The sequence below is a fragment of the Lachnoclostridium sp. genome, from assembly GCF_031997925.1.
GTDB lineage: Bacteria > Bacillota > Clostridia > Lachnospirales > Lachnospiraceae > Lachnoclostridium.
This window is the reverse complement of the sequence record NZ_DAMADT010000017.1, coordinates 24,703-82,373: the sequence shown is the minus strand read 5'-3', so window position 1 is coordinate 82,373 and position 57,671 is coordinate 24,703. Positions and strand designations below refer to the sequence as shown.

Annotated in this window: 48 protein-coding genes, 1 pseudogene and 1 riboswitch (1 of these 50 running past the window's edge); of the genes and pseudogenes, 44 read left to right on the top strand and 5 right to left on the bottom strand. The window is 36.9% G+C overall.

What is annotated here, in order from left to right; translation table 11 throughout:
- From gnpA to mgtE, 20 genes and pseudogenes are all read left to right on the top strand, one after another.
- A protein-coding gene (gene gnpA / locus RTP52_RS12145; protein ID WP_312371617.1) for a 1,3-beta-galactosyl-N-acetylhexosamine phosphorylase crosses the window boundary here: on the top strand, positions 1 to 1,204 show its 3' portion. The gene continues 971 nt to the left of window position 1, outside the view; 1,204 of the gene's 2,175 nt are visible here — the last part of the coding sequence; the start codon falls outside the window, past its left edge; it ends in the stop codon at positions 1,202 to 1,204.
- 129 nt (positions 1,205 to 1,333) lie between these two features.
- Positions 1,334 to 2,509 carry a glycoside hydrolase family 88 protein gene (locus tag RTP52_RS12140; RefSeq protein ID WP_312371615.1) on the top strand — a complete coding sequence of 392 codons (1,176 nt, stop codon included), beginning with the start codon at positions 1,334 to 1,336 and terminating at the stop codon, positions 2,507 to 2,509.
- 16 nt (positions 2,510 to 2,525) lie between these two features.
- Positions 2,526 to 3,938: an alpha-L-fucosidase gene (locus tag RTP52_RS12135; protein ID WP_312371613.1), complete on the top strand. Its 1,413-nt coding sequence runs from the start codon at positions 2,526 to 2,528 to the stop codon at positions 3,936 to 3,938.
- A gap of 130 nt (positions 3,939 to 4,068) precedes the next feature.
- Complete coding sequence (locus RTP52_RS12130; RefSeq protein WP_312105799.1) at positions 4,069 to 5,475, top strand: ABC transporter substrate-binding protein; 1,407 nt, start codon at positions 4,069 to 4,071, stop codon at positions 5,473 to 5,475.
- Between the two features lie 176 nt (positions 5,476 to 5,651).
- Entirely contained in the window at positions 5,652 to 6,641 is a 990-nt protein-coding gene (locus RTP52_RS12125) for a PHP domain-containing protein (protein WP_312371611.1), read from the top strand.
- A 12-nt stretch (positions 6,642 to 6,653) separates the two neighbouring features.
- Positions 6,654 to 7,916 (top strand): MFS transporter, encoded by a 1,263-nt coding sequence (locus RTP52_RS12120; protein WP_312371609.1) that lies wholly within the window; start codon positions 6,654 to 6,656, stop codon positions 7,914 to 7,916.
- A gap of 148 nt (positions 7,917 to 8,064) precedes the next feature.
- A complete protein-coding gene (locus RTP52_RS12115; RefSeq protein ID WP_312371607.1) occupies positions 8,065 to 9,063 on the top strand; it encodes a PHP domain-containing protein in 999 nt (332 codons plus the stop codon).
- Between the two features lie 67 nt (positions 9,064 to 9,130).
- Entirely contained in the window at positions 9,131 to 10,429 is a 1,299-nt protein-coding gene (locus RTP52_RS12110) for an alpha-L-fucosidase (protein ID WP_312371604.1), read from the top strand.
- Positions 10,430 to 10,464: 35 nt separating this feature from the next.
- Entirely contained in the window at positions 10,465 to 12,438 is a 1,974-nt protein-coding gene (locus RTP52_RS12105; RefSeq protein WP_312371603.1) for an alginate lyase family protein, read from the top strand.
- A gap of 193 nt (positions 12,439 to 12,631) precedes the next feature.
- Complete coding sequence (locus tag RTP52_RS12100; RefSeq protein WP_312371601.1) at positions 12,632 to 12,760, top strand: hypothetical protein; 129 nt, start codon at positions 12,632 to 12,634, stop codon at positions 12,758 to 12,760.
- Between the two features lie 74 nt (positions 12,761 to 12,834).
- Entirely contained in the window at positions 12,835 to 13,152 is a 318-nt protein-coding gene (locus RTP52_RS12095; RefSeq protein ID WP_312371599.1) for a DUF6442 family protein, read from the top strand.
- Between the two features lie 5 nt (positions 13,153 to 13,157).
- Complete coding sequence (locus RTP52_RS12090) at positions 13,158 to 13,367, top strand: helix-turn-helix transcriptional regulator (RefSeq protein ID WP_312102083.1); 210 nt, start codon at positions 13,158 to 13,160, stop codon at positions 13,365 to 13,367.
- A gap of 251 nt (positions 13,368 to 13,618) precedes the next feature.
- Entirely contained in the window at positions 13,619 to 14,119 is a 501-nt protein-coding gene (gene ilvN, locus RTP52_RS12085) for an acetolactate synthase small subunit (RefSeq protein ID WP_012201029.1), read from the top strand.
- A gap of 79 nt (positions 14,120 to 14,198) precedes the next feature.
- Positions 14,199 to 15,209 (top strand): ketol-acid reductoisomerase, encoded by a 1,011-nt coding sequence (ilvC, locus tag RTP52_RS12080; protein WP_312102075.1) that lies wholly within the window; start codon positions 14,199 to 14,201, stop codon positions 15,207 to 15,209.
- Between the two features lie 370 nt (positions 15,210 to 15,579).
- Entirely contained in the window at positions 15,580 to 16,380 is an 801-nt protein-coding gene (locus tag RTP52_RS12075; RefSeq protein ID WP_331661436.1) for an MATE family efflux transporter, read from the top strand.
- On the top strand, positions 16,364 to 16,549 hold the full coding sequence (locus RTP52_RS20275) for a hypothetical protein (protein WP_312102069.1): 186 nt from the start codon (positions 16,364 to 16,366) through the stop codon (positions 16,547 to 16,549). Before RTP52_RS12075 ends, RTP52_RS20275 begins: the two co-directional genes overlap by 17 nt.
- Positions 16,550 to 16,674: 125 nt before the next feature.
- Complete coding sequence (locus RTP52_RS12070) at positions 16,675 to 17,073, top strand: DUF134 domain-containing protein (protein ID WP_312102066.1); 399 nt, start codon at positions 16,675 to 16,677, stop codon at positions 17,071 to 17,073.
- Positions 17,070 to 17,918 (top strand): annotated as a pseudogene (locus RTP52_RS20415) (P-loop NTPase); the annotation flags it as partial. The gene RTP52_RS12070 and the pseudogene RTP52_RS20415, both read left to right, overlap by 4 nt.
- Before the next feature lie 6 nt (positions 17,919 to 17,924).
- Positions 17,925 to 18,389 carry a NifB/NifX family molybdenum-iron cluster-binding protein gene (locus tag RTP52_RS20410; protein ID WP_334308330.1) on the top strand — a complete coding sequence of 155 codons (465 nt, stop codon included), beginning with the start codon at positions 17,925 to 17,927 and terminating at the stop codon, positions 18,387 to 18,389.
- 77 nt (positions 18,390 to 18,466) lie between these two features.
- Positions 18,467 to 18,641, top strand: a riboswitch (M-box (ykoK) riboswitch).
- Positions 18,642 to 19,024: 383 nt separating this feature from the next.
- Positions 19,025 to 20,356 (top strand): magnesium transporter, encoded by a 1,332-nt coding sequence (mgtE, locus tag RTP52_RS12060; protein ID WP_312102060.1) that lies wholly within the window; start codon positions 19,025 to 19,027, stop codon positions 20,354 to 20,356.
- A gap of 192 nt (positions 20,357 to 20,548) precedes the next feature.
- Here the strand turns inward: mgtE and RTP52_RS12055 are convergent, their stop codons facing one another.
- Entirely contained in the window at positions 20,549 to 21,838 is a 1,290-nt protein-coding gene (locus RTP52_RS12055; protein ID WP_312102057.1) for an HlyC/CorC family transporter, read from the bottom strand.
- 487 nt (positions 21,839 to 22,325) lie between these two features.
- On the opposite strand from RTP52_RS12055, the gene RTP52_RS12050 reads away from it, so the two are divergent.
- Genes RTP52_RS12050 through RTP52_RS12040 form a run of 3 tightly spaced genes read left to right on the top strand, consistent with a single transcriptional unit; the run spans position 22,326 to position 24,796 of the window.
- Positions 22,326 to 23,159, top strand: coding sequence for an alpha/beta hydrolase (locus RTP52_RS12050; protein WP_312371591.1), 834 nt, complete (start codon positions 22,326 to 22,328; stop codon positions 23,157 to 23,159).
- Positions 23,153 to 23,875 carry an ABC transporter ATP-binding protein gene (locus RTP52_RS12045; protein WP_312371588.1) on the top strand — a complete coding sequence of 241 codons (723 nt, stop codon included), beginning with the start codon at positions 23,153 to 23,155 and terminating at the stop codon, positions 23,873 to 23,875. Before RTP52_RS12050 ends, RTP52_RS12045 begins: the two co-directional genes overlap by 7 nt.
- 3 nt (positions 23,876 to 23,878) lie before the next feature.
- Positions 23,879 to 24,796, top strand: coding sequence for a SufB/SufD family protein (locus tag RTP52_RS12040; protein ID WP_312371585.1), 918 nt, complete (start codon positions 23,879 to 23,881; stop codon positions 24,794 to 24,796).
- 172 nt (positions 24,797 to 24,968) lie between these two features.
- On the opposite strand, the gene RTP52_RS12035 is transcribed toward RTP52_RS12040, so the two are convergent.
- Positions 24,969 to 26,600, bottom strand: coding sequence for a glycoside hydrolase family 43 protein (locus tag RTP52_RS12035; protein ID WP_312371584.1), 1,632 nt, complete (start codon positions 26,598 to 26,600; stop codon positions 24,969 to 24,971).
- 353 nt (positions 26,601 to 26,953) lie between these two features.
- On the opposite strand from RTP52_RS12035, the gene RTP52_RS12030 reads away from it, so the two are divergent.
- The 14 genes from RTP52_RS12030 to RTP52_RS11965 all read left to right on the top strand — a co-directional run bounded on the left by RTP52_RS12030 (position 26,954) and on the right by RTP52_RS11965 (position 47,938).
- Positions 26,954 to 29,860, top strand: coding sequence for an extracellular solute-binding protein (locus tag RTP52_RS12030; RefSeq protein WP_312371582.1), 2,907 nt, complete (start codon positions 26,954 to 26,956; stop codon positions 29,858 to 29,860).
- A gap of 15 nt (positions 29,861 to 29,875) precedes the next feature.
- Positions 29,876 to 30,808: a carbohydrate ABC transporter permease gene (locus RTP52_RS12025; protein WP_312102042.1), complete on the top strand. Its 933-nt coding sequence runs from the start codon at positions 29,876 to 29,878 to the stop codon at positions 30,806 to 30,808.
- A 17-nt stretch (positions 30,809 to 30,825) separates the two neighbouring features.
- A complete protein-coding gene (locus RTP52_RS12020; RefSeq protein WP_312102039.1) occupies positions 30,826 to 31,683 on the top strand; it encodes a carbohydrate ABC transporter permease in 858 nt (285 codons plus the stop codon).
- A 14-nt stretch (positions 31,684 to 31,697) separates the two neighbouring features.
- Complete coding sequence (locus tag RTP52_RS12015) at positions 31,698 to 33,167, top strand: hypothetical protein (protein ID WP_312371579.1); 1,470 nt, start codon at positions 31,698 to 31,700, stop codon at positions 33,165 to 33,167.
- Positions 33,164 to 33,826, top strand: coding sequence for a YIP1 family protein (locus RTP52_RS12010; RefSeq protein ID WP_312371577.1), 663 nt, complete (start codon positions 33,164 to 33,166; stop codon positions 33,824 to 33,826). The genes RTP52_RS12015 and RTP52_RS12010 overlap by 4 nt, the downstream gene beginning before the upstream one ends.
- A gap of 29 nt (positions 33,827 to 33,855) precedes the next feature.
- A complete protein-coding gene (locus RTP52_RS12005; protein WP_312371574.1) occupies positions 33,856 to 36,468 on the top strand; it encodes a DUF5696 domain-containing protein in 2,613 nt (870 codons plus the stop codon).
- On the top strand, positions 36,469 to 37,389 hold the full coding sequence (locus tag RTP52_RS12000) for a carbohydrate ABC transporter permease (RefSeq protein ID WP_312371571.1): 921 nt from the start codon (positions 36,469 to 36,471) through the stop codon (positions 37,387 to 37,389).
- Positions 37,382 to 38,395 (top strand): carbohydrate ABC transporter permease, encoded by a 1,014-nt coding sequence (locus RTP52_RS11995; RefSeq protein ID WP_312102029.1) that lies wholly within the window; start codon positions 37,382 to 37,384, stop codon positions 38,393 to 38,395. The genes RTP52_RS12000 and RTP52_RS11995 overlap by 8 nt, the downstream gene beginning before the upstream one ends.
- Positions 38,396 to 38,461: 66 nt before the next feature.
- Positions 38,462 to 39,880 (top strand): ABC transporter substrate-binding protein, encoded by a 1,419-nt coding sequence (locus tag RTP52_RS11990; RefSeq protein WP_312371567.1) that lies wholly within the window; start codon positions 38,462 to 38,464, stop codon positions 39,878 to 39,880.
- Between the two features lie 338 nt (positions 39,881 to 40,218).
- On the top strand, positions 40,219 to 42,111 hold the full coding sequence (locus RTP52_RS11985) for an endo-1,4-beta-xylanase (RefSeq protein WP_312371565.1): 1,893 nt from the start codon (positions 40,219 to 40,221) through the stop codon (positions 42,109 to 42,111).
- Positions 42,112 to 42,276: 165 nt separating this feature from the next.
- Entirely contained in the window at positions 42,277 to 43,242 is a 966-nt protein-coding gene (locus RTP52_RS11980) for an endo-1,4-beta-xylanase (RefSeq protein WP_312371562.1), read from the top strand.
- Between the two features lie 12 nt (positions 43,243 to 43,254).
- Entirely contained in the window at positions 43,255 to 45,408 is a 2,154-nt protein-coding gene (locus RTP52_RS11975; protein ID WP_312371560.1) for a glycoside hydrolase family 3 C-terminal domain-containing protein, read from the top strand.
- 205 nt (positions 45,409 to 45,613) lie between these two features.
- A complete protein-coding gene (locus tag RTP52_RS11970) occupies positions 45,614 to 46,324 on the top strand; it encodes an ABC transporter ATP-binding protein (protein WP_312105505.1) in 711 nt (236 codons plus the stop codon).
- A gap of 27 nt (positions 46,325 to 46,351) precedes the next feature.
- Complete coding sequence (locus tag RTP52_RS11965; RefSeq protein ID WP_312371557.1) at positions 46,352 to 47,938, top strand: putative ABC transporter permease subunit; 1,587 nt, start codon at positions 46,352 to 46,354, stop codon at positions 47,936 to 47,938.
- Between the two features lie 67 nt (positions 47,939 to 48,005).
- Here RTP52_RS11965 and argH read toward each other — a convergent pair whose 3' ends face one another.
- Positions 48,006 to 49,394, bottom strand: coding sequence for an argininosuccinate lyase (gene argH / locus RTP52_RS11960; RefSeq protein WP_312371555.1), 1,389 nt, complete (start codon positions 49,392 to 49,394; stop codon positions 48,006 to 48,008).
- Positions 49,395 to 49,563: 169 nt separating this feature from the next.
- Between argH and RTP52_RS11955 the strand changes: the two genes are divergently transcribed.
- The 5 genes from RTP52_RS11955 to eno all read left to right on the top strand — a co-directional run bounded on the left by RTP52_RS11955 (position 49,564) and on the right by eno (position 55,775).
- On the top strand, positions 49,564 to 50,196 hold the full coding sequence (locus RTP52_RS11955; protein WP_312105499.1) for a CBS domain-containing protein: 633 nt from the start codon (positions 49,564 to 49,566) through the stop codon (positions 50,194 to 50,196).
- Positions 50,197 to 50,471: 275 nt separating this feature from the next.
- Complete coding sequence (locus tag RTP52_RS11950; protein WP_312371551.1) at positions 50,472 to 51,383, top strand: DUF2156 domain-containing protein; 912 nt, start codon at positions 50,472 to 50,474, stop codon at positions 51,381 to 51,383.
- 45 nt (positions 51,384 to 51,428) lie between these two features.
- Entirely contained in the window at positions 51,429 to 52,328 is a 900-nt protein-coding gene (locus RTP52_RS11945; RefSeq protein ID WP_312105493.1) for a GNAT family N-acetyltransferase, read from the top strand.
- Between the two features lie 194 nt (positions 52,329 to 52,522).
- On the top strand, positions 52,523 to 54,022 hold the full coding sequence (locus RTP52_RS11940; RefSeq protein WP_312371548.1) for a cell wall hydrolase: 1,500 nt from the start codon (positions 52,523 to 52,525) through the stop codon (positions 54,020 to 54,022).
- Between the two features lie 439 nt (positions 54,023 to 54,461).
- Positions 54,462 to 55,775, top strand: a complete 1,314-nt coding sequence (gene eno / locus RTP52_RS11935; protein ID WP_312371546.1) for a phosphopyruvate hydratase — start codon at positions 54,462 to 54,464, stop codon at positions 55,773 to 55,775.
- Between the two features lie 22 nt (positions 55,776 to 55,797).
- On the opposite strand, the gene RTP52_RS11930 is transcribed toward eno, so the two are convergent.
- A complete protein-coding gene (locus RTP52_RS11930; RefSeq protein ID WP_312371544.1) occupies positions 55,798 to 56,001 on the bottom strand; it encodes a hypothetical protein in 204 nt (67 codons plus the stop codon).
- 223 nt (positions 56,002 to 56,224) lie between these two features.
- Between RTP52_RS11930 and RTP52_RS11925 the strand changes: the two genes are divergently transcribed.
- Together RTP52_RS11925 and RTP52_RS11920 are read left to right on the top strand one after the other, a co-directional pair.
- On the top strand, positions 56,225 to 56,776 hold the full coding sequence (locus tag RTP52_RS11925) for a TIGR01440 family protein (RefSeq protein WP_312371542.1): 552 nt from the start codon (positions 56,225 to 56,227) through the stop codon (positions 56,774 to 56,776).
- A 44-nt stretch (positions 56,777 to 56,820) separates the two neighbouring features.
- The gene (locus RTP52_RS11920) at positions 56,821 to 57,261 is read left to right on the top strand and encodes an acyl-CoA thioesterase (RefSeq protein ID WP_312371540.1); all 441 of its coding nucleotides are present in this window, start codon (positions 56,821 to 56,823) and stop codon (positions 57,259 to 57,261) included.
- A 94-nt stretch (positions 57,262 to 57,355) separates the two neighbouring features.
- Here the strand turns inward: RTP52_RS11920 and RTP52_RS11915 are convergent.
- Positions 57,356 to 57,671, bottom strand: a 316-nt coding sequence (locus RTP52_RS11915) for a cation-translocating P-type ATPase C-terminal domain-containing protein (RefSeq protein ID WP_312371538.1), incomplete at its 5' end; no start/stop codon positions are given.

The window sequence follows — 57,671 nt, the reverse complement described above, 5'->3', positions numbered from 1 at the left end:
CGGCGAATATTTTAAACATGTGGGACTCGATGCAGTAGTAGGAAGTGTAGGAAACGGAACAACACTTCGCTTAATTTCTGATATTCCTGGAGTAAAATATACAGAAGGACGTTTTCTTCCTTACTTCTTCCCAGATGTATTCCATGAAGGTGGCGATCCTATTAAAGAGGCAAAGGTAAATTGGGTAACTGCAAGACGTGCTATCTTAAGAAAACCAGTGGATCGAATAGGATACGGCGGTTATTTAAAGATTGCATTGGATTTCCCTGATTTTATCCAATATATTGAAGAAGTGTGTGATGAATTCCGTCTTCTTTATGATAATATGGGAGGACAAAGTCCATACAGCCATTTTAAAGTAGGAGTTTTAAATTCCTGGGGCAAGGTACGTTCTTGGGGAACTCATATGGTGGCTCACGCGATTGATTATAAGCAGACTTACTCCTATGCCGGTGTGCTTGAAGCTTTAAGTGGTATGCCTTTTGACGTGGAATTTATAAGTTTTGAAGATGTGATTAAGAATCCGGATATCTTAAAAGAATGCAAGGTAGTAATTAACGTAGGTGATGCTTATACCGCACCTAGCGGCGGTGCTTATTGGACAAATGAGAAGGTTAGCAGCGCAGTAAAGGCTTTCGTAGCTGAGGGTGGCGGATTTATTGGAGTTGGTGAACCATCTGCATGTGAACATCAGGGTAGATATTTTACCTTGGCAAATGTACTGGGTGTAAATAAAGAAATTGGATTCTCCATGTCAACAGATAAATACAATTGGGAGGAGCACAGCCACTTTATTACTGAGGAATTGAGCGAGAATATTAATTTCGGTGAAGGCATGAAGAATATCTATGCTCTTAATGGAGCAGAAATATTACGCAAGAATGGACAAGATGTTCAGATGGCTATAAACCAATTTGGTGATGGAAGAAGTGTTTATATAAGTGGAATTCCTTATTCCTTTGAAAACTCCAGAATGCTTTACCGTGCTATATTCTGGGCTGCAGGTATGGAGCAGGAGATGAAGAAATGGTATAGCAGTAACTATAATGTAGAAGTAAATTATTATCCTGCAACTAAGAAATATTGTATTGTCAATAATACTTATGAACCTCAGGAAACCTTGATATATGATGGAATGGGCAGAGAATACAGTATGAAATTAAAGGCAAATGACATTCTGTGGTTTACTTTTTCAGAAGAATAGGATACCTTACTAAAGGTGTAAGTGTGAAAAGAAGTTCTAAGGCATGAAAATACCGTGCATAATAACTTCTAAATCTCACACTGCATCTACAAGGATTTTGGGACGTAAGGAAAGGAGCCCCTTATCATTATGCAGACAATGGAAACACTTAAAAACTATGAGGTAATCACAATAGAGGAAGCGCGTGACGCGCTAGATCATGCGATTGCTCAGGTTAAACTTAATATTCCAGAATTTTACGATAGTTTTCCTGCGGCGAACAGCACCAATCAGATCTATCCTGCTACAGAAAATGATGACTGGACCAATGGATTTTGGACCGGTCAGCTGTGGCTAGCATATGAACAGACAAAGGAGGGGGCTTTTAAGGAAGCTGCCCTTCACCAGGTGCCAAGCTTTCAGGAACGCTTAATAAAAAGAATTGTAGTAGATCATCACGATATGGGATTTTTGTATACCCCTTCCTGTGTTGCGGCCTATAAACTAACAGGGGATAAGCTAGCAAGAGAAACTGCTCTAATGGCAGCAGATAATTTGATGGGACGGTTTCAGGAAAAGGGAGAATTCTTTCAGGCGTGGGGGAAATTAGGTGAACCTAAGGAATATAGGTTAATTATTGATTGTCTTTTAAATATGCCATTGTTATTTTGGGCGTCAGAGGAAACAAAGGATTCAAAATACCGCGAAACTGCACTTCGCCATATTAAAACTAGCATGAACTATGTAGTCCGTGAAGATTCCTCTACATACCATACCTATTATTTTGACCCAGAAACAGGGGCTCCGGTACGTGGAGTTACAGCACAGGGATATAGAGATGGTTCTATATGGGCAAGAGGTCAGTCATGGGGAATCTATGGTTCAGCAATTGCTTATAAATATTGTCCGGATCCAATGTATATTGAAAGTTTTCGAAAGATTACAGCATGTTTTGTAGAGCATTTACCTAATGATTTGGTACCTTACTGGGATTTTGATTTTACAGATGGCAGTACGGAGTCAAGAGATTCTTCTTCTGCGGCTATAGCTGCTTGTGGAATGCTTGAAATGGCAAAATATCTAGAACCAGAGGAAGCAAAGAGTTATACTAAGCTGGCAAAACGTTTATTAAAGGCGGTGACAAAGTACTGTTTATATCGCTCCAGTGAAGATACGAACGGAATATTACTTCATTCCACTTATGCAAAAAGTTCTCCTTATAACTCAGTAAAGGATAGCGGTGTTGATGAGTGTACATTGTGGGGAGATTACTTTTACATGGAAGCACTTGTACGCCTGACTACACAGTGGGAAGTTTATTGGTAGAAAAGGGGCTAGCAAAATGAAACAATTAGATGAAAGACTTATAAAAATTGTTCCGTCTAACAGGCAGATTAGGATGCAAAAGACAGAATTCTATGCATTCTTTCATTTTACGGTAAATACCTTTACCGGGGAAGAATGGGGACACGGAACAGAATCACCGGAAATATTTAATCCCACTCTAATGGATGCCAATCAATGGGTACAAGCGATAAAGGCTGCGGGGATGAAAGGAGCAATCCTTACCTGTAAGCACCATGACGGGTTTTGTCTATGGCCTAGTAAATATACAAAACATTCTGTCAAATATAGCCCTTACCAGAACGGAGAAGCAGATATTGTAAAAGAAGTAGCAGATGCTTGTAGGGAAGCTGGTCTGAAATTTGGTATCTACCTCTCACCTTGGGACCGTAATCAGGAAACCTATGGACAAGGAAAAGCATATGATGACTATTTTATAGCACAGCTTACTGAGCTTCTTACCGGATATGGAGATATTTTTAGCGTGTGGTTTGACGGAGCCTGCGGAGAAGGCCCAAATGGTAAAAAACAAGCTTATGATTGGCAGCGCTATTATGATACCATAAGAAAATATATGCCAGAGGCTTGTATTACCATAAGCGGTCCTGATGTTCGCTGGTGTGGCAATGAGGCTGGTGATACGCGTGACAGTGAATGGAGTGTTGTACCAGCAGACTTATCTGTAGCAGAACGTGTGGCAGCCTTAAGTCAGCATGCGGATGATCCTTCTTTTCGGCAGAGAGTAATAAGCAGTATGGAGCAGGATTTAGGAAGTAGAGAGCGTTTAGCACAGGAACAGAACTTGATTTGGTATCCGGCAGAGGTGGATGTGTCCATAAGACCGGGCTGGTTTTATCATCCTGAAGAGGATGATAAGGTTCGTTCTCTTGAAAATCTTCTAAGTATCTACGAAAAATCTGTAGGTGGTAATACAACACTGCTTTTAAATATTCCACCTACACCAAATGGGCTGATCCATGAGACTGACGTATCAAGGCTACAGGAGCTTGGTGAGGAAATAGAAAAAAGATATGGTAAAAACCTGACAGAAAAAGCTGCAATTCTGGTAATAGAAGAAAATGAATGGAATGCAGTAGATTGTGTACAAAAGGATGACTATGAAACTTACTATCAAGGAATAGGTCCACAGGCTGAGTTTAAGATTTCTTTTCCTGTTCCACAAAAGATTTCAGCAGTTATTTTAAAAGAGAACATATTAAAGAGTCAGAGAATTGAAGTCTTTGAGATTTTGACTATGATAAATGGGAATCTTATCAACATATATAAGGGAACTACTGTTGGTTATAAGAAAATTGCCCGTTTTCCTCAGATAGAATCGGATGTACTGATTATACGAATTTTAGATTCCAGGATCGAACCTACTCTTTCTTTTATTGGTATATATGAATAAAAAAAGATGGTTTTTCTTTTAAAATATCGACAGAATGATAAGAATAACACATAAATTCAAAATACAACCTATATAAACTAGATAAAAGGTTAGCTATAATAGGGTTATAAACAAAAGGAGGGTAACAAACATGAGATTAAAAACAGCATTAAAACGTGGCTTTGCGTTAAGCTTGGCTACAGTAATGGTTTTAAGTACTGCCGGATGCGGAAAATCCGATAATACAAAAGGCAACTCAAATGGTAATACACCAACAGGTACTGAAGGTACCGAATCTTCCCAAAAGCCAAACAGTGATAAACCATTTGATGGTGTGACTGTAAAGTGGGCGTTAACAGATAACGCTGCAACTGGTTCTGAAACAAAAGAGATGGTTGAATTAATCAAAGAAAAAACCGGTATAAACGTAGAATTTTATATCACTCCTACATCAAAAGCAGGAGAAATGGACAAGGTTCTTGTAAGCTTAATGGCTGGAGAAGCTATCGATATCATCGGTAGAACTCCACTTCAGTTAGAAGAGTTCTACAAAGCTGCTGTATTAGAGTCAATTGATGATCTTGCAAAAGCAGATAACTACGATATGTCAGCTATCTATGGTGACAAAATTGTAAAATTTGATGATAATAAATCTTACGCAATGCCTGCAGAAAAGGATATTTGGTTAACTTATTATAATAAGAAAATCTTTGATGATGCTAATATTCCATATCCAACAGCAGAAGGTTGGACTTGGGAAAAATATGTTGAGACAGCAAAAAAACTTAACAATCCTGAGAAAAATATCTGGGGTTCCTTTATGAGTGATGACGTTGCATGTAACTATATGCTAGCTACACAAAAGGGTGTTTCTGCATATAAAGCAGATGGTACAGCTAATTTTGATGATCCTGCATACGCTGATGCTGCAAAATGGTTCTTTGGTTTAGGAAATGATCTTAAGATTCAACCAAGCTGCATCGATTTAGCTTCCGGAACATATCCATATAACTCCTTCATGGTAAATGGAAATATCGGTATGTATGTATATGGTGGATGGGTAGCAAGTGCATTATCCGATAAAACAAAATACCCAAGAGATTGGGAATTAGGAATCCTTCCAATGCCTTATCCAGAAGGTTCTGATGCTTCTTCTTTAACAATTACAAGTTGTTATGCTATTCCAAAGACATCTAAGAATAAAGAAGCTGCATTTGAAGCGATTAAAACAATTTGTGAATATAAATATACTTTAGGTTATGGACGTGTTCCAGCTAAGATTCTTACAGAAGATGAGGCAAAAACATATATTGAGTCCAGCTTACTTCCAAGATTTAAAGATGACAATTTAACAGTAGATGATTTTATGAAGGGTTGGTTTGATAACAGCAGATTATACCTAAGTGAAAAGATTATGGGTACTGCGGATACAACAATCGGTCAGATTTACACTGAAGAAGGCCAATTATATGGACAGGGACAAAAGTCACTGGAAGATACCATGAAATCTATTCAGGACAGAGCAAATGAAGCGATTAAAGAGGCAAGTGAGAAATAATAAGGTATTTCTCATCACTATGAAAAGTGAAATTTAATCTAGACTGAGATAAGAAAGCGCTGCCAGAGCATTTGGCAGCGCTTTCTTTAGGATACTGACATAGTATATAATTAGGAAGTAGCGAGGCGGATTCCGAGTATCCGCTTTGACTTATAAGAAAAGCAGGTGAAGAAAAAATGAAGGAACGAATTTATTTACTTCCCAAAGAAGGGAATTTTTATAAAGCAAATATGCATTGCCATACAACAATTTCAGACGGAAAGCTGACACCGGAGCAGGTAAAAGAAGAATATCAAAAGAATGGATACCAGATTGTGGCATTTACAGATCACAAAAAATATTGTCCTCATCCTGAATTAAATTCACAGGATTTTCTTTCACTAGCTGGTGTAGAAACAGATATTAATGAAATACGTCCAGGCAAGGAAAGAATTAGAACCAGAATGTTTCATATTAATTTCTACGATACCAATCCTGATGAAATGCCAGAGGAGAAAGCAAAATATTGTGCAGCAGATTATTGGAATTATGATTTTTCTTATGTGAATGCATATATAAAGAAAATGAAAAAACTTGGATTCTTAGCAAGTTATAATCATCCTTATTGGTCTATGCAAAATTATGATGAATATGCGAAACTTGATGGACTTTTTGCTATGGAGATCTATAATCATGGTTGTGAACTTGATGGGTTGTATGGCTACAATCCACAAGCCTACGATGAAATGTTAAGAAGCGGGAAGAAAATCTTTTGTCTAGCCACTGATGACAATCATAATGAATATCCTATTGGTCATCCGTTGTGCGATTCCTTTGGAGGATTTACCATGATTAAGGCCAAGGAGCTTACTTATCCAGCCGTAATGAATGCGCTGGAAAAAGGAGATTTCTACAGTTCCATGGGTCCTGTAATAAATTCACTGTATATAGAAGGCAATGAATTGGTAGTAGAGACAAGTCCGGTTCAAAAGATTTATGTAAAGATGGAAGGAAAGAATTGTTATATGAAGGTAGCTCCTCCGGGAGAAAGAATAAAAGCGGCAAGATTTACACTGACCGGAAGGGAAGGCTTTATACGTGTAGCTTGCCGCACTGAAAAAGGAAATTTTGCTAATTCGAATGCATACTTCTTAGAAGATCTACCGGTAGAATTTACAACAGAGTAGGAGAACTTTAACTTGGATAATATTATACAGAAAAAAAAGATTCAATCAAAAAAAATGCAATCCATGTTATTCTGGTTATGCTGGATCGTTTATTTTTCCACTTATCTAGGGAGACTTAATTATTCAGCCAGTTTAACAGAGATCATTAGAGCAGAAGGATTTGATAAAGGGGCAGCGGGATTAATAGGAACTGCATTCTTTTTTTCCTATGGATTTGGACAGCTGATCAGTGGAATCCTGGGAGATAATCTAAAGCCTCATAAGATGATTTTAGTAGGGGTATTAGGATCCGGAATCTGTAATGTGGCAATGGGACTATCCACTAGCATCTGGCAGATGGTAGCAGCATGGTGTATGAATGGTTTGCTTCAATCCTTGATTTGGTCTCCGATTATTAAAATATTTTCTGACTGGATTCCAAAAAACCGTCAAAAAACATTCTGTATTAACATTAACAGTAGTGTTCCTATCGGTACTTTTGCAACATATGGGATAACTGCATTTGTAGTGTGGAAATTCCACTGGAGAACGATGTTTTTCTTCTCTTCTCTGTGTCTGGCAGCCATTGGGGCAATTTGGTTTATTGGAAGCCGTAAAATAGAAAAAGATATAGAAAAGAATGGCGTATTAGAGGATGTCGTATCTGTTTCAAACAATATAAAACAACAAAATTCCTCTATGGGAAAATTGATTTTAGCTTCCGGTATGGTATTTCTATGTTTTGGACTGATGTTTCAAGGAATTTTAAAGGATGGAGTAACCACCTGGATTCCTACTTATATTCGGGAAGAGTTCCATATGGAATCCGTAGTTTCCATTATAAGTACAACAATTATACCAATTTTTAATTTAAGCGGTGTGTATCTAGCATCCTTTGTAAATAAGAAAATTTTTAGAAATGAAATTACTACTTCCGCTTCCTTTTTTGCAATATGTGCAGTAATGCTTTTCATACTTAGACTTTATTCTGGCGGATCAGTTATCATTGTATTGATTTTATTTGGTGTGGCAACAACTGCAATGATGGCAGTGAATACGATGTTAGTCAGTATGGTACCTATATATTTTGCACCATATGGAAAATCTTCTACTGCTTCTGGAATTCTAAACTCCTCAGCTTATGTAGGTGGAGCAGTATCTACATACGGAATTGGAGTTCTGTCTGAATTAATTGGATGGGATAAAACGATTTTTGTTTGGGCTATCATAGCTGTTGCAGGAATGTTGGTGTGCATGGTTGGAAAAACATACTGGAGAAAATTCACACAAAATTGAAATTAAGCAAACAGTTGTAAATTGACAATGAAATGCCACGTAGTGGCAATGAGGTTATGAGCAAGTAGCGTAAGCGGAAAAGCTTGCCTGTAGACAAGTGCGAATATCCGCTTTGACGAGGCGCTAAAGCGCTAGAATCGAGGATAATATGAATATTAGAGTTTATTTATTGCCTGAGACAGGAAATTTTTATAAGGCTAACCTTCACAGCCATACAGTTGTATCAGATGGAAAATTAAAGCCAAAAGAGTCCAAGGAGATATACAAAAAACATGGGTATCAGGTTATGGCATTTACCGATCATAGAATATACAAAAACCATGAAGAATTAAATGATGAAGAATTCCTAGCTCTTGCAGCGCTAGAAGTAGATATGAATGAAGTAAGTTCAGAGAGACTGAGTCCGAAAGATAAGACCTATCATATTAACTTATATGATACAAAACCTGAGTATGAAAGAGAAAGAAAAGAAAAGGGGATTTGCCCGGAACGACGCTATAGAGATTTTGATTATATTAATCAGTATCTGGAAGAGATGAAAGAATTAGGATTTATAGCATGTTACAACCACCCTTACTGGTCATTACAAAATTATGATGATTATAAAGGACTAAAAGGGCTATTTGCTATGGAAATCTACAATCATGGTTGTGAGCATGATGGATTATACGGTTATAACCCACAGTCCTATGATGAGATGCTTCGCTTAGGTAACAGATTATGGTGTTTGGCAACAGATGACAATCATAACGGATATCCTTTTGATAACCCACTATGTGATTCCTTTGGTGGATTTACTATGATAAAAGCAGAAGAACTTACTTATTCCGCCATAGTTGATTCCATGATGAAAGGTCATTTCTACAGTTCCATGGGACCGGAGATAAAAGAACTTTATATTGAAGGAAATGAACTGGTAGTGAAAACCGGGCCTGTTCAAAAGATCTATGTAATGATGGATGCTACCAGATGTTATCGTAAAGTTGCCATGCCGGGAGAAACTCTTACAGAAGCAAGATTTACTCTAGATGGGAACGAAAATTATATCCGCGTAGAATGTAAAGATGAGAATGGGCTCTATGCCAATAGCAATGCATACTTTCTTTCTGATATTGGATTTGAAGAACCTGAAACAGCAGAAAACTAAAGTTCATCATATTTAGACAAGATAACGTAATTATGCGAAAATGAATAGATCAAAGGAGATTATACGAATGAATAGAGAAAAAACAGATTGGTTTTGTGACGCTCGATTTGGTATGTTTATTCATTGGGGGCTTTATGCAATTCCCGGTCAGGGAGAATGGTATAGGAGCTTCGATAGAGTAAATTCGAAAGATTACGAAAAATATTTCAATGAGTTTGATCCTCAGGAATTCAATCCAAGGCAATGGGCACAACTTGCCAAAGAAGCAGGTATGAAATATATTGTTCTAACAGCAAAACATCATGATGGTTTTTGCTTGTTTGACAGTCAGTATACAGATTATAAATCTACCAATACAAAAGCAGGAAAAGACTTGATCAAAGAATATGTAGAAGCGGTTCGTGAAGCAGGATTAAAAGTAGGAATTTATTATTCTCTTGTAGACTGGCATCACCCAGATTATCCAAAATATAATGATATGTTCCATCCGATGCGTGAGAATGATAGTTATAAAGAAGATAAGTATGACTGGGATAATTACTTAAATTACATGCACGGACAGATCGAGGAGCTTTGCAGTAATTATGGAAAGCTGGATTTGTTATGGTTTGATTTCTCTTATGGGGAAATGAAGGGTGAAAAATGGAAAGCAACCGAACTTATGGAGATGGTAAGAAGATTACAGCCAGAGGTATTAGTGAATGACCGATTAGAAGGCGGTGGTAGTAGTCATGGTTCTATTATGGAAGGGAAACCAAGTGCTATCTCTGGAGATTTTGCAAGTCCGGAACAATGTATGCCAACGAGTGAGCTTCATAATAAAATCGGTGAGCGTGTTGTATGGGAATTATGTACTACCATAAACGATTCATGGGGCTATGTATCAAGTGATAAAAATTATAAATCAGCAGTATTTTTAATTCATAAATTGGTGGAATGCGTATCAAAAAGTGGTAATCTGATTCTAAATGTGGGACCGGATGCACATGGAAGAATTCCAAAAGAACAGGCAGAGGTCTTAAAACAGATCGGTGAATGGATGAAAATGAATGGAGAAAGCATCTATGGCTGTGAAGGATCGAAGTTGCCGAGACCAGAATGGGGACGTTATACGCAGAAAGAAAATATTTTATATGCACATATTATGGAAGCACCAATTGGACCAATCCCAATTACAGGAGTTGCAAAAGAGCAGATTGAGAGTATAAGGGTTTTATGGGACGGAAGTGTTGCAAAGGATGCATCTACGGCACTTGGACCAAGAAAGAATCCGGATACCCAATTCATTACTTTGGGTGTTAATGGGAATTTTACATATCCACTTCCCGTTGAAGCAGATACCGTATTAAAGGTTGTATTAAAATAAAGTACACAATGGTAAGGGGATATGAAGGAGCCAATATGAAAAGAGAGAAATTACAAAGATTCTGGTGTGGTAAAGATATAGAAAAAGCCGCAGAATTATTTAAAGAGAACTTTAAGTTAGGTGAGAAAGAGCTAAGGGAACAGGCTGATTTAGTATGTGAGAATACCTTTGTATTTAGAGAACACTGGGAAATGGAGAGAACAAACGAACCAGTTACTTTTAACAGCAATGTGGAATGGGACTTCATTCCTTTTGGTGATCCGGAATGGACGTTTGCTTTAAACCGTCATACTTGTTTTGTAAATCTAGCAAAGGCATGGAACTGTACGAAAAATGATAAATATGCCGAGAAATTCATGGAGTTGGCAAGAGACTGGATGGAACGGGTACCACTTACTGAGGGAAGTAAGCAAAATACCTGGAGAAGTATTGAAGCAGGAATACGGTGTGAAAATTGGCTAAAGAGTATGATGCTTTTTGCAGATTGCAGTAAGATACCGGAAAGCTTCTGGGATGAATTTGAAAAAGTACTTTTCTTACATGGAGAATATCTTATGTCTGTAAACGGAGTCTTCCACAGGTTAAGTAACTGGGGAATTCTACAAAATCATGGACTTTTGCTTGTAGGTATATATTTTGAAAAGAATGATTGGGTAAAAGAAGCGGTACAAAGATTAGAAGAGGAACTGAATTTACAGATCTTTGAAGACGGTACACAGTGGGAACAAAGCCCAATGTACCATGGAGAAGTATTACATTGCAGTATAGACAGTATAGAACATATGAAACGCTTTGGAATTCAGATACCAGAGCAAATGAGTAAAAAAGTAGAGAAAATGTTATATGCACTAGCCATGTGGTGTAAGCCAAACGGGAACATTCCTTGCCAGTCTGACAGTGATGATATCGATGCCGGAGATTTATTGGCACATGGAGCATGTTTTTATAATGACGGTAGATTAAAGTTTTTATCAGACTCTAGATTTAGGGAAGAAAATATATGGAATCTTGGGATAGAGGACTATTTGTTCTATGAGAAGTTAGAAGCCTTAACACCAAAAGAAACCTCCTATGCCTTAGCGGATAGTGGAAATTATATGTTAAGAAGCGGATATGACAAGAATGCAGATTATCTAAGATTCCATTGTGGATGTATGGGAAGTGGACATGGGCATGGAGACTTATTGCATATTGATTTATTTTCCCATGGGGAAGATATATTAATTGATACAGGTCGTTATACTTATGTAGATTCAAAAATAAGAAGAGATTTTAAGAGTCCTTCTGCCCACAATACCATTTGTGTTGATGAAGAAGAATTTTCTATCTGTGCGAACAGTTGGGGCTATGAAAAGATGGCTCTACCGATAAAGGGAGAATACCGTTTTACTGAAACTGCAGATTTTGTATCCGGTGCACATTTAGGTTATATAGAGAAAGGAATCTTTATATCCAGAAAAGTAGTTTATATTAAGCCAGGCATCTATGTAATAATGGATGAATGCTATGGTAAGGGTACACATAGATATGCTCAGAATTGGCATTTCTCTGGTGATGGAAAGATGATTCCTGAAGAGAATAAAGTAACCTTTGAGGGAGAAAAGGTTAATGCAAAATGCTTTTTCCTTCATGGACAAACCACACTGTCTAAAAAAGAATGGTCAGCAGAATATAACAGCTTAAAACCTTGTAATCATGTTTTAGTTTCTATGGAGGAAACAGGAAGTACCTCAATGATTACAGTGATTTCTACTCAGGAGAAGGGCAATAATCAAGATGTTTTAGTAGAGCAAATTCCTGTTTCACTAGAAAAGAGCGGGAAAACCTTAACTGACGAGATGGCAGAAGCGGTTAGAATCAAAATAAATGAAGAAGAATATGTTGTTATATTCTGTCATGAGGAAATTATTAGCGAAGTGGATTTAATATCCGCAGGTGGTTATAGTTCTTATGGAAAAGTGTTGTTATTCTCTGATATAAATCCTAAAGGTATTTGCCTACAGTATTAAATATGTGAAATCGAGTGTACAAGCACTTAAAGTACTAGCTTAAAAAACTCCTTTAAGGAGTTTTTTTTGTTTTGTAAAATTATATATTTTTCAGTATATATCCCACATAATTATTATATTAACTATATTATCCTGCCAACTATCAATATTTAGTTGGTAGTTTTTTTGCTGAAAATAGAACGGAGGTAAGAGCATGTTAGAGAAAATTATAAAGGGATTAAAAGAAACAGGCTACAAAGTGGATTATTACGGATTGTATGAGGGGGAAACGGTAGTCACACTGGATGATGCAGTAAATTTAGCTCACATCATTGACAAGTAAACTTGGTAGTGATATATTGATTTTAACAAGTAAACTTGTCAAAACAACATCAATACATTGAAAGGAATTTAGTTATGAAAAAAGAAGACATTTTAGAAAAAAGCAGACAGTCTCATAAAGACGAGGGATTGGAGTTTGCCGAAAATCAGGGGCGCAAAATTGGGTTTTTGGCATTCGTGCTCTTATTTGTGTTTCTTGCGATATTCAACTTGTTTTTTGGTGAAACCGGTACATACCATGCGATATCTTCACTGTTTTGGGTATTCATGGCCGCTGAAGCATATGGAAAGTACCGTTTTGTAAGGAGTAAAGCGTATCTTGTCACAGCGATTGCCGGAAGCATTGCATCAATTCTCTCCGTAGTCAACTATATATTGACCACATTGAGGTAGTGGCTATGGAAGAAAAACTTATACTAAAAAACAGATTAAAAGTAGCTCGAGCAGAAAAAAGTTTGTCTCAAAGTGACTTAGCGGGAATGGTTGGTGTATCACGTAATACAATAAGTTCTATTGAGATTGGCCAATTTAATCCAACTGCTAAACTTGCGCTAATCCTTTGTATTGCACTGGATAAAAAATTTGAAGAACTTTTCTATTTTGAATAAGATTATGTAAAAATTAGCTACCATCACGGTAAGATTACCGTAATGGTACAAGAAAGCTAACCAATGAGCACTGTGTAAATCTATTATTCGAACTGGGTACTAAGATATAACTAAATGTTATAATATGACTGAAAAATATACTAAAACTATAGTACTTTAGCTTGACAAAGCGATTTACTGTTGCTACAATAATTAGTAAATTTAAAATTTGGAAAGCGGGTAAGACTGCGAATCCGGAAGTGGAGTATCTTATGAGAAAGATGGTTTTATCTATTTTGGTAGAAAACACTGCAGGTGTACTTAGCCGTGTGTCTGGGCTCTTTAGTAGAAGAGGGTATAATATTGATAGTCTAACCGTTGGTGAAACTGAGAATCCTGCATTTTCTAGGATGACAGTCGTTGTAAACGGGGAAGAACAAATCTTAGAGCAGATTAGAAATCAACTTCAAAAGCTTGAGGATATTGTAGAGATAAAAGAACTACATAGTGAAGAGTCCGTTTGCCGTGAACTCATTTTAGTAAAAGTTCAAGCAGGAGAATCAGAACGCAAAGATGTTATTGCGGTAGCAGATATTTTCCGAGCTAAGATTGTTGATGTAGCCAAAGAATCTCTAATGATTGAATTAACGGGAAATCAGGCAAAGATTGATGCATTTATTAATCTATTAGATGGATTTAAGATTTTAGAAATCGTAAGAACAGGAATTACAGGATTGCCTAGAGGTTCCGGTGATATCGCTGATTACGTATAATTAAGTATGCTACTTGTTTAGTTAGAGTACTTTACAGGTTGAACATAGAAAAAAGTAATTTTATTAGGAGGATAAAAGAATGGCAAAGATTTATTACCAACAGGATTGTAACCTTTCTCTACTTGAGGGAAAAACAGTAGCTGTCATTGGTTACGGCAGCCAAGGACATGCGCATGCACTTAACATGAAGGAATCTGGTGTTCATGTAGTGATTGGCTTATATGAAGGAAGTAAGTCATGGGCTAAAGCGGAAGCAGCAGGCTTTGAAGTATATACAGCAGCAGAGGCAGCAAAGAAGGCTGATGTAATTATGATTCTTATCAATGATGAGAAGCAAGCTAAGATGTATAAAGAGTCTATTGAGCCAAACTTAGAAGCAGGAAATGCACTTATGTTTGCTCATGGTTTTGCAATTCATTTTGGTCAAATCATTCCTCCTAAAGATGTCGATGTTTTAATGATTGCACCAAAGGGTCCTGGTCATACCGTAAGAAGTCAGTATCAGGAAGGTCAGGGTGTACCTTGCTTAATCGCTGTTCATCAGGATGCAACAGGTAAGGCACATGATTTAGGTCTTGCATATGCACTTGCAATCGGTGGAGCTAGAGCAGGTGTTCTTGAGACAACATTCCGTGAAGAAACTGAAACAGACCTTTTTGGTGAGCAGGCAGTTCTTTGTGGTGGTGTTACAGCATTAATGAAGTGTGGATTTGAAGTACTTGTTGAAGCTGGATATGAGCCAGAGAGTGCTTATTTTGAATGTATCCATGAGATGAAGTTAATTGTTGACTTAATCAATGAGAGTGGATTTGCAGGGATGAGATATTCGATCTCTAATACTGCGGAGTACGGTGATTACATAACCGGACCAAAGATTATCACAGAGGATACAAAGAATGCAATGCGTCAGGTTCTAAAAGATATTCAGGAAGGTGTATTTGCACGTAACTGGCTACTTGAGAACCAAGTTGGTTGTCCAAACTTCAATGCAAAGAGAAGAATGGAATCGGAACATCAGCTTGAGAAAGTTGGTGCTGAGTTAAGAAGCTTAATGAGCTGGACTCAGAAGAAAAAGTTAATTGATAACTAATTTAAATGTTTGATTATCTCAAATAAACCCAAATATAATTTAGCCACATCAGGGAAGTCCTCCGTTTTATTGAACGGGGGACTTCCTTGTTTTAAATACCACGTTTAGGCAAGACAATGAGGTAGAGCTGGTAGTGTAAGCGGAATTTCCTATTCTAGGTAGAGGATATTTTATCGTATTGAATAAAGCAGTATTTTCTGAGGGAAAACACATTGCGAGTTCAGGAATATCGTGGTATTCTATGTTAGCGGTATAGGTTTTATGGAAATCTAGATTCAGTGAACATATATGTCAAGAAATAGGAAAGTAATTTATTATGTAAGCATAACTTACTTATAGCAAACGCAAAAGCGTAAGAATTGAGGAAAACATGGCTAGATCAAACGCAAAAGATATGACGCAGGGAAGTCCAACCAAATTAATATTTTTCTTCTCAATCCCTTTACTGATTGGAAATGTAGTCCAACAGCTTTATAGTATGACAGATACAATTATTGTTGGACAGTGTCTTGGCTCGAATGCTTTGGCAGCGGTAGGAACAACCGGAGCGCTTAGCTTTTTAATTTTAGGTTTTGTGATTGGAATTACAGGTGGAATCGCGGTGATAGCTGCTCAACGTTTTGGTGCAAAAGATGAGGATGGATTGAGGCGCTCCGTAGCTACTTCAATTATGCTTGGAATCCTTATTACAATCGTTATAACAGCGCTAGCAGTATTACTTGCAAAACCATTATTACTGCTTATAAATACACCAGATTCAATTATACAAGAGGCATATGATTACATTGTAGTTATATTTCTTGGTGTGTTTGCATGTATGCTCTATAATTTGATAGCGTGCTTGCTTCGCGCAATTGGAGATAGTAGGACTCCACTTTATTTTTTAGCAGTCTCTTCTATATTAAATATAGGGTTAGACTTTTTATTTATTCTTAACTTTCATATGGGGGTTGCAGGGGCGGCTTGGGCAACTGTATTATCTCAGTTTTTATCCGGTCTTTCCTGTGTAATTTATGCTTTTATGAAGTATCCGATGCTTCGTCTATCAAAAAAAGATTTTCGCTTTGATGTAAGATTTGCATGGAAACATTTGCAGATTGGATTACCTATGGCATTTCAGTTTTCCATCACAGCAAAGAAGTTTTATGCCTTTAATGGCTGGTGTTTTTGAATTAGTAGCCCGTTCTGCGGCAGCATTTATACTGCCTGGACTTATGGGATATGCCGGTATTTGCTTGGCAGGACCAGCAGCTTGGGTAGCAGCTTCTGTATTACTTTTTGTATCTTATCATATTATAATCAAGCAAGTTGAAAAACAATATGCGGGGAAAACACGTTAGCTATTGACAAACTTTCTCATTAGGCTATAATTGATAGTGTGCATATGCACAATAACAACGCAAACTCGCCAAGAAAAAGTGAGTGCGCATTACCGCTAGTTGTAAATGTTTTAATAGGAGTGAATATGCCTAGAAATGGAGTATGCAGGCGGGTGTGTGCAGATTTTCAGAATAAAGTATTTACACCTGCGAGCGGAAAAAAAGAGTATGTGAAACTGAATGTAGAAGAATTAGAGGCACTTAGGCTTTGCGACCTTGAAGGGTTAGAGCAAGAAGATGCAGCAGGAAGAATGCAGGTATCAAGAGGTACATTTCAACGTATTCTATACTCAGCAAGAAAAAAGAGTGCAGAAGCATTATGTGAAGCGAAAGGCGTTTTAGTTGAGGGTGGTAACTATACCATAGCAACTGCGCAATGCGACTGTGCAAAGCGATGTAAAGTCTGTAAGATGAAGAAAGAAAAAGCACTAAATCAGAAAGATGATACACCGCACAATCTAGAACATAAAGGAGATAACACATGAGCGAACAAGTATATCAACAACAAAGCAGCTGTTCTAGCAATTGTAGTAGTTGTAGCTCCAATTGTAGTTCAAGAAAACCATCGAAAGAAGACCTTTTAGCACCAATGAATCAATATAGTCGTGTGAAGAAAGTGATTGGTATTGTAAGTGGAAAGGGTGGTGTAGGAAAATCTACCATAACATCTTATCTTACAGTTCTTATGAATCGTATGGGTTATAAGACTGCAGTTTTAGATGCAGATATTACAGGCCCTTCCATTCCAAAAGCATTTGGTATTCATAAGAAAGCTGAAGCCAATGAACTTGGTATTTTACCTGCAATCACAAAAAATGGAATTGAAGTTATGTCAGTTAACTTATTATTAGAGGATGAAGAGACTCCAGTTGTTTGGAGAGGACCTGTGATAGCACAAACAGTGAAACAGTTTTGGTCTGATGTAGTATGGGGTGATGTTGATTTCCTCTTTGTAGACATGCCACCAGGAACCGGCGACGTTCCTCTAACAGTATTCCAATCACTACCTTTAGATGGTATTATTATCGTTACAAGTCCTCAGGAATTAGTATCTATGATCGTATCCAAAGCGGTGAATATGGCGAATGCCATGGATATTAAGACCTTAGGTTTTATAGAAAATTATTCTTATTTAGAGTGTCATAACTGTAAAGAGAAGATTAGTGTATTTGGTGAAAGCCATATTGACGAAATCTCTGCGAAATTTGGCGTACCTGTATTTGCTAAAATGCCTATCAATCCAGCGATTGCAAAGACAATTGATGCTGGTAAGGCAGAAGAGTTGCAAGGTGATTGGTTGGATGAGGCAGCTAAGGCACTTGCTAAATTACTTCCAGTGGAGTCAAAAGCAACAAAAAATAAGAAGAAGATTGCTGTAACAACAGATGAGAATCATAATGTATTTCAGCATTTTGGTCATTGTGAAACCTTTACTATTTTTGAATTGGAAGGAAATTCTCTAATCAGCAAAGCTACCCTCAAGAATACAGGCAGCGGCCATGTTGCTACAGTAGATTTATTAAAAGAAATGGGTGTTGATGTTGTAATTTGTGGTGGAATAGGCAGTGCTGCTATGGGACTATTAATGGATGAAGATATCCTTGTAATTCCTGGAATGCAAGGAGACATTGAGGTTGCTGTGGCTTCTTTCTTAGATGGGGCATCAAAACCATCTACAGAGGCAAATTGTGATCACCACGATCATCATGACCATCATGATCACCACAATCACCATGATCACCACGATCATAAAGACGGAGAGCACAATTGTGGCGGTTGTTCTTGCGGAAGCTGTCATTAAGTGATTGATAAGGGTTGGCAGAAAATATGCCATTGTTTGTTGACATATGTAATTATACGTAGTATAGTATGTAAAGAATTAAACTTCGGTAGGTGAGGCTACCGCAGGGATATGGATTGCTACCGCGAAATAATGGAGACACTATTAGTTGGTTAGCAGGTTGTGTCGAATCAAGGCATAACCTAATGCAATTTCAAGGCGTCAATGTATGCCATGCCCTGCGATGCTAAAGCTTGAACGGTTAATTGCTGCGAGTATTTATAGATTCGTAAGCCTTGTTCTTTTGCCGAAGATTTTGGTAAGAGATCAGGGCTTTTTTTGTTTTAGTGGATATAATGATATGAGGATATCTGAAACAAAAGAAAAGTTTATGTTTGTATAAGTAGAAAGAGAGGTGAGGAGAATGGACGATGGCAGTTGCAGTAGTAGCGGCATAAAACCAAAGCGGCGTAACGTCAAGGGGAAGTGGTATTGCAAATTAAATTCACTTAAACTTCCAAGTATACAAAATGTATGCGCAGGATTTGAAGTTGAATTGCTGACGTCTATTCTCCTTGGCGTGTAATAAAGGGTGGTTATTCGGGGTGCCCATGGTTTTATGCCAACTTGAATGAAAATGATAGGAGGGCATAAGCATGCAAGAAAAAGTATTAGAGTTATTAGAAAATAAACGTTTTAACGATTTAAAGCATATTTTAGAAACTATGAATAGTGCCGATATCGCACAGATATTAAGCGAAGTTAAGAATGAAGATATGATTCTACTATATAGGTTCTTAACAAAAGATACTGCAGTAGAGACATTTTCCTACATGGAAACTGAGCTTCAAGAACGTCTGATTCATGCAATGACAGACAAAGAGTTACATGATGTAACAAATGAACTCTTTCTTGATGATACCGTAGACTTAATTGAGGAGATGCCCGCGAATATTGTAAAAAGAATATTACAGCAAACGCATCCAGATCAAAGAAAATTAATTAATGAGTTTTTAAAGTATCCTTCCCGTAGCGCTGGAAGTGTGATGACAATTGAGTTTATTGATCTAAAGGCAACGATGACAGTTGATGAAGCATTTACTAAGATAAGAAAAATTGGGCTTGATAAAGAAACAATCTATACCTGTTATGTTCTTGATGATAGCAGGAGGTTACAAGGTATTGTTACAGTAAAAGATTTGCTTCTTGCAAAGAATGATACTATTCTTTCTTATATCATGGAAACAAATTTGATAACGGTTAATACACACGATGATAAAGAGGAAGTAGCAAGAAAATTTGATAAATATGACTTTCTTGCATTACCAGTTGTAGACCAGGAATTTCGGTTAGTAGGTATTATCACGATTGATGATGCAATCGATGTAATGCAAGAAGAGAATACTGAAGACTTTGAACGTATGGCTGCACTAGCACCATCAGAGGATACGTATTTTAGAACTTCAGTATTTCAGCATGCAAAGAACCGTATTGTATGGTTATTAGCGTTAATGCTATCTGCTACAGTTACTGGTGTGCTGATAACAAAATATGAGGATGCATTTAAAGCGATTCCTTTATTAGTTGCATTTATTCCAATGTTAATGGATACCGGAGGAAATTGTGGTTCCCAAACTTCTACTCTAGTGATTCGTGGTATGGCGCTAGATGAAATACGTTCCAAAGATATTTTCCGTGTTTTTTATAAGGAAATTCGTGTTGCTCTCTTAGTAGGTGTGGCACTTGGTTTTGTAAATGGATTACGTATTTTCATTCAATATAATGATTTGGCATTAGCATTTGTGGTAGGTCTTACATTAATTGCTACAGTATGTCTATCAAAAGCTCTTGGTTGTTTGCTTCCGATGGTAGCAAAGTTCTTTAAATTGGATCCAGCATTAATGGCAGCTCCATTAATTACTACTATCGTAGATACCTGTTCTATTATGATTTACTTTACTATTGCTTTAAAAATCATGAATTTATAGTTTTTTAAGGTGGATACAAAGAAATCTAAGGTATTAATAATCATGAATTATAGTTTTTATAGAGAATGTAAAGAAATTTACTACATTAAGAATCCAATGATAGCTTCAAAGGTAATAGCAAAGAAATTTTCTATAGATTAAAAAAAGAGAGAATTCTGTACTGAAAATAGGCAGAATCCTCTCTTAAAACTATTAGTTAGTTTCATTATCCTGTGAATTTGATTTGTAAAACTCAAGTTCTATCTTAATATGCACCTTATCGATACGATTTTTCTCAACCTTTGTTACGGTATAGGTGATATTATTTTCTGTAATTTGTTCGTCTTGCTCTGGTAAATGGTCTAATAGGTGAATGATATGACCGGCTATGGAATCATAATCCTCAGAATCTAAGGATAATCCGATAAACTCATTAATTTCATCTAATTTTGCAGAACCATCGGCAAGGTATTCGTTTTCACCAAGTTGGGTGATTACATCTTCTTCGTCATAGTCATATTCATCACGAATCTCTCCGACGATTTCCTCAAGTAAGTCTTCCATTGTAATAAGGCCAGCAGTTGCACCATATTCATCCAGTACGATTACCATTGGTAAAGATTCTCTACGCATTTCGTTTAACAATTCACTGGTTTTTTTGTATTCATATGTGTAATATGGTTCCCTCATATAATCACGAATACTAAATTCATTATAATCACCACGGAAAAAGAATACATCTTTTAAGTTGATGATACCAATAATATCATCACGGTTTTCGTCATATACGGGCATTCTTGAGTATTGTTCTTCGCGGAATACTTCAATCAATTGAGAATAGGACATGTCAACACTTGCAAAAGCCATATTAATTCTAGGAACCATAACATCCTTTGCGAGTGAGTCACCGAAATCCACTACATTGGTAATCATTTTTCTTTCTTCGCTTTCGATTACACCTTCTTCATGGCTGACGTCTACAATGGTACGTAGTTCATTTTCTGTCATCGTAACGTATTTTTTATTTGGATCAACACGCATGATAAACAAAAGAAGATAAGACATCTTATTTACAATATATATAACAGGTGTTAATAATTGTGTCATGAAATAAATAATCGGTGCAAAAAAGAAAGCTAATTTTTCTGCATGAATGGTTGCGAGTGTCTTAGGTGTAATTTCACCAAAGATTAGGATTAACAAAGTTAATATACCAGTTGCAATGCCTGCGGCTTTACTATCCCAAATCGAAATCGCGAGAGCTGTAGCTAACGATGAAGCGGTTAGATTTACAACATTATTACCGATTAAGATGGTACTGAGCATCTTTGCAGGATTTTCAATTAATATACTGACAGTTTTCGCACCCTTAATCCCTTGATCCACCATGCTTCGAATACGAAGTTTATTAACAGTGGTGAGGGAAGTTTCTGCAGATGAGAAAAATGCGGACAATAGTAACAAGAAAAGCAACACGACTAGCTGCGTGGCGACGGGGTCCAAAGAATCATCTCCTTATAATAAAAATATTCCATATTGCTATGGAGTAGTGTTAGGAACAATGTCATGACAATGTCCATGTTATGTGAAATGCATTCCTCTCAGTCAAATGATGTAATATGTGCAGATTCCATATGCTTATTGTTTCATTCATGAGGTTGACCAAATGAGAGTATACATTTTAGATTATATTCGAAAGTGCACCCTATGTCAAGATTATGTGCGCGAAGCATCTATGAAGTAGAGCTAGCTTATTGTTAATTTTTGTGGAAAAATTAACATACTTGTGATATACTGAAAACTGTTGGAAAAAATCCAAAATGAGAGTAAAATTAAAATGGTTTTAAAGGCGATTTGTGTTAGCACGAAGTTGCCATCATTATAAAAGGCTAGCGTTTGAGTAATATCTTGATTCATGACAAGGAAAGGTTCACGAAGCGTACTTTTTCTTGTTCATAGGTGTGCTAAGGCACGCGGATAGGAGTTTAGGATGAAGCACGAAGTAATTGATATTAAGTTGGAAGGATATGAGCTTTCAGAATGTGCAAAGCTCTATACTTATGTATTAGATAACACACCTCAGGTGGATAGTAACAGAAAACGACCTGCTGTCATTATTTGTCCAGGTGGCGGATATAGCAGAACTTCTGATCGTGAGGCAGAACCGATTGCGATTCAATATCTTGCAGCAGGTTTTCATGCATTTGTTCTTCGCTACCATGTAGCACCAGTGGAATATCCGGTTGCTTTGCTTGAACTTGCAGCAAGTATTAAGATGGTAAGGGAGCATGCAGCGGAATGGAATGTGGATTCAGATTGTATTGTGGTATCAGGATTTAGTGCAGGTGGTCATTTGGCAGGAAGCCTAGGCGTATTTTGGACAGAGGACTTTCTTTCACAAACGCTAAAGACAAGCAAAGATATGTTAAAACCTAACGGATGTGTATTGTGCTATCCGGTGATTACTTCAGGAGAATTTGCACATAGAGATTCCTTTTTACGTCTTCTTGGAGAGCAGTATGATACTTTAGTAGATAAAATGTCTTTGGAGAAGCAAGTGAATGAAAATATGCCACCAGTATTTTTGTGGCATACTTATACCGATGCTGCTGTTCCAGTGGAAAATTCCTTGTTGCTTCTTAGTGCGCTTCGAAAGAATAATATATCGGTAGAATTTCATATGTACCCAGTTGGAGGCCATGGATTAGCATTAGCAAATGAAGAAACAAAAAACTCAGATGGCCGTGGTGTAACACCAGAATGTCAAGGATGGATTCACCTTGCAACGGATTGGGTACGCAGATTGGGGGATAAATTATGCTAGAGCTTAAAAATGTGTGCTTTGGTGTATCTGGTGAAACAAACAAAGACATATTAAAGAATATTAATTTAACAATAGACGATCATAAATTTATTGCAATTACCGGGCCAAATGGCGGTGGTAAATCAACATTAGCAAAAATAATAGTAGGAATTGAAAAGCCGACATCCGGGCAGATTCTTTTTGATGGACAAGACATCACAGAGATGAGCATTACAGATCGTGCAAAAGCAGGTATCGGATTTGCATTTCAACAGCCAGTTAGGTTTAAGGGAATCACAGTAAAGGACCTTATTACATTAGCTGCCGGAAATAATATCAGTACAGCCAAAGCTTGTGAATACCTCTCTGAGGTAGGACTATGCGCAAAAGATTATATCACTCGTGAAGTTAATGCAAGTCTTTCTGGTGGCGAGTTAAAGCGTATTGAGATTGCTACGATTATTGCTAGAAAAACGAAACTCTCCGTATTTGATGAACCAGAAGCAGGAATTGACTTATGGAGTTTTAATAACCTAATTCGTGTGTTTGAGAAAATGCATCAGGAAATCCAAGGTTCTATCGTCATTATTTCACATCAGGAACGTATATTAAATATTGCAGATGATATCATTGTAATCGCGAATGGTAGCATAGTAGAGGTAGATGAAAAGGAAAAAATCTTACCGAAATTATTGAATGAAACACCAAGTTGTAAATTTTATAAGGGGGAGGCATAAGGTATGGATGCAATACAAAAAGAATTGCTCTTACAGGTGGCTGACCTCCATGAGGTTCCACAGGGAGCTTATAATTTAAGAGTAAATGGACAAGGTGCTGGTAGAAATACAACTGAACATATCGACATTGTTACAAAAACTGATAAACCAGGAATCGACATCATTGTAAAGCCAGGAACTAAGAATGAGAGTATTCATATTCCAGTAGTGTTAAGTCAAAGTGGTTTGACAGAATTAGTTTATAATGACTTCTTTATTGGAGAAGATTCGGATGTTACAATCGTTGCAGGATGTGGTATTCATAACGGTGGTTCTGATAAAGCAGAGCACGATGGAATTCATAGCTTCTTTATAGGACAGAATGCAAAAGTAAAATATGTAGAGAAGCACTATGGTTCTGGAGATGGTAGTGGTGAGAGAATCTTAAACCCACAGACAATTATTCATATTGAAGAGGGCGGTTACATGGAGATGGATACCGTTCAAATCAAAGGTGTAGATTCCACCATTCGTACGACAAAGGCAACCCTAGAAGATAAAGCAACCTTAGTGATTAAAGAAAAGATAATGACTCATGGAAAACAGTATGCAAAGACTGATTTTGAAGTGAATCTTAATGGAGAAGATTGTGGAGCCAACGTAATCTCACGTTCTGTTGCGAAGGAGGACTCTCATCAAATATTCTTATCTAAGATCAATGGAAATAATAAATGTTATGGACATACCGAGTGTGATGCAATCCTTATGGACCGTGGTAGTGTAAGTGCAATTCCAGAGATTACGGCAAATCATTTAGAGGCAAGTTTGATTCATGAAGCCGCAATAGGTAAGATTGCAGGAGAGCAGATTACCAAGCTTATGACGTTAGGTCTTACAGAGGCAGAAGCAGAAGCACAGATTGTAAATGGGTTCTTAAAATAAGGACGAACAAAAGACGGTTATATTTAGATAAACAAAAGAAGCAAGTTAAACCAAGCAGGGGCATGGTTTAACTTGCTTTAATTTTTGTAAAAAAGTTCGAACAGTATGCTTTTTCTTGTACATAGCCTAGGCATTCGAATTTCGGATCAAATAATGAGATGCATTCTGTATGTTACATTACCTGATAATGAAGATAGTCAAAATCTGCAAAATCTTCTCCGAATTCGTTGGAAGGAGTATAGGTATATAAACCAAGACAGGTACCAACAAAGCCACCAGCACGTTCTGTGCTAAGGATACTCGCATCAATCGAAGTAGCAACAGTTTCGTATTCTGTTCCATCGAAAGAGTAAGAAAAGCTTAAGTTTAATCCGTTTTCCCTCACGTACAGATAGGAAGGGAGTTTTGTTAATTCTCTCTTTATTAAAAGCTGCTCTTTTCCGTCGATACAGGATATTAATACAACCATAGGAACTTTGCCCTTATAGATACAAAAACGGTAATGAAAATGATTGCTTTGCATTAAGAGAATACCGGCTTCACTATTTTCATTCGAAAGAGTGGCTTCTAGTTTGGTACCTAGTGTGTAATTAATAGAAGTCTGACGAAGAAAGAGCGCTGTTGGAGAATCTTCCGCCGTGAGTGGTACATCACTGGCGTATAAGCGAAGACCCGTTTCTCTGCCTGTTTCATAGTGGTTTTCCTGTGGATTTCTTAAGTAGAAGAAATAAGGTGGCAGTTCCTTTTGTCGGAAATTTTCTTTGATATCTCTACAGGTCGGGTGATAGTCTTTAAATTGAATATCGAATTCTTGTACATCAGCTTGCACCTTAGTAGACTCCACTGAAGTGAATTCCACTAAAGTGGAAGAAGCCTTCCCTGGGATTGTAACAACCCTATCTAAAAGGCCGATACCTGGATTCACAACAGGCCATCCATCCTCCCAAATGAGCGGAACTAGAAAAGTCTCTCTACCAAGTAAGCAGTAACCATCACATGGTCTACTTGCAAGTAGTACCATATACCAATCTCCATGTTCGGTCTCTACGATATCAGCATGCCCTGTATTGATTGCCCAAAACTCTTTTCCAAGATGTCTGTGAGTAAAGATAGGGTTTCGTTTACATCCTTCAAACATTTCTTTGATATTCTTGCTTCTAGCCATAGTAATAGCATGATTTAATCCCGTACCACCCTCTGCAATCATGAGATAATACCAGCCATCTCGTTTATAGATATGCGGCCCTTCTGGCCACTCGACTTCTTTTAAGGCACCGTGCCATATGGCATAGGATTCACATGTTAACTGCATGGTGGTAAGGTCGACTTCTTGTACATAAATCTCATTATCCCCGAAGAAAGCCGCTCCTTCTCTACGGCCTTTCGTTCCACAATAATAGCAAGTCCCGTCTTCATCAAAGAAAAGGGAAGGATCAATCCCCTCTGCACTATTTAAGAAGCAGGGGTCTGACCAAGGTCCGTAAGGATTTGTTGCAGTGACAATAAAGTTTCCTCCATGAGAAACATTGGTAGTAATCATATAGAATGTCCCGTTATGATAGCGGATGGTTGGTGCATAGATACCGCCACTATGAGGAGCATTCGTTAAATTTAGTTGACTCTTAGTAGATAGGATATTAGTTATCTGTTCCCAATGAATTAAGTCAGTACTATGAGACAAAGGTACCCCTGGGAAGTAAGAAAATGTGGAATTTACCATATAGTAATCCTGTCCGACGCGGACTATGGATGGATCTGGATAGAATCCAGAAAGAATAGGATTTGTTACGTTCATCTGCTTCATGTTCACATACCCTCTTAAAATAATAATGATTATATCAAATCGTGCTTTTAATATAATGTTGCAATATGTTTAAAAATCAAATGATATTTAAGTAATACATGGTAGAAATATACTAATACAATACAAATAATACCTTATTTTAGTAATAAAGTAAATAATATATTTCCTTTATTTAGCTTAAAATTAGAAGACGTTGCCAAGCTAAGTATAAGGATTAGCAAAAATTGATATATGAATAACAATATTTGAGGAGATTAATAGCCTGTTTCATCGTAAGCTATTATTAAATAATTAAAAACTTAATACTTAAAAGCAAAAATTTAGACAATTTTCATAAAAGGGGTGACGGTACCATGGCTAAACTATGGAGTAAGGTATGGAAAAAGTTATTGGGCGCTACGGTTGTAATTGCGGTACTGATGGTATATTTTGCACTAACCAAAGAAGAAGACAGCTTTGAAGCTAAGTATGTAGGGGCAACCTTAAATACTGAGGTGGAAGGGCTAGGGAGAAGCAATACTTATACAAAATATCTAGAACGTCATACCAGCACGAAAAAAGCGACAAGTACTATTGATATCGATATCTTTAATTATTCTTATGCCGAAGGCGTGGAAATGCTTTCTGACTTTGAAGGCGTAGAAAAGGTACTTAAGACCGAGGAAAACAGTATACTTGAATACCGTATTACGGTAAAAGAGGCAGGGATGTACCAAGCCTATCTTGAATACTTTCCTCTTAAGTCTAGAGGTACTGATATAGAACGCTGTATTTACTTAAATGGAGAAATTCCATTCCTTGGTGCTGAAACCATTACATTCAGTCGTATCTGGGGAGATATGGAGGGCGGTGTAAAAAAAGATAATCAGGGAAATGACATCCGTCCGTCGCAAGTGGAAAAGCCAAGGTGGGAAAGCAGCTATTTTAAGGACTTTATGGGATATTACACAGAACCATATTACTTTTACTTAGAGGCTGGAGAAAATACCATTCGCCTAGAAGGTGTTAATGAACCAATGGCAATTCGTAGTTTTTGTTTTCAAGATAGCGAATCCTCCAGAGATTATCAGACATTTCTAAGTAAATATGATTTGACTCAATTTCAAAATACAAATATTACATATCTTGATGTAATTCAGGGTGAAGATGCATTATATCGTTCTTCTCCATCCTTATATGCAATTTTTGATCGATCTTCTTCCAAAACAGATCCTAGCAGTACTGCAAAAATCAGGCTCAATATGATAGGTGGTGGTGCATGGAAAGTAGTAGGTCAATGGATTGAATGGGAAGTAGAAGCACCAGAAGATGGATTATATCGTATCTCTGTCAAAGCTAGACAAAACTATAACCGCGGGTTTGTATCGAATCGTATACTTTACTTAGATAATGAGATTCCGTTTGAAGGAGTATCTGTGATTCCATTCCGTTATTCCAATGAATGGACGCTTTACACTTTACAGGATGAAAACGGAGAAGATTATCTTTTTCCGCTGACAAAGGGAATCCATAAGGTCCGATTTGAAGTAACCTTGGGAGAGCTTGGCGACATCTTAACTAGGATGGAAGAAAGTATTTTCAGACTAAATGAAATTTATCGTAAAATCTTAGTATTAACAGGACCAGAACCTGATAAATATCGTGATTACAGAATTGATAAAGTATATCCAGAAGTAATTACAGCGATGGATCTAGAAAGTAAAATCTTATATAAAATTGTAGATGACTTAACGAATTACTCAGGAGAACGTGGTGCACAGGCTGGTTCAGCTTTAACACTTGCTAAACAGCTTGAGAATTTTGTTAAGAAACCAGAGAAAATTCCACTCGCTTTAACAAACTATAAAGAAAATATATCTTCTCTTGGCAACTCGATGATAACGTTAAGTGAGGGAAGTTTGGATGTTGACTACATTATCCTAAGTGGGAAAGATGCTACACTCCCTACTGTTAGTGAAAGCTTTGCAGAAAAAGCACTTCATGAGGCAAAATCATTTGGTTCCTCTTTCGTTGAGGACTACAACAACTTGGGAAATGTATATGACAAAGATACTGCGATTGAAGTTTGGATGTTGTCTGGCCGTGATCAAAGTACCATTTTAAAGACAATGATTGATGATACTTTTACTCCAAATACAGGAATTGCAGTCAATGTAAAACTGATTGCTGCGGAAGCATTAATGCCAGCGGTAGTTGCGGGTACAGGACCAGACGTAGCGTTATCTGTGAATCAAGGCGATCCTGTAAACTATGCACTTCGTAATGCGGTAGTTGATATTAGTAAGTTAGATGGCTATAAGGAATTAGCAGCACAATATTCAGAAAGTTCTCTCATTCCTTTCCATTACCAAGATGGTGTTTTTGGTATACCGGAAACCTTAAACTTTAACGTAATGTTCTATCGTAAGGATGTATTAGAAGAACTTGGTGTTGAAATTCCAAACACCTGGGATGATTTGATTAAAATCTTACCAACCATTCAGAAGAAAAATATGAATGTCGGTATTCCATCAATTGAACGAAAGATTAACAATGTGTTATACCCAGACTTATCCAATTTCTTTGCACAATTATATCAGCGTAACGGTACTCTTTATAATGAAGATGGCTCCAAAACATTATTAGATGGACAGTTAGCAGTCGAAGCATTTGAAACTTATACTAGATTCTTTACTCACTATAAAACACCAATTGTATACGACTTTGTTAACCGTTTCCGTACTGGTGAGATGCCAATTGGTTTTGTGGATTATAACAATTTCAATACATTGGTTGTATTTGCACCGGAAATTCGTGGGTTGTGGGATTTTACCCTGTTACCAGGAACGAAAGTAGAAGATGGAACCATCAACCGTTCCACTTCTGGTTGGGGTGTAGCTTCTATGGTGCTAAAAACAGAGAAACAGGATGCATCTTGGGAATTTTTCAAATGGTGGTGTAGTGCAGAAACGCAAGCGAGATTTGGTAGGGAGCTTGAGAGTGTGATGGGAGCTTCCGCACGTTATGCAACAGCAAATAGAACTGCTTTTGAACAACTGTCCTGGAGCGCAGCGAATGCAGCGGTACTAAGACAACAGTGGGATTCTGTAGTCGGTACACCAGAAGTGCCAGGTGGTTATTATACCTCAAGACATATTATTAATGCAGTGCGAAAGGTAATTAATAATAGTGAAGATACCAGAGAAACTTTACTGGATTATACAAGAACTATTAATAATGAGATTACAAAGAAACGAAAAGAATTCGGTTTAGAAAAATAGGAGGGAGGAACAGTTATGAGTGTTGCATCTTGGAAGGCGAAAAAGAAAAAACAATTTTTTATTACTTTAAAAGAAATAAAGGCACATAAGACGTGCTATCTGTTCCTACTGCCTTATGCTCTTGTTTTCTTTACCTTTGTAGTAGCACCTGTTGTTGTTTCTATCTTTTATAGCTTTACTTACTACAATATATTAGAAGCTCCTAAATTTATAGGACTTCAAAACTATATTAACTTATTCTTAGCGGATGATGTCTTTTTAATTGCAGTAAAGAACACATTTTTACTGGCAGCAATTACTGGTCCAATTGGATATCTGGCATCGTTTTTATTTGCATGGTTTATTCATGAATTGCCACGATATATCAGAGCAGTCGCAGTCCTAGTGTTTTATGCACCAACCATCGCAGGTCAGGTATATCTGATCTGGTCCCTAATATTTAGCGGTGATGCTTACGGGTATATGAATGGTTTCCTAATGAAGGTTGGAATCTTAGATAAACCAATTTTATGGCTTACGAATCCAAATTATATGATGGGAGTTATTATCATTGTTGTATTGTGGATGAGTCTTGGTACTGGTTTCTTATCCTTTATCGCAGGACTTCAAACCGTAGACCAGACACAGTATGAAGCTGGTTATGTAGACGGGATTAAAAACCGTTGGCAGGAGTTGTGGTATATCACTCTTCCTAATATGAAGGGAATGTTAATGTTTGGTGCAGTTATGGCTATTACCCAGTCCTTTGGTGTAGCAGATGTTACTACAGCTTTGGCAGGTTTTCCGAGTACAGATTATGCAGCGCATACGGTAGTAAACCACTTAGTAGATTATGGTTCGCTTCGATTTGAGATGGGCTATGCCTCTGCAATAGCAACGGTATTATTTTTGACAATGATCTTATGCAACAAGCTGGTACAAAAACTCTTAAGGAGAGTCGGAACCTAAAGAAGGAGAATAGCCATATGATTAAAATAAAGAAAAGGAAGCCGAATCGTTCGAGAGCCGGGGATATTTTCATCTATTTGCTATTGATTGTCTTTGGAGCATTCTTCGTTTATCCACTTGTGTATGCAATCAACAATGCGTTTAAACCATTGAATGAAATATTCTTATTCCCGCCAAAACTGTTCGTACAGCAGCCTACCTTAAATAACTTCTCTGATTTGTTTATCATTATGAGGAAGTCGTGGGTACCATTTTCAAGATACATATTTAACACGGTATTTATTACATTCATGGGTACTGCAGGGCATGTCATCTTTGCTTCTATGGGAGCCTATGTATTAGCAAAATATAAATTTCCTGGAAGCAAGGCATTCTTTAACTTAGTAGTTACTACTCTGATGTTTTCGGGGTATGTAACCCAGATTCCTAACTACTTGGTTATGAGCAAACTTGGGTGGGTGGATACTTATCTTGCAGTAATTATTCCAGCCTTTGCTTCCCCAATAGGTTTCTTCTTATTAAAACAGTTTATGGACAGTATTCCAGATACGTTAATAGAAGCAGCTAAAATCGACGGTGCCAAAGAAGGAAAGATATTCTTAAATATCGTTATGCCAATGGTAAAGCCAGCATGGCTGACGGTAATTATATTTTCCATTCAAAGCCTCTGGAATAACAAGGCAAGTAACTTTATCTATTCCGAGGAGTTAAAAACACTTCCCTATGCACTGCAACAAATTATAAGTGGCGGTATTGCAAGAGCAGGTGTTGGTGCTGCAGTAACCTTATTTGTCATGGTCGTTCCTGTATTAGCCTTTGTTCTTGCACAGAGTAATATTATTGAAACAATGGCGAATTCAGGTATTAAGGATTGATGGAGGGAAAGAAGATGAGAAAATGGAAAGCATTCTTAGCTTGTTTTTTAATTGTGATTCTTCTTAGTCCTTCTGTAATAGTGAATGCAGAAGCTTCAAATTATACCTATACCTATGATTTTTGGGGACTCTATCAATCCTCACCGGATGCATATACTCCGATAGAGAATATCTCAGGATCAGCACTTGGTGTGGGAGATTTTAAGGATCCACAAGGACTATTTATTCGTGAGAATCGAATCTATGTCTGTGATTCAGGCAATAACCGAGTTGTAATACTTCGTTTTGAGAATGAAACTTATGAAGTTATCAAAGAAATTTCATCTGTCACAATCAATGGAGAAGAAAGTACCTTAAATAACCCAACCGATGTTTTTGAATCGGAGGATGGAGAGGTTTACATCAGTGATTGTAACAATCAGCGAATTCTTCATCTTAACCCAGATGGTAGCTATCAAAAGCAGATTACAAAGCCGACAGATGGAACGATATTAGAACAATCGGATTTCCTTCCAATTAAGCTTGTAGTGGATAAAGCGAAACGCATCTATGTGCAGGCTAAGAATGTCAACAAAGGTTTAATGGAATTTGATCATGTGGGTGATTTTACAGGGTATGTTGGTGCAAATAAAGTTCAAGTTAATTTTAAGGATTATCTATGGAAGATGATTTCTACGAAAGCACAGAGGGCACAGATGGAGTTATTTGTGCCAACAGAGTATAACAACGTGTGCCTGGATGAGGATGGATTTCTTTATGCTACAACTAGTACTTTTGATCAGGGAAACATAGAAAACGCAAATCCAATTAGACGATTAAATTCCATGGGGACTGATATTTTGGTTCGAAATGGCTGGTATAACCCAAATGGAGATGTGGACTTTGCAGATGCAGGTGGAATTAGTGGATGTTCCCGTTTTGTAGATGTAGCAACGATGGCATTTGATTCTTATTGTTGTTTAGACCGTGTCAGAGGAAGGATCTTTATGTATGATTTCCAAGGAAATCTACTGTATGCATTCGGTGGTCTAGGAAATAAACTTGGCTCTTTCCTTTATCCGGTAGCAATTGCAAGTATGGGGGAAAGACTCTTTGTGTTAGATTCCAGAGCGGGCAGCTTTACCAGATTTGATCTTACTGCTTATGGAAATTTAATAAATGCAGGTATCAAGGAGTATAAGCTAGGTGAATACGAGGCATCTTCGAATAGTTGGAGAGAAGTATTAAAACTCAATGGAAATTATGACTTGGCTTATATAGGTATAGGGAGAGCTCTTCTTAGACAAGGGGAATACAAAGAAGCGATGCAGTACTTTAAGGTTAAGAAAGATTTTGAAAACTATTCCAAAGCATTTCAGTTATACCGAAAGCAATGGATTGAGGAAAATATCGTTACCATATTACTGATCGTAGCTGTTATCATTATCGCACCAAAGACTGTCCGATTTGTAAAAAAAGTAAAGAAGGAGGTATTTGAGGAATGAATCTAGTACAACAGGTGAAATCCTATGATTGGCAGCGGCTTAAGAAAAGCCTCAAATATTCTTTTTATATAATCACGCATCCTTTCGATGGTTTTTGGGATTTAACCCATGAAAAAAGAGGTTCCATGGCAGCAGCAAATATATTATTACTTCTGCTTGCGTTATGCAGAGTATTCGAACTTCAGTACACCAGTTTTCTATTCATGACGGTACATTGGCAGTATATTAATATGTTGATTGAGGTTCTTGCAATTGTGCTACCAATCTTATTATGGTGTGTGGCAAATTGGAGTTTAACTACTCTTTTAGATGGAAAAGGGAAACTAAAAGAAATCTATATGGGGACGGTGTATGCCTTTACCCCTAAGATTCTCATTGGATATTCTCTCATCTTATTAAGTAATGTAATTACTTTAGAGGAAGGCGTACTGTATATGTATTTGCAGTACTTTGCAACTATTTGGTCGGTCTTTCTAGTAATTTCAGCGATGATGATGATTCATGATTATAGCTTTAGTAAGGCTATCCTATCTAGTCTTGCTACCATCGTTGGAGTCGGAGTAATCGTATTTATCTTCACCTTATTCTTTAGTTTAATCAGCGATGGTGTTGCATACTTTGTTTCACTCTACAAAGAAATTATATTTCGGTTAAGTTAACATAAAACAGAGAGGAGGGATGGACGCTGATGCGGGGAGAACAGTTAGAAAAGTGTTTAGGATACGGCAAATATATACAATTCTTTAGCGCGAAATATGGCATGTTAAAAAATTGTACACTAATGATTATATGTAGTTGTATACTTTTAGGATTAACAGGTTGTACTAAGGTAACAGTAAAGCTTGAAGATGTCATTCTTTATGGGTATGAGCCAACGAATGAGGCGGAAATCCTTGTTGAAAATGAATTTCTGGAGATGCACTTCCTTCCGGATACTGCTCAGTTTTATGTGGTAGAGAAAGAAACAGGGGATACTTGGTATTCTAACCCACAAGACGTTTTGGAAGATTCAATAGCAGACTCCGTAGGAAAACAAATACTTAATTCACAAATCACTTTACAATATAGTAATGGTGCTGGAAATACAGCAACCTTAAACAGCTGTGGTTACAGTGTAGATAAGGGCTTATATACTTATGAAAAGACAGAAACAGGAATTAAGGTCATGTATACCTTAGGTAACATTGAACGTACTTATCTGATTCCGGTTTCCGTTCCAGAATCTCGTATGAGCATCTTCCTTGAGAAGATGGATAAGAGTGCAAAACGAAAGATTGATGAATATTATCGCTGCTATGATCTTTCTAAATTAAGAGCAACGGACAATCGTGCAGAGTTAATAAAGAAATATCCGGACTTAGAAAACGAAAGAGTTTATGTTCTCAGAGATACTGTTCAGTCTTACTTAAAGGTTCAAATTGAAGATTTATTTGCTTCGCTTGGTTATACCGAAGCAGACTACGAACAAGATATTGCTCGGTATGAAAAACAGGAAAAAATAGATAAACCAATCTTTAATGTAACGATTGAATATCGCTTAGACGGAAAAGATTTTGTTGTAAATGTACCGTATGAAGAGATTCGTTACAAAAAAGAGTATCCTATTACGCAGCTTCGTATCTTACCTTACTTCGGAGCAGGAAGTACCAGTGAAGAAGGATTTTTATTCGTACCGGATGGAAGCGGTGCAATCATTAATTTTAATAACGGGAAATATACACAGAATGCTTATTATAATAGCGTATTCGGGTGGGATAGTGGTTTGAGCCGAAGTGCCATCATCAATGATAATAAAGCAATTTATCCGGTATTTGGAATTAGTAAGAATGGAAGTTCCTTCTTATGTGTGGTGGAAAATGGTTCTTCTTATGCTAATATTGAAGCTGATGTAAGCGGAAGATTAAACGGTTATAACTTTGTATTAGCACAGTATGCAATGATTCATGGTGAGACCATGGATATCTCTGCAAAGTCAGATAAGACTGTTATTTTATATGAAAATTCTCTTCCAAAAGAGACGATTACACAACGTTATATCTTTTGTAATAAACCAGATTATACAAGTATGGCAATCGCGTACCGAGAATACCTGATGGAACAGTACCCAATGCTACTGAAACAGGAGAGTAATTCGTTACCAGTTGTAGTAGAACTTTTGGGTGCGATTGATAAAGTACAGAAAAAATTTGGTCTTCCAATTGATTTGCCATTAGCGCTTACTACCTATAAAGAAGCAGCGCAAATCGTGGAGGAATTAGATTCTTTTGGATGGGAGCAGGTAAGTTACCGCTATAATGGCTGGTTTAACGGAGGAATCAAACACAGTGTTCCTTCTAAGGTAAAATTAATATCTGAACTAGGTAATAAAAAGAGTTTTAATCAATTGGTTTCTTTAATCAAGGAAAAAGAAGGTGAACTTTACTTAAACGGTGAATTTCAGCTAATGACAGAAAATAGTTGGTCTGATGGCTTTAGCCTCAATTCTGATGCTGCACGTTATATCAATCGAAAACGTATTGAAATCTATCCTTACAGCCCGATTTGGTACGGAGAAAGAAAGAGAAGTGGAATTCTATATTATCTGGCAAGGCCACAGTATACTAAGGAGCTGTTATCTTCCTATGAGGAAAAGGTGAATGACTTCGGTGTAAATGGAATTTCTCTTGGAAGCATCGGTCAGTCTCTGGGTGCTGATTACAATGAAAAGAAATTAGTCAGCAGAGAACAATCCATGGGAATGCAAGTGGATGAAATGAGAAGGATGAAGGAAAACGAGAACAAAATCTTAATTATGCAGGGAAACTCTTATGCAGCACCGTATGCAGATATTATTGTAGATTTACCACTGCGTTCACAGCAGATTGCTATCTTGGATGCTGAGATACCATTTTACCCAATTGCACTGCATGGTCTAGTTACCTATACAGGGCAAGCAATTAACTTAGCAGAAGATTATCAGACCAATCTTTTAAAGAGCATTGAAAATGGAGCAGCCCCTTATTTTATCTTTATGAAAGCTAGCACCGAAAAATTGCAGGAATCAGACTATATGAGATACTTCGGAACGGATTATTCCTTATGGAAAGAGGATGCAAATGGGATTTATCACAAATGGAAGGAAGACTTTAGCACAATCTACGATAAGTTTATCACAGGACATGAAATCATTACAAAAGGAGTTACTGTTACAACCTATGAGGATGGTACCAGAGCAGTAGTCAATTATAATGAGATACCTTATGTATATAAATCACATACGATAGCACCACAGGATTACTTGGTATTAAAGGGGGGCGAGTAGATGGAGAAGAAAAAGAAGCGTCGGAAAAGCTTAGCAACGAAAAATGCAATAGCTGGATACCTGTTTATATCACCTTTTCTCATCGGTTTATTTGCTTTTATGTTCATCCCTTTGCTAGAATCCTTGCGGATGTGTTTCTCTCAGGTAAATATCAATGTGGATGAACACAAGTTTTCTATGGTATTTTCAGGATTATCTAATTTTAAAAAGGTTTTCTTAGTAGATCCTGAATTTGTTAGATTGTTAGTGGATGAATTAATTCGAATGGTACTTGATGTGCCAGCAACGATTATTTTTAGCTTCTTTATTGCGGTTCTACTAAATCAAAAGTTTAAAGGCAGAGGGTTGGTTCGTTCGATCTTCTTCCTTCCAGTAATACTTTCCGCAGGTGTTATGGTAGGGCTTGAGACAAACAATACCTTATTGCAGGGAATGCAGGATGTGATCAAAGAATCGAATCAGATGAGCAGCAGTATCACTGGAGTACTAGAAAAAATTCTAGTGACCACCGGTGGCAGCTCCTCCGTGTTCATGGAATATGTATTTGGAATCGTAAACCATGTGTATGACATTGCGATTGCATCAGGTATTCAAATTATCATATTTCTGTCAGGATTACAGACGATTTCTCAAAGTATGTTTGAAGCTGCAAAAATTGAAGGAGCTACGGAGTGGGAGAGTTTTTGGAAGATTACAGTTCCAATGATTAGTTCCTTGATTCTAGTAAATGTCGTTTATACCATCATTGATTTCTTTATTCGAACAGATAATCAGGTTATGGAGAAAATCAGTGAGACGATGACACAGAAAATGGATTATGGCTTTACTACTGCGATGGCCTGGGTCTACTTCATGATTGTAATGGTAGTTATTGGGGTTGTTTCTGCCATCATTTCGAAGAGGGTATATTACTATGAGTAGAGAGAATGCGAAAATAAAAAGAATGAAATTGATAGAGTTTCTTGAACGAAACCGAAAATCAGAAGGTTATCTCTTAAAACGCACCTTGGGTAAGATGTTTTTAAGTATCTGTCGGGCATTGCTTCTCTTTGGACTTTGTTTTCTAATCCTTCAGCCTCTCCTTAATAAGCTCACGGTTAGTTTTATGGCAGAGAAGGATTTGTATGATGCGACAGTTATCAGCATCCCAAGAAATTTTACCACCTCAAATTATAAGTTAGTAAGTGAGTTAATTAAGTTTCCAAAGGCTCTTTTTACGACAGCAGGGATATCCTTCGCAATTGCGATGGTTCAGATTACAGCCTGTACGTTGGTTGGGTATGGATTTGCTAGATATAAATTCCCATTAAAGAACTTCTGGTTTCTATGTGTTATGTTAGTTATTATCGTTCCGCCACAGACTATCATGAGCTCCTTATATCTTCACTTTCGATTTTTTGACGTCTTTGGATTCTTTCGTACCATGAAAGGCGAGCCATTAAATCTATTAAATTCTGTGACACCATATTTTATGTTAGTGGGAACCTGCATGGGTTTAAAAAGTGGTTTGTATATCTTTATGATTCGTCAATATTTCCGTGGAGTACCAAAAGAATTAGAAGAGGCGGCTTATGTGGATGGCTGTGGTAGATTCAGAACGTTTATAAAGATCATGTTACCAGATGCAAAGCCAATCCTTACTTCTTGTTTCCTGTTCTCTTATGTATGGCAGTGGACAGATTCCTTTTATTCTAATTTGTTTTTAAGAAAATTAACCTTATTGCCAAGTGGACTTCGTTCGATTGCAGAACGTCTGAATGACTATGTTAAGAGAACTCAGGGAGAAGGCAACCTACCAACGATTGCATACCAACAATGTCTGATTGCAACAGGAATGTTAATGTGTATTGCACCATTGTTATTGCTTTATATCATTGCACAAAAAGGTTTTGTAGAGAGTTTAAGTCAGACTGGTATTAAAATGTAAGTTTGGTCACTAGGGGGAAAGGGCCCCATAGAACATAAACAAATTTATTATGAGGAGGTATTAGGAATGAAGAAATCAAGAAAATGGATGGCGTCTTTATTAGTGGCTGCAATGATGATGACCGTATTTGCAGGCTGCTCGAAAGCAAGTGAGACAACAGGGGATAAGGTGGAACCTACACAGACGACAGTACCAACGACAGCACCAACCGCGACTCCAGAACCGACAGAGGAACCTGCAAGAAATCTTGGAGGAATTGAAGTAGTTATCGGTAACTGGTGGGCAAATTCAGATGATTTTACACCATCTACTACATATGAGGAAGAATTAGTTGCTTACCGTCAGGAAATACAGAAAAAATATAACTTTACCATTAAAGAAAAGAACATCGGCGGATGGGGTGAGATACAGGAGTTGTGTTCTACTTCTATTATGGCGGGAACACCAGAGGCACAGGTATTTGTACTTGACTCCTCTTTTGCAGCTGCTTTGTTAAGCCAGGGATTATTCTATCCTGTTAATGAACTTCCAAGTTTTGATTTTACACAGGATAAGTGGAATAAGTTAGTAACAGATGCTATGACCTTCAATGGTAAGACTTATGGCTTTGCTACAACTTATGAGCCAAGAGCTGGTGTATTCTTTAACAAGAGATTATTCACAGAAGCTGGTATTGATCCAAATCTTCCATATGATTTACAAAAAGATGGAAAATGGGATTGGGCAGCATTTAAGGATCTTTGCGCTAAGTTAACTCGTGATATCGATGGAGATGGTACCAAAGATACCTATGCATTGGCATCCTTTGAAAAAAATTTCTATTCCGCTTGTATCTATAGTAACGATGCAAAATACGTTGGTAAGGATGAAAAAGGTATGTTTTACAATGCAACAAATGAACCTAACTTCTTAGAAGCACTTCAGTTTGGCACGGGCTTATATGATGAAGGTTATATGATGCCACAACCAGAAGGCAGTGAGTGGAACTGGTTCGAAGCAACATTCCATGATGGTAAGGCAGCTATGCGTGTTGCAGAAGAGTATATCAAGGGAAGCTTAAGTAGCATGGAAGATGATTGGGGCTTTGTAACCTTCCCACTTGGAACCCATGGAAAGACTTCTTGTGCATACCGCGAAAATATCCTAGTTATTCCATCTTGTTATGATGCAGAAACAGCGGATAAGATTGCATTTGCTTACAATCTCTGGACAAATCCAGTTCCAGGTTATGAAGAGGAAGAAAGCTGGAAGTTATCTGCTTATTCTCAGTATAGAGATGAAAGAGCAGTAGATGAAACCTTAACAATGATGAGATCCGGTGAAAACGGTGTATTGCTTTTGGAATCTTATGTTGCAGGCTTAGAGACTGGTGATATTTGCTATGGTTTAGGTGTTAGTGCTGCTACTGCAGCTGAAAAGGTCGAATCGGTTCAGCAGTCTTGGGGTGCTTTAATTGCCGATGCAAACGCTGCAATGAATAAATAAAGCACAATAACTTAGATCAGAACTTCTAGATAAATCCATCTGCTATGGGGTGGCCAGTGGTTTAGATAGAATTTGAGATGAAATCTACCAGGCACATGCCAAGTGAAATCTTGCATCCTTGGCATCTGCCCTGGTACTACCTTGATTTATATTGTAGTGGTACATGTAATATTTGTAGAAGTACGAAAGGAGATAGTGTGAAGAGAATTTCTAAGGCGCCTAAAGACGCCACCTAAGAAGCTCAAAACTTCACATTGAGCAGGCATGGTTACAAGTTTAACACACGAATTTGTGCTGTCGCCCAAATTCGCAGGATTGCGACAGTATGGAGGAGTTATATGAAAAAAAAAATATATGGTTTGTTTTTAATGGTACTGCTCTCCTTGAGTATGGTAGGATGTAGTCATGATCAGAAGAAGTCAGAAATTACAAATTCGGAAAATACTACGACAGATATAAAAGAAGGAACAAAAGAAGGAACAAAAGAAGGAACAAAAGAAGGAACAGAAGAAGGAACAAAAGAAGGAACAAAAGAAGGAACAGAAGAAGAGGACAGCCAAAATACAAAGATAGAAACTAGAAAGGAAACTAGTGAGGAAGCCAAATCGGATGCTTCCCAAGATGATAATAAAACCGTTACTAATCAAAAGCAAGAAACTACAGTAAGTAAAGAAAAAAGTGAAAACGCTCCTAAAGTGGTAGAAGAGTTAGTGTATTCCGAGAATTTTGAGAAAACAGAATTTCTCTTTATGCCAAGAGGAGGGGAAGTAGTAGAAAAAACAAGTGAAGTGTTTCATACGGGAAATGCTTCCTTACATTGTAGTAAGCGTACGCAGACATGGAATGGTCCTAGTATTGACTTAACACAAACACTGAAGGTCAATCAGAAGTATAAAATTAAAGCGTATGTGAAATATGGGGATATTTCCGGTCAAAAAAGGCTGTATGCCAAAGTAGAGCAAAATGATAGTAACTATTTAAACTTTGGTTCTGTACTAGCAAACAAAGGAGAATGGGCGTTATTAGAAGGTAACATACAGATTCCACCGGGAACTAATAAAGTAAAACTATATTTTGAATCAGAATATAATACATCTGCAACCCCAGATGATTTACTAGATATATATATAGATGATATTGAAATTTATGAAGTTAGAGTAGTGGGTGATAATGCAAATCTTCCAAAACTTTGTGAAATTTACAAAGAGGATTTTAAAGTCGGAGTTGCATTAATGGACTTTGAATTAAAAGATGAGCGAAGAGTTAACTTAATTACGACTCAGTTTAATAGTATTACGATGGGAAATGAGATGAAGCCAGAGAACATTTTAGATTATAAAACCTGTAGCAGTGATGTAAAGAAATATATGACTGAGCCAGCACTGAATTTTTCAAAGCTTGATTTAGGAATGAAGTTTGCGAAAGAGCATCAGTTATCCATGAGAGGACATACCTTATTATGGCATCAGCAAACACCGCGTTGGTTTTTCACTAAGAATTATTCAAGAGATCCGAATGCACCGCTTGCTTCTAAGGAAATCATGACAAAGCGTTTGGAGAGTTACATGAAGCAAGTGTTAACCTATTGTAATACAAACTATCCAGGTATCATCTATGCCTGGGATGTGGTAAATGAAGCAATTAATGTTGAGGATGGGATCAAAGGTGGATATCGTAGTAAGGATAGCTATTGGTATCAAATTTTTGGTAGCGAATACATAGAATTAGCATTTACTTACGCAAGAAAGTATGCGGAAGAGGGAGTTTCTCTTTTCTATAACGATTATAACTGTTTTGAAAAATCAAAATTATTTGCAATCTATACCATGGCAGAAGATTTAGTGAAGAAAGGTATCTTAGATGGAATCGGAATGCAAAGTCATATCAAGATGGACTATCCTTCGATGACTGACTATGAATATGCAATTAAGAAATACGCTTCTCTAGGTGTGGAAGTACAAATCACAGAGTTAGATATTGACCTTGCCGGTAATTCATTAGAAGACCTTACAAAGCTAGGAACCAGATATAAAAAGCTGTTTTCTTTATATCAAAGCCTGAAAGAAACAAAGCAAGCCAATATTACCAGTGTTACTGTGTGGGGTCTTAGTGATGATTACTCATGGTTGAATGGAGATAAGAGAAAGTATCCGCTTTTCTTTGACGATAATCTGTTACCAAAAGCAGCATTCTATGGAGCTTGTCTTGATGAGAGTATCCCGCTTTACTAGGATTATATCAAAGAAGTTTATGTAAATGAAATTATATAGTTTATGTAAAAAGTTTTGTAAATAAAGTATGGTTAAAAAATGGAGGTAATTTAGAAAACAATGCAGATGGTTTCTTCAAGTTTTAACTACTAAATATTACAAGAAGATGAAAATAAAGGAGTCAAGATGGAGATCTTAAAGGAAAAATATAAAGATTATTTCCTTATTGGGGCAGCAGTGAACGCTTCAACGATAAGGACACATGGAGAGTTAATAAAGAATCATTTTAACTCTGTGACATGCGAAAATGAGATGAAGTTTTCTAATCTTTGTCACAGAGAGAAGGATTATCAGTTCGATAAGGCAGACACTATTGTACAATTTGCAAAAGATCATGAACTGAAAATGAGAATGCACACCTTAGTGTGGCACAACCAAGTTCCTGAATGGGTATTTTTAGATACCACGAAGGAGGGGTTAGAAGAAAGATTATCAAACCATATCCATACGCTGGGTAAGCGATATGGGACGTATTGTTATAGTGTAGATGTAGTTAATGAAGCAATAGAAGATAAATCAGATGGATTTTTAAGAGAATCCAAATGGTTTCAGGGATTAGGAAATGATTATATAGAAAGGGCATTTCTCCTTGCGAAGCAAGAGATGCCAGAGGTTAAGCTATTTTATAACGATTATAATGAGACTAATCCAATGAAGCGGGATAAAATCTTTAAACTAATCAAGGAACTAAAAGAGAAAGGGATTCCTGTAGACGGTATTGGAATGCAATGCCATATCAATATCTATCATTCTTCCATGGATGAATTAAAGGAGGCAATTGAAAAGTATTTATCGCTTGGAGTATCGCTTGAGATTACAGAAATGGATGTATCTATGTTTCGATATGAAGACAGGTCAGAAATCTTAAAACCAACGATGGAACAGTATAAAGCACAAGCCAGAGTTTACAAAGAGTGCTTTCAGATATTTAGAGAATATAAAAATGATATCACCTCTGTAACCCTATGGGGAGTTACGGATGATGTTAGCTGGTTGAACCATTTTCCAGTAAGCAATCGTAGGAACTGGCCATTACTGTTTGATGAGATGATGAAGCCAAAAGAAGCATTTTATGAAATTATGAATTTTTAGGAGGAGCCTATCATGACAGCAGAGAAGACACAACAAGAGTTTAAACAACGTGCAAAAGAACTTGTAATGAAAATGACACTAGAGGAAAAGGTTTTTCAAACCTTACATTCTGCTCCTGCAATACCAAGACTAGGCATTAAGGCATACAATTATTGGAACGAAGCACTACATGGAGTAGCAAGAGCTGGCGTAGCCACAGTTTTTCCACAAGCAATAGGTTTAGCGGCAACATTTGATGAAGATTTAATCGAAGAGATTGCAGATACTATATCTACCGAGGGAAGAGGTAAGTTTCATGCACAACAAAAATATGGCGATCACGATATCTACAAAGGTTTGACCTTCTGGTCACCAAATGTGAATATCTTTCGTGATCCACGCTGGGGACGTGGACATGAGACCTTCGGGGAAGACCCATTCTTAAGTGGCACCCTAGGAGGACGTTTTGTCGACGGTATCCAAGGGCATGATGAAACCTATTTAAAAGCTGCTGCATGTGCAAAGCATTTTGCAGTTCATTCTGGACCAGAAGATCTTCGCCATAGTTTCAATGCCGAAGTTTCGGAGAAGGATTTGCGTGAAACATATCTACCAGCCTTTAAGAAACTTGTAAAAGAGCATAAAGTGGAAGCAGTTATGGGAGCTTACAATCGTACGAATGGAGAACCATGCTGTGGAAGTAAGACACTGTTAGAAGATATCTTACGCGGAGAATGGGAGTTTGAAGGTCATGTAACTTCAGATTGTTGGGCAATTAAAGATTTTCACGAGCACCATATGGTTACTTCAAATGCAGTAGAGTCAGTTGCACTGGCAATGAATCGTGGTTGCGATTTGAACTGTGGAAATCTCTATGTTAATTTACTACAAGCTGTAAGAGATGGTTTGGTGGAAGAAGAGACAATTGATACTGCACTTATACGTCTTTTTACAACAAGAATGAAACTTGGATTATTTGATAATGAAGAAATGATTCCGTTTAACACAATTACATATGATCATGTCGATACGAAGTCAAGTAAAGAGCTTAATATCAAAGCATCCAAAAAGTGTGTTGTGTTATTAAAAAATGGGGATAATATATTACCTCTTAACCCAAAGAAACTTACCTCTATCGGAGTTATTGGACCTAATGCGAATAACCGAAATGCTTTGGTGGGTAATTACGAAGGTACAGCCTCAGAATACATTACTGTATTAGAGGGCATTAAGCAAGTAGTTCCGGAAGATGTTAGAGTATACTTCTCGGAAGGCTGCCATTTATTTAAAAATAAAATGTCTAATTTAAGCCAGGAAAATGATCGTATTGCTGAGGTTCGTGCAGTCTGTGAACATAGCGATGTCGTGATAGCTTGCTTAGGGCTTGATCCAGGTTTAGAAGGAGAAGAAGGCGATCAGGGAAATCAGTTTGCCAGCGGAGATAAAAAGACACTAGCCCTTCCAGGAATTCAAGAAGATATTTTAAAAACAATTTATGAATGTGGTAAGCCTGTTATTTTAATTCTTCTCTCTGGTAGTGCTTTGGCAGTGCCATGGGCAGATGAACATATTCCAGCTATACTACAGGGCTGGTATCCTGGAGCACAAGGTGGTAGAGCAATTGCAGAGTTGATTTTTGGAGAAGGAAATCCAGAAGGAAAGCTTCCTGTAACATTCTATCATACGACGGAGGAATTACCTGAGTTTACCGATTACTCTATGAAAAACCGTACGTATCGTTATATGAAGAATGAGGCACTCTATCCATTTGGATATGGCTTAAGCTATACTACCTTTGAGCATACGTTACTTTATGTTAATACGGATACTCTAAGGAAAGGTTCTAACGTACAGTGTATGGTAAGGGTAAAAAATACTGGTGATTATGAAGGCGCGGTGACAACACAAGCATATGTGAAATATTTAGGAGAAGATGCGCCAAATTGTCAGCTAAAAGGTCTTAAAAAAGTGAACTTACACCCTGGAGAAGAAAAAGATGTTTTAATTGAGTTAACGGATAATGCCTTTGGTTTATATAATGAGGAAGGTGAGTTTATCTTAAATCAAGGGGATTATGAGTTATATCTAGGCGATTCACAACCAGATACTAGAAGTGTTCAGTTGACTGGTAAGATGCCAATTAAAATAGACGTTCATGTACCAGAATCGGTTTCACTTGGTGAGTAGAGAAGGATAAGTACCTTGGTCGCAAAGCTACCAGCATAGGCTCAAAAAAATCAATAGGCGTGTTCCAGCATTTAGGGACACGTCTGTTTTGTCTATTAAAAATTACTTGACAATAAAAGTCAGTTATAATATAGTATAATCAATATTTAGATAGTTATCTAAATGATGAAAAATGTAGAATATCGTATAAAGAGAGGAGTGTACTATGCTTACAATAAAAAATTATTCAAAGATTTATAAAGGAAATAAGAAAGCAGTAGATAATCTAAGCCTTACAGTTGAGGCAGGTGATATCTATGGATTTATTGGACACAATGGTGCTGGTAAAACGACAACCTTACGTGCTGTGGTTGGAGTTCTTGATTTTGAAGAGGGAGATATCTTAATTGACGGTGTATCGATAACGAAGGACCCAGTTGGATGTAAAAAGAAGATGGCATACATACCAGATAATCCAGATTTGTATGAGCATCTTACGGGTATTGCATATCTTAATTTTATCGGGGATCTATTCGAAGTTGAAAAGAAAGAGAGAGAGAATCGTATCAAGATGTATGGAGATATGTTTGAGATTACCGGGAATTTTGGGGATGCTATTGCTTCCTATTCTCATGGTATGAAACAAAAACTTGCGATTATCTCAGCATTAATCCATGAGCCAAAATTGATGATATTAGATGAGCCTTTTGTTGGTCTAGATCCAAAAGCAGCTCACCAGTTAAAACAGGTTATGGCACAAATGTGCCAAAACGGAAGTGCCATATTCTTCTCCACTCATGTTCTTGAAGTAGCAGAGAAAATGTGTAATAAAATTGCAATTATTAAAGGTGGTAAATTGATAGCTTCTGGTACGACAAGCGAGGTTAAGGGAAATCAAAGTCTCGAGGAAGTATTTATGGAGCTTATCGAGGAATAAGCCATTTGTGCAAGATTGGAGGAAGTTATGAGACAGGTGTGGACGCTTACAAGAATGCAACTTGGTTCTGCATTCGAATTTTTAAATATGAAGCGAAGCAAAAATCTAAAGAAAAATATCAGTGTCACAACGGTTTTAGTTCTTGGATTTTTATTGTTTGCTTTTTTATCTGGAACTTATAGTTTTATCATGGGAATGGCACTAAAGTCAATGAATGAACTTGAAGTTTTACCTGGATTATTTATGGCTGTGACTTGCCTTATGATTTTAATTACTTCGATATATAAGGTAAAGGGAGTTCTATTTGGATTTAGAGATTATGATATTGTTATGTCATTACCAGTGAAATCGTGGGTCGTAGTGGCAAGCCGTTTAATGTTACTCTATTTAATTAATATGGTGTTTGTGGCAGCATTATTAGTACCTAATTATATTATCTATGGTATTATGGCAAAGCCATCCCCAGCATTTTATGTATTATCTATGATATCTTTGCTTTTTATTCCAATCATTCCAATCATCATAGCATCGATACTTGGGGTTATCATAGCGGTAATATCTGCGGGATTTAAGTATGGCAATGCAATCCATACCATCATGATGTTTGTCGGGACATTACTCATTGTTGTGTTTAGTTTTCAGATGCAGAGTGAAAGCCAGATTGCGGAATTTGGTACATTAATGCGAGATCAGATGGTAAAAGTATATCCGTTAGCTGTTTGGTATCTAAAAGGAATTATTCAGTATGATCTCCTGTCCTATGCTGCTTTTCTGGCTGTTTCATTTCTAGCTATGATAGTGTTCTCCTTTATAGTTGGTCGATACTTTAAATGGATGAATACTGTAATGAGTGCGAGAAAAACAACATCGAAGTATCAAGTGAAGGAATTAAAGAAAAGTGGACAGTTAAAAGCGTTGTATCAAAAAGAAGCAAAACGTTATTTCTCATGTACAATCTATTTGTTAAACACATCAATGGGATTAGTTCTAATGCTATTTGGAGTAATTGCTATGATGTTTTTTAAATCGGAACAGATAGAACAGATGCTTAATATTCCAGAAGCAGCAGGGATGTTAAAGGAAATGGTACCTTATGTAATGAGTTTAATGGTAGGTTTGGTGGCTATCACAGCCTCTTCCATATCATTAGAGGGAAAGAACATCTGGATATTAAAATCTGCACCAGTGGCAGCGAAAACTATTCTAGGAGCAAAGATTATTTTTAGTTTATCGATAACAATACCAGTTTGTATTATAACTTCATTGCTTGCTGGATTTGGTTTAAAGATGGGAGCTTTAGACTTACTTTTGACAATAGCATTACCAATCTCATATTGCTATCTAACAGCGGTATTTGGCCTTGTGATTAATCTAAAGTTACCTATGCTGGAATGGAAAAATGAAACTGTTGTTGTGAAACAAAGTGCAGCCTCCATGATAGGATCATTAAGCAGTTTCCTTACTGCTGGTATACCATTAGCATTGTTATTTACTGTAGCTAGTAATAACGTGATGGCATTAGGTTATGGAACTTTGGCTGTTGTGTTACTTTTATCAGGATTTTTACAAGGTTATCTTAATAAGAATGGTGCAAAACTCATAGCGCGATTATAGTTAAAGTAACTTTTAAGCAGGGAGAAATTCTCCCTGCTTGAGAACCTAGACAAAGCCCCCTTATCTCCTAGGAAAGAGAAGGATAATTTTCTAAATACTTACCACTTGCCATAATCACATTGTTCATAGCATCAACACCAGGTCCACCAATGGTATTTCTCTTCTCCACACAAGTTTTTAAAGAAATAGCATCATAAATATCTTCTTTAAAGACTGGAGAGATAGCTTGTAACTCGGTAAGACTAAGGTCCTCTATCGAACAGTTTTTCTCGATACAGGTTAGAACTAAGTGACCGATGATACCATGAGCATCACGAAATGCTACGCCATGATTTACAAGATAGTCTGCGGCGTCGGTAGCATTGGTAAAACCAAGAACTGCACTTGATTTCATTGTATCACGGTTGAATTTCATAGTACGAATCATTCCGGTAAATAAGGAGAGACAGCCCTTCACTGTGTCAATTGCATCAAAGGTTAATTCTTTGTCTTCTTGCATATCTTTGTGATAGGCAAGAGGTAAACCTTTCATCGTAGTTAATAAAGACATCAAGGCTCCATACACTCGGCCAGTTTTTCCACGAACTAATTCTGCTATGTCTGGGTTCTTCTTTTGAGGCATAATACTACTTCCTGTTGAGTAGGCATCATCAATCTCTACAAACCGATATTCATTCGTATTCCAGATGATTATTTCCTCACTAAAACGACTTAGGTGCATCATAATAGTAGAAAGTGCACTGAGTAGTTCGATGAGATAATCACGATCGGATACAGAATCCATGCTATTTCTAGTAGGTTCCGTAAACGAGAGTAACGAAGCAGTGTAATCACGGTCTAATGGATAAGTAGTTCCTGCAAGTGCTCCAGCACCTAATGGGCAAGTATTCATTCGATTAAATATATCACTTAAGCGATCACGGTCTCTTCGAAACATCTCAAAATAAGCGCTCATATGATGGGAGAGTGTAATAGGTTGTGCTTTCTGTAAATGGGTAAAACCAGGCATATATGTCTCAGTATGTTCTTTCATTAAGGAAAATAATTCGAAAAGAAGCTCTCTTAATAATTCGTCAAGAATTGTAATTTCATCTCGTGTATATAACTTCATATCAAGAGCCACTTGATCATTACGACTTCTTCCAGTATGAAGCTTTTTCCCTATTTCTCCGATACGGGAGATTAAATGAGCTTCCACAAAACTATGGATATCTTCATAAGTACTATCTATTACAAGGCTACCAGATTCGATGTCATCACGAATACCATTGAGACCATCAATAATTTTATTTTTTTCTTCGTCATTTAAGATTCCTTGTTTTGCAAGCATGGTCACATGTGCAATACTTCCACGGATATCCTGTACATAAAACTTCTGATCAAAGGAGATCGAAGCATTAAAATTATGTACCAGTTGGTTAGTTTCTTTTGTGAATCTACCGCCCCATAATTTCATATTGGTTCCCTCACTTCTTCATCTTTTTTGTGTTTTATAGTAGCTCCTTTTTAAGCTAATTGCAAGTTCATCTTGCATTTTTGGTGTAAAATCATTATAATTCAAGACAAGGAAAGCAAACATATGTTGCTTCTTTTTGGTCCCATAACATATCAAGGGAGGAATCGATATGAAAGTAAAAGCAATTATGATACCATTGAAAGAGTTAAAATGCATCAGTGTAGACAATACCATTGGAGAGGCCTTAGAAACAATTGAAGCACATCAGCTATTATCTATGCCTGTTGTGGATCACAATAAATTCATTGGGGCTTTATCGAAACAACATGTTTATGAAAATTATTTCCGTGAATTTACTGGAACGAAAGAGGAGTTCTTAGAACGTAAGGTTCGTGAGATGATGAGAACCAAAATGGTAACAATCTCTGAACATACCTCAATAGAAGAAGCGGCAGCCATCTTCATCGCTAGCAAATTCCGTTTTATTCCTGTAGTAGGTAAACAAGAGGAGTTATTAGGAATTGTAACACAACAAGCGATATTTAAAGAATATCAAAAACTTTTTGGCGATAATTTTGATACATTTACAATTTACACCTATGATTATAAAGGAACCCTGGCAAAAATAGCAGAGACTATAGCTAAAAATGATGGTAATATTAAGAACATTGTAGTAATTAATACCGAAACATTAGGGTTACAGGAATTGTTTGTAAGAGTAGAATGTGATGATTTTGATAATATTATTAAAGCTTTAACGAAGAGAGGTTTTGACGTTCGTGTGAACAAACAAAGCAAGTAAAGCTTTTTTAAAATTTGCCGCTTTTTCTTCCAGATGCAATTTTTATATTCTGGAAGAAAAATGCGGCTTTCTTCATGAATTTGTTAGTAGTTGCTACGACATTTTTTTTAGAATTTGAATACAATAATAATGTGTATAAAAACGAATCATACAGAATAATGTCTTGATTACTAAAGGTAAACGTTTTGTATAAGTAAAGAATCATAAAACAACTTTGTTTACTATTAAAAAAATTAATTATTGATTTTATACAAGGCGTATAGATAAAAATTAAAATGAAACGAAAGAAAGGATTAGATATGATACCATTTAGAACATTAGAATTAACCGATAGGGAATGGATAGAGGAGTGTCTTAAAAAATCAGATTTAATGGGAGCTGAATATTCCTTCTCGAATAATTTCCTATGGGCAAAGCAGTATAATTTATTATGTGCCAACGTGAATGGCTTTTATTGTACCTTAGGGGGATTTGGAATAATGCGCACCTATGGATACCCTACAGGGGAAGGAAATCTAAAAGAAGTAGTAGAACTATTAATAGAAGACGCAAAAGAACGTGGTCTAAAATTTGAATTGAGAGGTATTCCGGAAGATAAATTAACGGAACTGAAAAGTTTGTTTCCAGAACAATTTGATTATATCTCTGTACGTGATGAGGCAGACTATGTTTATTTGACAGAGAGATTGTCAACACTAGCAGGTAAGAAGTTACATGGTAAACGAAATCATATTGCTCGTTTTAAAGATAATCCAAGTTGGGTTTATGAACCAATGACAATGGAAAATATTGAGGATTGTAAAAATATGAGTAAGAAATGGTGCGAACTTTATCATTGCAGAGAGGATATTAATCTCGTACATGAATCCTGTGCAGTAAAGACAGCTTTTCATTACTTTAATGAGCTTAAGCTTGTTGGAGGCTTGCTTCGTTTAGATGGTGAAGTGGTTGCATTTTCAATGGGGGAAGCTTTGAATAGTAATACATTTATTGTTCATATAGAAAAGGCATATTCTCATATCCAAGGTGCATATCCTATGATAAATCAACAATTTGTATTGCATGAATGTCAAGATTATGAGTATGTTAACCGTGAAGATGACATGGGAGATGAGGGGCTAAGAAAAGCGAAATTATCCTATTATCCAGACATAATTTTGGAAAAATACAAAGCAGTTTTAAAATAAACGAATGATATAAGTTTAAGTTAAGGAAAGTGAAGGAGAGGTAACTTGATTACATTAGCAACGAAGGAAATGATGCCGCAATTAAAAAAGATGTGGCAGATTTGCTTTCAAGATGAAATATCCTATGTGGATTTCTATTATGATAATCGATTTAAAGAAGAGAATACTTACGTGTACAAGAAAGGGGAAGAAATCTTAGGAATGCTTACCCTACTTCCTGCATCGTATCGATATGCCGATGATGAAACCCTGCCTATTCACTATGTTTATGCTGTAGCTACCTTGCCAAAAGCAAGAAATCAAGGCATAGCATCGGATTTACTAGAAGAAGCAAGTCGGACAAGCGAAGGAAAGTATAGTGCAGGAACGATTCTTGTACCAGCAAGCAAGGAGCTATTCTCTTATTACGAAAGACGTGGTTATCAAACCATATATTTTAAAAAACAATTATATTTTAAAGCTGCAGCTGAGCACATGCTTACTGCTGCGTCTATAAAAGCTGAGAACGTCAGAGTTCATGAGGTATCTCTTGCTTATGAACGTAGCTATGAGAAAAATGATATTCTTCCAGAAGAATATAAGCAGCTTCGTGATTTCTATTTTGACCGACCAGGTTATGTAAAATGGAATCTGGAAGCAATTACCTATGCTGTAAAAGAAGCTAGGTTTGTAGGAGGTAAAGTACTTAAACTAACAGTTGACAATCACTCCTATGCTATTATGTATTATAAAAAAAATAATCAATTAGTGATGAAAGAAACAACGTTACCAGAAGATCTGATTGCTGATGCAATTGCTTATCTGATGAAAGAGGAAGAATGTCTGGAGGCAATTGTAACAGTTCCATCTTATTATGCATTTGAAGGTGAACTTCAGCCATATGCAATGGTTCGTTTAAATACAGATGCTTATGCAAATGGTTATTTTAACTTGGCCCTAGACTAACTTTTTTATGGTTGGAAGATTAAGAGAATCCTTGAAAATACTGTAGTCTGTACCAAAGGTTGACAAAACTTCATTTCGTTGGTATAATTCCATTGTAATATTTTTGTAATAATTATGAGATAGTTCATTCATTATGGCGTTACAAATGTAACAATTAGTCCATAATAGAAAACATCGAAAGGAATTAGACGAATATGAAAGCAAAAACAAGGGTTTCAGTGATACTTGTGATGTTAGTATGTTTCTTTGCTATGCTAGTGATAACAGACACTACCTGCTACAGCATAGGTACTACTTATGATGATGATTCACAGATTGCTGAAACAAATACTTCGGATGATGAAGCAAATCAATTAGAGCTTGCGAAATCAAAAGAGGATGAATTTGCGAATATGGACAAAATTGAATTGTTCTCTTTAGAAGCTGAGGATAACAGTTCAGATGACTTAATAGCTTCCAATCATACCAATGATACAAAGGAAACAAGTAAAAGAAATGAAACGAAATCCAATAGTGCATTGGATTCCAATGTTACATTGAAAAAGGATTTAGAACAAAAAGTTGTTAAAGATAATTTAGAACAAAAAGCAATACAAGAGAATCTAGAACAAAAAGCAATACAAGAGAATCTAGAACAAAACGCGATACAAGAGAATTTAGAGCAAAAGGCTGTAGAAGAAAATGTAAAAGCGAGAGCATTTGCATACAGCGAGGAAGAAAACGTTGCAGATACAAGTATTAACTCAGAGGAAGAAATTGCTACATTCAGTATGACAAAAGCGTTACCGGAGTATGAGAAAGTACTTCCGAAAGTAAATGAATATTTGAACATACGTAGTGAAGCCGAATCAGATGCAACGGTTGTTGGTCAATTAAATAAGAATTCTTACGCAACCATCGTAGAGCGCGGAGAAGAATGGACGAAGATAACCTCAGGTAAGGTTACCGGATATGCAAGTAATCAGTACTTATATTTTGATGAAGAGGCAAGAAATCTTGTAACAGAACTAAAGGCTGACCAAATTGTTATTACACCTCGTTCAGTTAATATAAGAAAAGCTCCCAATTTAACAGGAGAAATCTTAACGGAAGCAAATAATGAGGATAGTTTTGTTCATGTATCTGAAGAAGACACTAACGAATGGTATGCGATCCAATATAATGATAGCCAAGTAAGCTATGTTAGCAAAGATTTATCCAAGTCTGTGTTCAATTTAAAAACAGCGACTACAAAGGAAGAGATTGAAGAAGCTAAAAAAACAACACAGATAGCAAAAGAATTAGAAGAAGCAAAAAAGCATAAACCTTCTAAAACTAATCGTGCTGCAATAAAAGTGTCCGACGAAGAGATCATGCTTCTTGCTACAGTAGTAGCGATGGAAGCGAATGGAGAATCTTATGAAGGTCAGTTGGCGGTAGCGAATGTTGTAGTTAACCGAATGCTCGATGGTTATTGGGGAAAAACAATTCATGACGTTGTATACGCACCAGGACAATTTTCCGGAGCGAATTCAGGACGTGTAGAAAAGTATAGATCGAAAGTTACCGAAAGCTGTAAAAAAGCTGCGATAGAAGCACTTGCTGGTAACAACAACATTGGCGATTATAAATATTTCATGATGAAAAACAGAGCAAAAACTTCAAGCTATAAAAAATATTACATTTTAGGCAGTCACTGCTTTTATTCAAGATAAATGTCAGTCGTATATACGAATGTATGAGTCGAAACTCATGATTCAATCGTTTTAATATACGAATGATACCCATAGGGGTGTTGCATAACTCATTACCTTACTTATGAGTTGCAACACTCCTTTTTTCGGTTCTTTGTCAAGTCTTGGGGTGTGATTGCTCGGTATTCCTATAGAAATGATAGGAATATTTTGACGTTTTTGGTAATAAGTATTGATGTTTAAAATGTAAATGATATACTATTTATAATAATACTAGTATAGATACGCATAGTTATGGTTATAAATGAGGTAGAGAGTTTGTGTTAATAAGGAAAGATTGTTGGAAGACAATTTTTCAAAGAGCAGTTGTTTTCACAAATTATATGCCTATACAATACAAGTTACTAAATTATTCCTGCAACCCAAAGTTTGCAGGCTATGGAAAGGTATGGTGAATAGTATGAAAAAACTATTAAGTATTGAAAAAGTAAAAGGTAGAGAAATCTTGGACTCCAGAGGAAATCCAACAGTGGAGGCCGAAGTTATTTTAACTGATGGCAGTGTAGGTATGGCTGCTGCGCCTTCTGGTGCATCTACAGGCGCATTTGAGGCAGTAGAATTAAGAGATGGAGATAAAGGGCGTTATCTTGGTAATGGCGTATTAAATGCAGTAGAACACGTAACGAACGAACTATCAGAAGCAGTCTGTGGAAGAAACCCATTAAATCAAGTTGAGATTGATGCTGCGATGATTGATGCGGATGGTACAGATAACAAGGGAAAGCTTGGTGCTAATGCAATTCTTGCAGTTTCTCTTGCAACGGCAAAAGCTGCAGCAACTGCTGTTTCCCTACCATTATATCAATATCTTGGCGGTACTAATGCAAGAACGCTTCCAGTACCTATGATGAATATCATTAATGGTGGTAAGCATGCAGATTCTAGTTTAAACATTCAAGAATTTATGATTATGCCAGTAGGTGCTAAAAGCTTCTCAGAAGCCTTAGAGCATAGTACAACTGTATTTCATACCTTAAAGAAGTTATTAAAAGCAGATGGTTATATCACTGCTGTAGGTGATGAGGGTGGATTTGCACCGAAGTTTAATTCGGACGAACAAGCTCTTCAGTATATTGTAGAAGCGATTAAAAAAGCAGGATTTGAACCAGGTTCCGATTTCTATATTGCAATGGATGCTGCGGCTACTGAGATGTATGATGAAGCAAAGAAAATTGGAAAAGAAGGAAACTATCTGTTCTGGAAGTCTGGAGAGTTAAAGACTGTAGATGAGATGATTGATTATTGGGAGAATCTATGTAATAAATATCCTATTCTTTCATTAGAAGATGGTTTAGCAGAAGAAGATTGGGAAGGTTGGAAGAAGTTAACCGAGCGTCTTGGATCACGTATACAGCTTGTTGGAGATGATTTATTTGTTACTAACACAAACCGTATTTCAAAGGGAATTAAGGAAGGTGTATCAAATTCTGTATTAATTAAATTTAATCAGATTGGTTCTTTGACTGAAACTTTAAATGCGATTGAAATGACAAAGAATCAAGGTTGGACAGCAATCGTTTCTCATCGTTCCGGTGAGACGGAAGATACTACAATTGCAGATATTGCGGTTGCTACGAACGCTGGTCAGATTAAGACTGGAGCACCTTCTAGAAGTGATCGTGTTGCAAAATATAATCAATTACTTAGAATTGAACAAGAATTAGGTCAGGCAGCTATTTATCCTGGGAAAAAAGCATTCAAAGTTTTAAAATAAAGTTTTATCAAAATAGGAGGAGTTAAATCCCTCCTATTTTTAATGGTACCGATGGTAAGTATTCATAAAATTTAATGATGTTTCCGCTGACCATATGTACCATACTTTTGTTGCATAAGATCGGATCACAGACATATGCCATGTTATCGTATAAAGAATGAGCTTCACCATAGGTAATGTCATATGGTAGCAATGGTTCATAGGTGTTTAATTTTGTATTCTCCATAAAGACCTCGTATCGATTTGTGTAATGTGATAGCCGAATTTACAGCAAGGTAACTAAAATCGTTTTCTAAGATAATCGTAATCGATACGATTTCCATTGTCAAGCTTATTCTCCTGTGTAAATGGTACCACTTCCAGATACCACTTATATTTACTCTTTTCCCTTTTCAATCGCTAATTATTGGGTTATAATAATGAAAACAACATAGAAAGGTCGGATTTTAGTGATAGAAGAGATAAAGAAAAATGCCGAACAAGCTGTGATAGAATTGATTGATATTGCAGGTTTAAAAGAAAAAGACTTGTTAGTTGTTGGATGTTCCTCTAGTGAGATAGTAGGAAAGAAGATAGGGACAAGTGGTGCAATGGCTACAGCAGAAGCTATATACAATGCGATAGCTCCTATTCTTTCAAAGCATGGAATCTATTTAGCAGCACAATGCTGCGAGCACCTAAATCGCGCCTTAATTCTTGAAGAGGAAGCAGCAACTTATTATGGATATGATGTTGTGAGTGTAGTACCTAGGCCACATGCTGGGGGCTCTTTTGCTACTACAGTATATGAGAATATGAACTCACCTGTAGCAGTGGAAGAGATCAGAGCGAATGCTGGAATGGATATTGGTAATACTTTAATTGGAATGCATTTAAAACGAGTTGCGGTTCCAGTTCGTCTTAGTGTTACTAAGATAGGGGAGGCAAATCTAGTGTGTGCTAGAACAAGACCAAAATTTATCGGTGGAGAACGAGCAGTCTATCGGGGCGAACAGCGGTAAGAGGAATATTCCAAAGAAGAGCTATTAGGTCAGGAGGTAAAAGAGTGAAAGAAGACATAAAAGCTTATCAACATAAAGTACAATACTATGAAACAGATCAGATGGGAATCGTTCATCACTCGAATTATATTCGATGGTTTGAGGAAGCAAGAACCGATTTGCTAGAGCAGGTTGGCTTTACTTATCAGAAAATGGAAGAGTGTGGTGTGATAATACCAGTAATTGGTGTAAACTGTGAATATAAATCAATGGTAAGATTTAATGATATTGTTACGATTTTTCCAAGAGTAACGGAATTTAATGGTGTTAAGCTAACGGTAGCGTACCAAATTACCGACGTAGCTACGGGAAAATTATGTACCGTAGGAGAAACAAAACATTGTTTCTTAAATTCGGAGTATAAAATGTTTCGTTTAGCAAAAGAAAAGCTTGAAGTTTATCAGACATTTAAGGATTTGCTAGAATTAGGTGTAAAGAAGGCTTAAATATAATTAAAATGCGTGAACCAGCAAGTTTATTAGTAAAATGACAAGAGCACTTTACTTAGAAACTTGCCAGGTTCACGCTATTTTTAACAAATCACGCCCTATTGGATACAGCTTTTTGTAATTCTATGATAATAATTGGAATGATGGAAAGAATGGACACAATCACCCACTGGAACGGCAACATTGGTGTAACCTTAAAAATTTTCGCAAAAGGCTCGTAGGAAACAACTGCGATTTGCAAAAAGGAGCATACAAGGAAAGAAATCACCATTTGTTTATTCCGAAGTAGTCCAATCTTAAAGATAGAGTGCTCACTTCTCATGTTAAAAGCATGAAAGAGTTGTGAAAGGCTTAATACGGTAAATGCCATTGTTCTTCCACCTAATGTATAAGCAACAAGAGCAAGC

Bases quoted from the DNA above. Each gene is read 5' to 3' on its own strand.
- ilvC (WP_312102075.1), top strand. From the start codon at position 14,199: ATGGCAAAGATTTATTACCAACAGGATTGTAACCTTTCTCTACTTGAG.
- RTP52_RS11975 (WP_312371560.1), top strand. From the start codon at position 43,255: ATGACAGCAGAGAAGACACAACAAGAGTTTAAACAACGTGCAAAAGAA.
- RTP52_RS11970 (WP_312105505.1), top strand. From the start codon at position 45,614: ATGCTTACAATAAAAAATTATTCAAAGATTTATAAAGGAAATAAGAAA.
- RTP52_RS12075 (WP_331661436.1), top strand. From the start codon at position 15,580: ATGGCTAGATCAAACGCAAAAGATATGACGCAGGGAAGTCCAACCAAA.
- RTP52_RS12035 (WP_312371584.1), bottom strand. From the start codon at position 26,600: ATGAAGCAGATGAACGTAACAAATCCTATTCTTTCTGGATTCTATCCA.
- RTP52_RS12100 (WP_312371601.1), top strand. From the start codon at position 12,632: ATGTTAGAGAAAATTATAAAGGGATTAAAAGAAACAGGCTACAAAGTG.
- RTP52_RS12025 (WP_312102042.1), top strand. From the start codon at position 29,876: ATGAGTGTTGCATCTTGGAAGGCGAAAAAGAAAAAACAATTTTTTATT.
- RTP52_RS12000 (WP_312371571.1), top strand. From the start codon at position 36,469: ATGGAGAAGAAAAAGAAGCGTCGGAAAAGCTTAGCAACGAAAAATGCA.
- RTP52_RS12020 (WP_312102039.1), top strand. From the start codon at position 30,826: ATGATTAAAATAAAGAAAAGGAAGCCGAATCGTTCGAGAGCCGGGGAT.
- RTP52_RS12030 (WP_312371582.1), top strand. From the start codon at position 26,954: ATGGCTAAACTATGGAGTAAGGTATGGAAAAAGTTATTGGGCGCTACG.
- RTP52_RS12130 (WP_312105799.1), top strand. From the start codon at position 4,069: ATGAGATTAAAAACAGCATTAAAACGTGGCTTTGCGTTAAGCTTGGCT.
- RTP52_RS12140 (WP_312371615.1), top strand. From the start codon at position 1,334: ATGCAGACAATGGAAACACTTAAAAACTATGAGGTAATCACAATAGAG.
- RTP52_RS11985 (WP_312371565.1), top strand. From the start codon at position 40,219: ATGAAAAAAAAAATATATGGTTTGTTTTTAATGGTACTGCTCTCCTTG.
- RTP52_RS12045 (WP_312371588.1), top strand. From the start codon at position 23,153: ATGCTAGAGCTTAAAAATGTGTGCTTTGGTGTATCTGGTGAAACAAAC.
- RTP52_RS11930 (WP_312371544.1), bottom strand. From the start codon at position 56,001: ATGGAGAATACAAAATTAAACACCTATGAACCATTGCTACCATATGAC.
- RTP52_RS11990 (WP_312371567.1), top strand. From the start codon at position 38,462: ATGAAGAAATCAAGAAAATGGATGGCGTCTTTATTAGTGGCTGCAATG.
- RTP52_RS20275 (WP_312102069.1), top strand. From the start codon at position 16,364: ATGGCTGGTGTTTTTGAATTAGTAGCCCGTTCTGCGGCAGCATTTATA.
- ilvN (WP_012201029.1), top strand. From the start codon at position 13,619: ATGAGAAAGATGGTTTTATCTATTTTGGTAGAAAACACTGCAGGTGTA.
- mgtE (WP_312102060.1), top strand. From the start codon at position 19,025: ATGCAAGAAAAAGTATTAGAGTTATTAGAAAATAAACGTTTTAACGAT.
- RTP52_RS12090 (WP_312102083.1), top strand. From the start codon at position 13,158: ATGGAAGAAAAACTTATACTAAAAAACAGATTAAAAGTAGCTCGAGCA.
- RTP52_RS12010 (WP_312371577.1), top strand. From the start codon at position 33,164: ATGAATCTAGTACAACAGGTGAAATCCTATGATTGGCAGCGGCTTAAG.
- RTP52_RS11980 (WP_312371562.1), top strand. From the start codon at position 42,277: ATGGAGATCTTAAAGGAAAAATATAAAGATTATTTCCTTATTGGGGCA.
- RTP52_RS12105 (WP_312371603.1), top strand. From the start codon at position 10,465: ATGAAAAGAGAGAAATTACAAAGATTCTGGTGTGGTAAAGATATAGAA.
- RTP52_RS11940 (WP_312371548.1), top strand. From the start codon at position 52,523: ATGAAAGCAAAAACAAGGGTTTCAGTGATACTTGTGATGTTAGTATGT.
- RTP52_RS12115 (WP_312371607.1), top strand. From the start codon at position 8,065: ATGAATATTAGAGTTTATTTATTGCCTGAGACAGGAAATTTTTATAAG.
- RTP52_RS12005 (WP_312371574.1), top strand. From the start codon at position 33,856: ATGCGGGGAGAACAGTTAGAAAAGTGTTTAGGATACGGCAAATATATA.
- RTP52_RS12095 (WP_312371599.1), top strand. From the start codon at position 12,835: ATGAAAAAAGAAGACATTTTAGAAAAAAGCAGACAGTCTCATAAAGAC.
- eno (WP_312371546.1), top strand. From the start codon at position 54,462: ATGAAAAAACTATTAAGTATTGAAAAAGTAAAAGGTAGAGAAATCTTG.
- RTP52_RS12125 (WP_312371611.1), top strand. From the start codon at position 5,652: ATGAAGGAACGAATTTATTTACTTCCCAAAGAAGGGAATTTTTATAAA.
- RTP52_RS12015 (WP_312371579.1), top strand. From the start codon at position 31,698: ATGAGAAAATGGAAAGCATTCTTAGCTTGTTTTTTAATTGTGATTCTT.
- RTP52_RS11965 (WP_312371557.1), top strand. From the start codon at position 46,352: ATGAGACAGGTGTGGACGCTTACAAGAATGCAACTTGGTTCTGCATTC.
- RTP52_RS11950 (WP_312371551.1), top strand. From the start codon at position 50,472: ATGAAACGAAAGAAAGGATTAGATATGATACCATTTAGAACATTAGAA.
- RTP52_RS12040 (WP_312371585.1), top strand. From the start codon at position 23,879: ATGGATGCAATACAAAAAGAATTGCTCTTACAGGTGGCTGACCTCCAT.
- RTP52_RS12135 (WP_312371613.1), top strand. From the start codon at position 2,526: ATGAAACAATTAGATGAAAGACTTATAAAAATTGTTCCGTCTAACAGG.
- RTP52_RS12110 (WP_312371604.1), top strand. From the start codon at position 9,131: ATGAATAGAGAAAAAACAGATTGGTTTTGTGACGCTCGATTTGGTATG.
- RTP52_RS12050 (WP_312371591.1), top strand. From the start codon at position 22,326: ATGAAGCACGAAGTAATTGATATTAAGTTGGAAGGATATGAGCTTTCA.
- RTP52_RS12070 (WP_312102066.1), top strand. From the start codon at position 16,675: ATGCCTAGAAATGGAGTATGCAGGCGGGTGTGTGCAGATTTTCAGAAT.
- argH (WP_312371555.1), bottom strand. From the start codon at position 49,394: ATGAAATTATGGGGCGGTAGATTCACAAAAGAAACTAACCAACTGGTA.
- RTP52_RS11955 (WP_312105499.1), top strand. From the start codon at position 49,564: ATGAAAGTAAAAGCAATTATGATACCATTGAAAGAGTTAAAATGCATC.
- RTP52_RS11995 (WP_312102029.1), top strand. From the start codon at position 37,382: ATGAGTAGAGAGAATGCGAAAATAAAAAGAATGAAATTGATAGAGTTT.